Annotated in this window: 49 protein-coding genes and 1 tRNA gene (1 of these 50 only partly in view); 37 read left to right on the top strand and 13 right to left on the bottom strand. The window is 72.6% G+C overall.

The window, feature by feature from the left end:
• A protein-coding gene (locus E5083_RS03000; RefSeq protein WP_135784011.1) for an NYN domain-containing protein crosses the window boundary here: on the top strand, nt 1-322 show its 3' portion. The gene continues 572 nt to the left of window position 1, outside the view; only the last 322 of its 894 coding nucleotides appear in the window; its start codon lies beyond the left edge, outside the window; its stop codon occupies nt 320-322.
• A gap of 55 nt (nt 323-377) precedes the next feature.
• Here E5083_RS03000 and E5083_RS03005 read toward each other — a convergent pair whose 3' ends face one another.
• Nucleotides 378-2,633, bottom strand: coding sequence for a DEAD/DEAH box helicase (locus E5083_RS03005; RefSeq protein ID WP_135784012.1), 2,256 nt, complete (start codon nt 2,631-2,633; stop codon nt 378-380).
• A 422-nt stretch (nt 2,634-3,055) separates the two neighbouring features.
• Here E5083_RS03005 and E5083_RS03010 point away from each other — a divergent pair, with 422 nt between their 5' ends.
• Nucleotides 3,056-3,799, top strand: a complete 744-nt coding sequence (locus tag E5083_RS03010; RefSeq protein ID WP_405553018.1) for a ferritin-like fold-containing protein — start codon at nt 3,056-3,058, stop codon at nt 3,797-3,799.
• A gap of 18 nt (nt 3,800-3,817) precedes the next feature.
• Here the strand turns inward: E5083_RS03010 and E5083_RS03015 are convergent, their stop codons facing one another.
• The 4 genes from E5083_RS03015 to E5083_RS03030 form a co-directional block, all read right to left on the bottom strand.
• Nucleotides 3,818-4,087: a hypothetical protein gene (locus E5083_RS03015; protein ID WP_135784014.1), complete on the bottom strand. Its 270-nt coding sequence runs from the start codon at nt 4,085-4,087 to the stop codon at nt 3,818-3,820.
• A gap of 191 nt (nt 4,088-4,278) precedes the next feature.
• Nucleotides 4,279-4,506 (bottom strand): DUF3107 domain-containing protein, encoded by a 228-nt coding sequence (locus E5083_RS03020; protein WP_030807269.1) that lies wholly within the window; start codon nt 4,504-4,506, stop codon nt 4,279-4,281.
• 135 nt (nt 4,507-4,641) lie between these two features.
• Nucleotides 4,642-5,283, bottom strand: a complete 642-nt coding sequence (locus E5083_RS03025; RefSeq protein WP_030807272.1) for a TetR/AcrR family transcriptional regulator — start codon at nt 5,281-5,283, stop codon at nt 4,642-4,644.
• 145 nt (nt 5,284-5,428) lie between these two features.
• The gene (locus E5083_RS03030; RefSeq protein ID WP_135784015.1) at nt 5,429-5,656 is read right to left on the bottom strand and encodes a hypothetical protein; all 228 of its coding nucleotides are present in this window, start codon (nt 5,654-5,656) and stop codon (nt 5,429-5,431) included.
• A gap of 211 nt (nt 5,657-5,867) precedes the next feature.
• Here E5083_RS03030 and E5083_RS03035 point away from each other — a divergent pair, with 211 nt between their 5' ends.
• The 16 genes from E5083_RS03035 to E5083_RS03105 all read left to right on the top strand — a co-directional run bounded on the left by E5083_RS03035 (nt 5,868) and on the right by E5083_RS03105 (nt 22,911).
• Nucleotides 5,868-6,848, top strand: coding sequence for an alpha/beta fold hydrolase (locus E5083_RS03035; protein WP_135784016.1), 981 nt, complete (start codon nt 5,868-5,870; stop codon nt 6,846-6,848).
• A gap of 8 nt (nt 6,849-6,856) precedes the next feature.
• Nucleotides 6,857-8,164 carry a DUF3152 domain-containing protein gene (locus tag E5083_RS03040; RefSeq protein WP_135784017.1) on the top strand — a complete coding sequence of 436 codons (1,308 nt, stop codon included), beginning with the start codon at nt 6,857-6,859 and terminating at the stop codon, nt 8,162-8,164.
• A gap of 69 nt (nt 8,165-8,233) precedes the next feature.
• Nucleotides 8,234-8,329 carry an Ms4533A family Cys-rich leader peptide gene (locus E5083_RS32115; protein WP_324608470.1) on the top strand — a complete coding sequence of 32 codons (96 nt, stop codon included), beginning with the start codon at nt 8,234-8,236 and terminating at the stop codon, nt 8,327-8,329.
• 184 nt (nt 8,330-8,513) lie between these two features.
• Nucleotides 8,514-10,226 carry an ABC transporter substrate-binding protein gene (locus E5083_RS03045; RefSeq protein WP_135784018.1) on the top strand — a complete coding sequence of 571 codons (1,713 nt, stop codon included), beginning with the start codon at nt 8,514-8,516 and terminating at the stop codon, nt 10,224-10,226.
• A gap of 4 nt (nt 10,227-10,230) precedes the next feature.
• On the top strand, nt 10,231-11,226 hold the full coding sequence (locus tag E5083_RS03050; RefSeq protein ID WP_135784019.1) for an ABC transporter permease: 996 nt from the start codon (nt 10,231-10,233) through the stop codon (nt 11,224-11,226).
• Entirely contained in the window at nt 11,223-12,221 is a 999-nt protein-coding gene (locus E5083_RS03055; RefSeq protein WP_135784020.1) for an ABC transporter permease, read from the top strand. Before E5083_RS03050 ends, E5083_RS03055 begins: the two co-directional genes overlap by 4 nt.
• Entirely contained in the window at nt 12,218-13,813 is a 1,596-nt protein-coding gene (locus E5083_RS03060) for a dipeptide ABC transporter ATP-binding protein (protein ID WP_135784021.1), read from the top strand. The genes E5083_RS03055 and E5083_RS03060 overlap by 4 nt, the downstream gene beginning before the upstream one ends.
• Before the next feature lie 202 nt (nt 13,814-14,015).
• Complete coding sequence (locus E5083_RS03065) at nt 14,016-15,671, top strand: DUF3492 domain-containing protein (protein WP_135784022.1); 1,656 nt, start codon at nt 14,016-14,018, stop codon at nt 15,669-15,671.
• On the top strand, nt 15,668-16,828 hold the full coding sequence (locus tag E5083_RS03070; RefSeq protein ID WP_244317360.1) for a hypothetical protein: 1,161 nt from the start codon (nt 15,668-15,670) through the stop codon (nt 16,826-16,828). The genes E5083_RS03065 and E5083_RS03070 overlap by 4 nt, the downstream gene beginning before the upstream one ends.
• A gap of 497 nt (nt 16,829-17,325) precedes the next feature.
• Entirely contained in the window at nt 17,326-18,285 is a 960-nt protein-coding gene (locus E5083_RS03075) for an NAD-dependent epimerase/dehydratase family protein (RefSeq protein WP_030807303.1), read from the top strand.
• Nucleotides 18,273-19,013, top strand: a complete 741-nt coding sequence (locus tag E5083_RS03080) for a spherulation-specific family 4 protein (protein ID WP_135784023.1) — start codon at nt 18,273-18,275, stop codon at nt 19,011-19,013. The genes E5083_RS03075 and E5083_RS03080 overlap by 13 nt, the downstream gene beginning before the upstream one ends.
• A gap of 64 nt (nt 19,014-19,077) precedes the next feature.
• A complete protein-coding gene (gene moeZ / locus E5083_RS03085; protein WP_135784024.1) occupies nt 19,078-20,256 on the top strand; it encodes an adenylyltransferase/sulfurtransferase MoeZ in 1,179 nt (392 codons plus the stop codon).
• 99 nt (nt 20,257-20,355) lie between these two features.
• Nucleotides 20,356-21,405: a DNA polymerase III subunit beta family protein gene (locus E5083_RS03090; protein ID WP_135784025.1), complete on the top strand. Its 1,050-nt coding sequence runs from the start codon at nt 20,356-20,358 to the stop codon at nt 21,403-21,405.
• Nucleotides 21,402-21,875, top strand: coding sequence for a hypothetical protein (locus tag E5083_RS03095; RefSeq protein ID WP_135784026.1), 474 nt, complete (start codon nt 21,402-21,404; stop codon nt 21,873-21,875). The genes E5083_RS03090 and E5083_RS03095 overlap by 4 nt, the downstream gene beginning before the upstream one ends.
• On the top strand, nt 21,872-22,315 hold the full coding sequence (locus tag E5083_RS03100; RefSeq protein ID WP_135784027.1) for an SUKH-3 domain-containing protein: 444 nt from the start codon (nt 21,872-21,874) through the stop codon (nt 22,313-22,315). The genes E5083_RS03095 and E5083_RS03100 overlap by 4 nt, the downstream gene beginning before the upstream one ends.
• 86 nt (nt 22,316-22,401) lie before the next feature.
• The gene (locus E5083_RS03105) at nt 22,402-22,911 is read left to right on the top strand and encodes a hypothetical protein (RefSeq protein WP_135784028.1); all 510 of its coding nucleotides are present in this window, start codon (nt 22,402-22,404) and stop codon (nt 22,909-22,911) included.
• A gap of 11 nt (nt 22,912-22,922) precedes the next feature.
• On the opposite strand, the gene E5083_RS03110 is transcribed toward E5083_RS03105, so the two are convergent.
• Both E5083_RS03110 and E5083_RS03115 read right to left on the bottom strand, forming a co-directional pair.
• The gene (locus tag E5083_RS03110; protein WP_135784029.1) at nt 22,923-24,464 is read right to left on the bottom strand and encodes an alpha/beta hydrolase; all 1,542 of its coding nucleotides are present in this window, start codon (nt 24,462-24,464) and stop codon (nt 22,923-22,925) included.
• A gap of 222 nt (nt 24,465-24,686) precedes the next feature.
• Nucleotides 24,687-27,443, bottom strand: coding sequence for a lysylphosphatidylglycerol synthase transmembrane domain-containing protein (locus E5083_RS03115; RefSeq protein ID WP_135784030.1), 2,757 nt, complete (start codon nt 27,441-27,443; stop codon nt 24,687-24,689).
• A 184-nt stretch (nt 27,444-27,627) separates the two neighbouring features.
• On the opposite strand from E5083_RS03115, the gene E5083_RS03120 reads away from it, so the two are divergent.
• The 5 genes from E5083_RS03120 to nudC all read left to right on the top strand — a co-directional run bounded on the left by E5083_RS03120 (nt 27,628) and on the right by nudC (nt 37,456).
• Nucleotides 27,628-27,999: an MGMT family protein gene (locus tag E5083_RS03120; protein ID WP_208753933.1), complete on the top strand. Its 372-nt coding sequence runs from the start codon at nt 27,628-27,630 to the stop codon at nt 27,997-27,999.
• 152 nt (nt 28,000-28,151) lie between these two features.
• On the top strand, nt 28,152-31,448 hold the full coding sequence (locus E5083_RS03125) for an ATP-dependent helicase (RefSeq protein ID WP_135784032.1): 3,297 nt from the start codon (nt 28,152-28,154) through the stop codon (nt 31,446-31,448).
• 102 nt (nt 31,449-31,550) lie between these two features.
• Nucleotides 31,551-34,943 (top strand): ATP-dependent helicase, encoded by a 3,393-nt coding sequence (locus E5083_RS03130; RefSeq protein WP_135784033.1) that lies wholly within the window; start codon nt 31,551-31,553, stop codon nt 34,941-34,943.
• 10 nt (nt 34,944-34,953) lie between these two features.
• On the top strand, nt 34,954-36,360 hold the full coding sequence (locus E5083_RS03135) for a dipeptidase (RefSeq protein ID WP_135784034.1): 1,407 nt from the start codon (nt 34,954-34,956) through the stop codon (nt 36,358-36,360).
• A gap of 151 nt (nt 36,361-36,511) precedes the next feature.
• Complete coding sequence (gene nudC, locus E5083_RS03140; protein WP_031181100.1) at nt 36,512-37,456, top strand: NAD(+) diphosphatase; 945 nt, start codon at nt 36,512-36,514, stop codon at nt 37,454-37,456.
• Nucleotides 37,457-37,525: 69 nt separating this feature from the next.
• Here nudC and E5083_RS03145 read toward each other — a convergent pair whose 3' ends face one another.
• Nucleotides 37,526-37,783: a mycoredoxin gene (locus E5083_RS03145; protein WP_135784035.1), complete on the bottom strand. Its 258-nt coding sequence runs from the start codon at nt 37,781-37,783 to the stop codon at nt 37,526-37,528.
• Between the two features lie 88 nt (nt 37,784-37,871).
• Here E5083_RS03145 and E5083_RS03150 point away from each other — a divergent pair, with 88 nt between their 5' ends.
• The 4 genes from E5083_RS03150 (at nt 37,872) to E5083_RS03165 (ending at nt 41,549) form a co-directional block, all read left to right on the top strand.
• Entirely contained in the window at nt 37,872-40,205 is a 2,334-nt protein-coding gene (locus E5083_RS03150) for an ATP-dependent DNA helicase UvrD2 (protein WP_244317384.1), read from the top strand.
• Between the two features lie 140 nt (nt 40,206-40,345).
• Nucleotides 40,346-40,666 (top strand): hypothetical protein, encoded by a 321-nt coding sequence (locus E5083_RS03155; protein WP_135784036.1) that lies wholly within the window; start codon nt 40,346-40,348, stop codon nt 40,664-40,666.
• A 176-nt stretch (nt 40,667-40,842) separates the two neighbouring features.
• The gene (locus E5083_RS03160; protein WP_030807350.1) at nt 40,843-41,211 is read left to right on the top strand and encodes a WhiB family transcriptional regulator; all 369 of its coding nucleotides are present in this window, start codon (nt 40,843-40,845) and stop codon (nt 41,209-41,211) included.
• 11 nt (nt 41,212-41,222) lie between these two features.
• Nucleotides 41,223-41,549: a hypothetical protein gene (locus E5083_RS03165; protein WP_135784037.1), complete on the top strand. Its 327-nt coding sequence runs from the start codon at nt 41,223-41,225 to the stop codon at nt 41,547-41,549.
• Nucleotides 41,550-41,639: 90 nt separating this feature from the next.
• Here the strand turns inward: E5083_RS03165 and E5083_RS03170 are convergent, their stop codons facing one another.
• The gene (locus E5083_RS03170; RefSeq protein ID WP_135784038.1) at nt 41,640-43,076 is read right to left on the bottom strand and encodes an ABC1 kinase family protein; all 1,437 of its coding nucleotides are present in this window, start codon (nt 43,074-43,076) and stop codon (nt 41,640-41,642) included.
• Complete coding sequence (locus E5083_RS03175) at nt 43,069-44,331, bottom strand: TOMM precursor leader peptide-binding protein (protein WP_135784411.1); 1,263 nt, start codon at nt 44,329-44,331, stop codon at nt 43,069-43,071. Before E5083_RS03175 ends, E5083_RS03170 begins: the two co-directional genes overlap by 8 nt.
• 238 nt (nt 44,332-44,569) lie before the next feature.
• Between E5083_RS03175 and E5083_RS03180 the strand changes: the two genes are divergently transcribed.
• From E5083_RS03180 to E5083_RS03195, 4 genes are all read left to right on the top strand, one after another.
• The gene (locus E5083_RS03180; protein WP_135784039.1) at nt 44,570-45,148 is read left to right on the top strand and encodes a M48 metallopeptidase family protein; all 579 of its coding nucleotides are present in this window, start codon (nt 44,570-44,572) and stop codon (nt 45,146-45,148) included.
• Nucleotides 45,149-45,259: 111 nt separating this feature from the next.
• Nucleotides 45,260-46,963 (top strand): TerD family protein, encoded by a 1,704-nt coding sequence (locus E5083_RS03185; protein WP_135784040.1) that lies wholly within the window; start codon nt 45,260-45,262, stop codon nt 46,961-46,963.
• An 11-nt stretch (nt 46,964-46,974) separates the two neighbouring features.
• Nucleotides 46,975-47,655: an AIM24 family protein gene (locus E5083_RS03190; protein WP_030807369.1), complete on the top strand. Its 681-nt coding sequence runs from the start codon at nt 46,975-46,977 to the stop codon at nt 47,653-47,655.
• Between the two features lie 17 nt (nt 47,656-47,672).
• Nucleotides 47,673-48,428, top strand: coding sequence for an AIM24 family protein (locus E5083_RS03195; RefSeq protein ID WP_135784041.1), 756 nt, complete (start codon nt 47,673-47,675; stop codon nt 48,426-48,428).
• An 83-nt stretch (nt 48,429-48,511) separates the two neighbouring features.
• Here E5083_RS03195 and E5083_RS03200 read toward each other — a convergent pair whose 3' ends face one another.
• Nucleotides 48,512-49,033, bottom strand: coding sequence for an NUDIX hydrolase (locus E5083_RS03200; protein ID WP_135784042.1), 522 nt, complete (start codon nt 49,031-49,033; stop codon nt 48,512-48,514).
• On the bottom strand, nt 49,030-50,511 hold the full coding sequence (locus E5083_RS03205) for a zinc-dependent metalloprotease (RefSeq protein ID WP_135784043.1): 1,482 nt from the start codon (nt 50,509-50,511) through the stop codon (nt 49,030-49,032). Before E5083_RS03205 ends, E5083_RS03200 begins: the two co-directional genes overlap by 4 nt.
• A 191-nt stretch (nt 50,512-50,702) precedes the next feature.
• Here E5083_RS03205 and E5083_RS03210 point away from each other — a divergent pair, with 191 nt between their 5' ends.
• The 4 genes from E5083_RS03210 to E5083_RS03220 all read left to right on the top strand — a co-directional run bounded on the left by E5083_RS03210 (nt 50,703) and on the right by E5083_RS03220 (nt 53,847).
• A complete protein-coding gene (locus E5083_RS03210) occupies nt 50,703-51,830 on the top strand; it encodes an SDR family oxidoreductase (protein ID WP_135784044.1) in 1,128 nt (375 codons plus the stop codon).
• Between the two features lie 101 nt (nt 51,831-51,931).
• The gene (locus tag E5083_RS03215; protein ID WP_030807383.1) at nt 51,932-52,393 is read left to right on the top strand and encodes a molybdenum cofactor biosynthesis protein MoaE; all 462 of its coding nucleotides are present in this window, start codon (nt 51,932-51,934) and stop codon (nt 52,391-52,393) included.
• Between the two features lie 132 nt (nt 52,394-52,525).
• The gene (locus E5083_RS31075) at nt 52,526-52,699 is read left to right on the top strand and encodes a hypothetical protein (protein ID WP_165425490.1); all 174 of its coding nucleotides are present in this window, start codon (nt 52,526-52,528) and stop codon (nt 52,697-52,699) included.
• Between the two features lie 50 nt (nt 52,700-52,749).
• Nucleotides 52,750-53,847, top strand: a complete 1,098-nt coding sequence (locus tag E5083_RS03220; protein ID WP_135784045.1) for a YlbL family protein — start codon at nt 52,750-52,752, stop codon at nt 53,845-53,847.
• A 53-nt stretch (nt 53,848-53,900) separates the two neighbouring features.
• Here E5083_RS03220 and E5083_RS03225 read toward each other — a convergent pair whose 3' ends face one another.
• Nucleotides 53,901-54,449 (bottom strand): PPA1309 family protein, encoded by a 549-nt coding sequence (locus E5083_RS03225; RefSeq protein WP_078858411.1) that lies wholly within the window; start codon nt 54,447-54,449, stop codon nt 53,901-53,903.
• Between the two features lie 157 nt (nt 54,450-54,606).
• Between E5083_RS03225 and E5083_RS03230 the strand changes: the two genes are divergently transcribed.
• On the top strand, nt 54,607-57,483 hold the full coding sequence (locus E5083_RS03230) for a UPF0182 family membrane protein (protein ID WP_425276692.1): 2,877 nt from the start codon (nt 54,607-54,609) through the stop codon (nt 57,481-57,483).
• Nucleotides 57,484-57,526: 43 nt separating this feature from the next.
• A tRNA-Met gene (locus E5083_RS03235) sits at nt 57,527-57,600 on the top strand.
• Nucleotides 57,601-57,671: the final 71 nt, after the last annotated feature.

Genomic DNA, 57,671 nt, shown 5'->3' on the forward strand with positions numbered 1-57,671 from the left:
CAGCCAGCGCACCTTCGACCTGGAGTTCTGCAAGCCGTACGTCTCCCGCCGCACGGCCGCCGCCTACGAGGCCACGGGCAGCCGGCCCACCCGCGAGGACGTGCGGTTCGTCGGCGCCCAGATCGCGGCGAAGTGGCTGGTCTCGCGGGGCCGGGACAGCCTGATGGAGCTTCTCCCCGGCCATCCGTACCTGCCCGGCTCGGTCGACCAGGACCTCCTGGTGGAGGCGGAAGGGCTGCTCCAGTACTCCCTGCGCGGCCAGGCCGACCTGCGCCGGTCCCTGCGGGACGGCTTCTGGGAGCACCTGCAGACGCAGTACTGACAGCAGTGAGGCCCGGCCTCCCCTTCGACAGGGAGCCGGGCCTCACTGGTGCTGCTTACGCCTCGGTGGGCTCCACGGCCGCGACCTTGCGGGTGCGGCGGCGCGGCTTGGCCTCCGGCTCCTCGGTCGCCTGCGCCGGGATCTCCGACGCGACGGCCTTGGCGGCGGCGGTCTTGCGGGTGCGGCGCGGCTTGGCCTCGGCGGCCTCCGTTACCTCGGCCGTCTCGGCGGCCTTGGCAGCGGCCGTCTTGCGGGCACGGCGGGGCTTGGCCTCGGCCTCGGTGGCCTCGGCCGGCTCCGTCGCGACAGCCTTGGCGGCGGTCTTGCGCGTACGGCGGGGCTTGGTCTCCGCGGCCTCGGCGCCCTCCGCCGTCTCGGCGGCCTTGGCAGCGGCCGTCTTCCGGGTACGGCGCGGCTTGGTCTCGGCCTCGGGGGCCTCGACCGCGTCCACGACCGTCTCGGGGGCGACAGCCGCCTTGCGGGTGCGGCGCTTCGGCGCCTCGGCGACCGGCGCCTCCACGACAGCCTCGGGAGCGGCCTCCACGGCCTTGCGCGTACGGCGGCGCGGCTGCTTCGGGGCCTCGACCACGGCGGCCTCGGCGACCGCCTCCACGACCGCAGCCTCCACGACCGGCGCCTCGACGACGGCCTCGGCCACGGGAGCAGCCTCGGCGCGCTTGCGGGTGCGGCGGCGCGGCTCGGCGGGAGCCTCGGCCACGGCCTCCGGCGCCACCACCGTCTCGACCACAGCGGCGGGAGCGGCCGCAGCCTCGCCCGACCCGCCGCGCGTACGGCGGCGCCGGCGCGGGGTGCGGGGAGCCTGCGGCTCCTCGACAGAAGTGGTCTCCGCCGGGGCGGCACCGGCCTCCACCGGGGCACCGCCGCGCATGCGACGGCGACGGCGCGGAGTGCGCTCACCACGGTCCGACCGCTCAGAACGGTCCGAGCGCTCGGTGCGCTCCCGCTCCGGCGCGGCCTCGGGTCGCCCGCCACGGCCGGGACGGCCACCGCGCGCACCGCGGCCGCCGGTCTCGCCGAGGTCCTCCACCATCTCCGCGTCGAGCCCGGCGCGCGTGCGCTCCGAGCGCGGCAGGACACCCTTGGTGCCGGCCGGGATGTTCAGGTCGGAGAAGAGGTGCGGGGACGTCGAGTACGTCTCCACCGGCTCGTTGAAGTCCAGCTCCAGCGCCTTGTTGATGAGCTGCCAGCGCGGGATGTCGTCCCAGTCGACGAACGTGACTGCCGTGCCCTTGTTGCCGGCGCGGCCGGTGCGGCCGACGCGGTGCAGGTAGGTCTTCTCGTCCTCGGGGGACTGGTAGTTGATGACGTGGGTCACGCCACCGACGTCGATGCCGCGCGCGGCCACGTCGGTGCAGACCAGTACGTCGACCTTGCCGTTGCGGAAGGCGCGCAGCGCCTGCTCGCGGGCGCCCTGGCCGAGGTCGCCGTGGACCGCGCCGGAGGCGAAGCCCCGGCGCTGGAGCTGCTCGGCGATGTCGGCGGCGGTGCGCTTGGTACGACAGAAGATCATCGCCAGACCGCGGCCCTCGGCCTGCAGTATGCGCGCGATCATCTCCGGCTTGTCCATGGAGTGGCCGCGGTAGACGAACTGCTTGATGTTGGCGACCGTCGCGCCCGTGTCGTCCGGCGCGGTGGCGCGGATGTGCGTGGGGCGGGACATGTAGCGGCGGGCGAGACCGATGACCGCGCCCGGCATGGTGGCCGAGAACAGCATGGTCTGGCGCTTGGCCGGCAGCATGTTGACGATCTTCTCGACGTCGGGCAGGAAGCCCAGGTCGAGCATCTCGTCGGCCTCGTCCAGCACCAGGCACTTGACGTGGCTGAGGTCCAGCTTCTTCTGGCCCGCGAGGTCCAGCAGCCGGCCGGGGGTGCCGACGACGACGTCGACGCCCTTGTTCAGGGCCTCGACCTGCGGCTCGTAGGCACGGCCGCCGTAGATGGCGAGGACGCGCACATTGCGCACCTTGCCGGCGGTCAGCAGGTCGTTGGTGACCTGGGTGCACAGCTCGCGGGTGGGCACGACGATGAGCGCCTGCGGCGCGCTGGTCAGCGCCTCCGGGGCGGCACGGCCGGCCTCGACGTCGGCGGGAACGACGACGCGCTCCAGCAGCGGCAGGCCGAAACCGAGGGTCTTGCCCGTGCCGGTCTTGGCCTGGCCGATGACGTCACTGCCCGACAGGGCGACCGGAAGGGTCAGCTCCTGGATCGGGAACGGGTTGATGATGCCGACGGCTTCCAGCGCCTCGGCGGTCTCGGAAAGAATGCCGAGGTCACGAAATGTCGTAGTCAGGGTTTTGCCTCTTCTTGTGTGCGCGGCGCGAGGCGAGCGCGGGGATCATGTCTGACCGTGCCGGGCACGTCGGCCGCCGTACGGGCGAACCAACTGGGGCAAGCCGTAAGACACGGGACCTTCGCCGACGCTCTAGCGCTCGAACCGCTAAGGATGTCCCTCCGCTCGCCGTACGCGCGGTGCCGTACGGCCCAGGAGGGCTGTCAGGTCGGAGCCGATCGGGCCACCGACCGGGCATCCTCATACGTGCGCCACTGCCAGAAGGCGTTGAGCGCACCGAAAATCGTCGGCGCACTCAGCAGGCGCAATACCACCATACCCCGGATTGCCGCACACGCGATGGCCGAATTGGTCACGTAGTCGTGGTCACAGTGGTTGACCAGGGGCTTCCGGGACGGGTCGAGCGGGCTATTGTGCGCCTCATGACTAGCTCTGACAAGCCTGAGAACCCGGAGAACGCGGGCGCCGCCACCGGTGTCGCCGCCCAGGACTGGGCGACGGCCGCGGCGGACCCGCAGTACCGCGCCGCCGTCGTGGACCTGCTCGGCGCGCTCGCGTACGGCGAGCTGGCCGCGTTCGAGCGGCTCGCGGAGGACGCCAAGCTGGCGCCGACCCTCGCGGACAAGGCGGAGCTGGCCAAGATGGCCTCGGCGGAGTTCCACCACTTCGAGCGCCTGCGCAACCGGCTGACCGAGATCGGCGCCGAGCCCACCGCCGCGATGGACCCCTTCGTCGCCGCGCTGGAGAGCTTCCACAAGCAGACGGCGCCCTCGGACTGGCTGGAGGGCCTGGTCAAGGCGTACGTCGGCGACTCGATCGCCAGTGACTTCTATCGCGAGGTCGCCGCCCGCCTCGACGCCGACACCCGGGAACTCGTCCTCGCCGTCCTCGACGACACCGGACACGCGGAGTTCGCGGTGGAGAAGGTGCGCGCGGCCATCGACGCCGACCCGCGTGTGGGCGGGCGGCTCGCGCTGTGGGCGCGGCGGCTGATGGGCGAGGCGCTGTCGCAGTCGCAGCGGGTCGTCGCGGACCGGGACGCGCTCTCCACCATGCTGGTCGGCGGGGTCGCGGACGGCTTCGACCTCGCGGAGGTCGGCCGGATGTTCACCCGGATCACCGAGGCGCACACCAAGCGGATGGCCGCCCTGGGCCTCGCGGCCTGACCTGCCGTCAGGAGGCGGCTACGCGGGCGCGGATCGCCGGCGGAGCCGCCCGGCCGGGCGCAGCAGCAGCGACAGGGACGCGGCGGACACGACGGCCGCGCCGAGCAGGGTGAGCAGGACCGGGGCCGGGCCCAGGGCGCTGTGCGTGACGAAGTCCCCGAAGAGCGCACCCGCCACCGCGGTGGCGAAGACCAGCGGGCGGGTGGGCAGCCGGTGCGGCAGGCGGTGCGCCGCCGCGAAGGCGAGGACGAGTCCGAGCGCGGCCGAACCGAGCACTTCGAGGATCATCGAGGGGTCCCTCCCACGTCTGCGTGCTCATGCGGTCACCGTCCGACATACCCGTGACCTGCGCGTTGCAATCCTCCCCTGTGCCCACCGTGTGCGCGAGCTGTGCGCGCCGGAGCAGCGAAAAGGGCAGCCAAAGGGCAGCGAAAAGGGCCCGGCGGCGAGTGCCACCGGGCCCTTGACGGGTGTCGCGCCTACAGCGTGCCGAAACCGACCTTGCGCGCGGTCGGCGCGCCGATCTCGACGTACGCCAGACGGTCCGCGGGGACCACGACCTTGCGGCCGCGCTCGTCCTCCAGGCTCAGCAGCGGCGACTTGCCGGCCAGGGCGTCGGCCACGACGCGCTCGACCTCCTCGGCGCTCTGACCGCTCTCCAGAACGATCTCGCGGGGCGCGTGCTGCACGCCGATCTTGACCTCCACGGCTATGTCCCTCCGACGGTCAGTGATGTGCGCGTTCTGCCGCGCCGTACGCAGCACACATTAGCCCGGTGAGGGGACGCGCATGCTTCCGGCGGGAACGCCATCAGCGAACACGCCCCACCGGCGCGTCGGCGGTCAGTGGTGATCGGTGCCGTGCAGCGGGAAACCGGCGATGCCGCGCCAGGCCAGCGAGGCGAGCAACTGCACCGCCTGGTCGCGCGGCACGCTGCGGTCGCTGTGCAGCCAGGAACGCGCCACCACCTGGGCGAGACCGCCGAGCCCGGAGGCCAGCAGCATCGACTCCGCGCGGGACAGGCCGGTGTCCTCCGCGATGACCTCGCAGATCGCCTCGGCGCACTCGGTGGTCACCTTGTCGACGCGCTCGCGCACGGCCGGCTCGTTCGTCAGGTCCGACTCGAAGACCAGGCGGAAGGCGCCGCCGTCGTGCTCGATGTACGCGAAATAGGCGTCCATGGTCGCCCGTACGCGCTGCTTGTTGTCGGTCGTCGAGGCGAGCGCGGCGCGCACGGCCTGGATCAGCGCCTCGCAGTGCTGGTCCAGCAGGGCCAGGTAGAGGTCGAGCTTGCCGGGGAAGTGCTGGTAGAGCACCGGCTTGCTGACTCCGGCGCGCTCGGCGATGTCGTCCATCGCGGCCGCGTGATAGCCCTGGGCGACGAAAACCTCCTGGGCAGCGCCCAGCAACTGGTTGCGCCGGGCTCGGCGCGGCAGACGGGTGCCGCGCGGGCGTGCTGCCTCTGTTTGCTCGATGGCTGTCACGCCGCCTCCCAATGTCGTCCTCATGCGGGTGTCGGCCGCGCGGCCATCGTACTTTTCGGTAACCCCGGCGTGCGCGGTGCGAGCGCAGAATTTCACGTACCGGACGACGGCGAAAGCCGTGGCCCCGGCCCCGGTGCGCGCTCGGTCAGCGGTAGTCCTCCTCGTCGATCCTGACCACGCGGGCCTGCTCGATGAGATCGCCCTCGCTGCCCCGGTCCGGGTCCACCTCGGTCAGCGGCTCGTCCCGCTCCTCCGTGAGGGGGGCGCGCTGCTCGACGGCGTCGTGCTCGGGGGCCTCCACATCGACGATCCCGGTCTCGGTGTCGTCGTCGGGGCTCTCGATCTCGTCCGGCTCGATGGGGTCGTGGGCCATGACGGCCTCCCTTTCTTCCAGCTTCGGTCCGGAAGTCTCTCTCCGGACCCTCCGGCTCGGGCGGGTACCCCGCGGCTGCGCTGTCATACGAGCCTAGGAGACCGCCCAGGGCCACGCCACGCCGTCGGCGGTACCGGCCAGCGTTCCGGGCGTTGCCGCCTGTGAGGGCGAACACATGAGCTGCGGTGTGATCGTCTCGTAACATTGCCGCATGTCTTCGACCGAGTCACCTTCCGTGCCGGCCGCGAGCGTGCTCCCCCGGGTCGCACCCGTAAGGGTGGGCGAGGGCGAGCGGATGAGGTCGGTGCGGCTGCCGGGGGTCACCCTTACGGTGCGCTCCCGGCCGCCCGCGCGGGAGGGGCTTCAGCCCGCGCTGTTCGTGCACGGGCTCGGCGGTTCCTCGCAGAACTGGTCCCTGCTGATGGCCGCGCTGGACGGGGTCGTCGACTCCGAGGCCGTCGACCTGCCGGGCTTCGGCGACTCCCCGCCGCCGGACGACGGCGACTACTCCGTCACCGGGCACGCGCGCGCGGTCATCCGCCACCTGGACGCGGCCGGACGCGGCCCGGTCCATCTGCTGGGCAACTCGCTCGGCGGCGCGGTCTCCACGCGCGTGGCCGCCGTCCGTCCGGACCTGGTGCGCACCCTGACGCTGGTCTCGCCCGCCCTGCCGGAGCTGCGCATCCAGCGCAGCGCGGTCCCCACCGCCCTGCTGGGCGTGCCCGGCGTGGCCGCGCTGTTCAACCGGTTCACCCGTGAGTGGACCGCCGAGCAGCGGGTGCGCGGGGTGACGGCCCTCTGTTACGGCGATCCCACGATCGTGACGCCGGAGGCGTTCGGGTACGCGGTGGAGGAGCTGGAACGGCGCCTGAGGCTGCCGTACTTCTGGGACGCGATGACCCGTTCCGCGCGCGGGATCGTGGACGCGTACACGCTGGGCGGGCAGCAGGGGCTGTGGCGGCAGGCCGAGCGGGTACTCGCGCCGACCCTGCTGGTCTACGGTGGCCGTGACCAACTCGTCGGCTTCCGTATGGCCGCCAAGGCCGCCCGCTCCTTCAGGGACTCCCGTCTGCTGTCCCTGCCGGACGCCGGGCACGTGGCGATGATGGAATACCCGGAGCTGGTGGCCAGGGCGTTCCGCGAACTTCTCGCGGAGAGCGCCGCATCGGGCGCCACGGACGCGGAGAACTGAGGGCAGGGGTGGGACGACACAGTCGCCGGGGACCGGCTCCCAAGGGGGACGCCTCGGCCATAGAGGGCACCGACCCGGCGGCCGGGGGCACCCGGGACGTCACCGGGACGGGTGACTTCGCCGCACGCCCGCGACCGCGCCCACGGGGCGGTGAGCCGTGGAGCGCCGGATCTCAGGGTGCCTTCGGCGCGACCGTGAGCGGTGCCGGACGCCATGTCCCGTCGGACCGGCGCGAGGACGACCGGGCGCCGGGCGCCTTCGGGTCCGCGCGGGGCGGCCATCCCGAGCAGCGTGAAGTGGGCGGCGGCTGGGGGGAGTTCGAGAACCGGCGCGCCACCCCGACGCCCTTCCCGAGGCAGCGGCGCGCGGAGCCGGCGGACACGGGTCCCGGACCGCGCCGGGAGTACCTGGACGCCTTCGCCGAGGGCGCCGCACCCCAGGCGCCCCGCCGTCCCGAGGTGCCCGGTCCGAGGACCGCGCCGGATGAGGGCGGGGCGCCTCCGGCGACCGTGCCCTCAGCAGCCCGGCACGGCGGCAAGGGTCGGGCCTTCACCGGGGTCGCGGCCGCCGCCGTGACCACCGTGCTCGCCATCGTCGTCGCCGGGCAGGTGGCCGACGGCCGCGCCCAGGGCGAGTCGCGGGCCCAGGCCGCCGGGGGCGCGCTGCCGCCCGCCGCCCAGGCCGTGCCCTCCAGCGCGCCGAGCGCCGTCCCGCTGACGTACGCCCAGAAGATGGGCCGGCTCTATCCCCTGGGGGCGACCCTCAAGGGTTCGGGCAGGTTCGACACCGTGCCCGGCTCGGCCAAGGCGCCCGGCAAGGGGCCGAAGATGACCTACCGGGTCGACGTGGAGCAGGGGCTCGGCCTGGACGGGGCGCTGTTCGCCGACGCCGTGCAGCGCACCCTCAACGACGACCGGAGCTGGGCGCACGGCGGGGAGCGCAGCTTCGAGCGGGTCTCCACCGGCAAGCCGGACTTCGTGATCACGCTGGCCAGCCCCGGCACGACCGCCGAGTGGTGCGCCAAGTCGGGCCTGGACACCACCGAGGACAACGTCTCCTGCGACTCGGCGGCCACCGAGCGCGTGATGATCAACGCCTACCGCTGGGCGCAGGGCAGCGTCACCTACGGGGACGCCGAGATCTACGCCTACCGCCAGATGCTGATCAACCATGAGGTCGGCCACCGGCTCGGGCACGGGCACGTCACCTGCCAGAAGGACGGCGCGATCGCTCCGGTGATGCAGCAGCAGACCAAGTTCCTCGACCACGACGGAATCCACTGCCTGCCCAACGCCTGGCCGTATCCCAAGAGTTGAGGCGTGAGTGAACGGCAGCGCACTCATGTCACATTGACATGAGTCGCAAGTTCGTTCATATTTCTGCGCATGTGGTCCCGTCACGCCGTCTTCCGCAGCGCCGCCATCGAGCTGGCGCTCATCGGTGTGACCGCCCTCTGCGTGGCCGACATCGACTGTCGCTGACGCCGCCTTCCTGGCGTCCGCGTCGATGCGTGCCCTTTTCACCCTGCCGCCCGTGAGCCTCCTCGCGGGATCTCTCGACGACTGACGCCGGGGCCGGCACCTGTCCTCAGGTGTCTCATTCCTCGTCCCCATGTCTCACCCCTCGGACAATCCGGGGGGTCCCCCCGAGAGGTCGTCATTTCCGATGCGTCAATCGTCCGTCATAGCGCGCCGCGTGGCAGCGGCATCCGTCGGCCTGGTCGTGGCAGCGGGCGCCGCCGCCTGCGGCCCTGAGGACAACGATGCCAAGGGCGCCGGTGGCGACTCCACGCCCCACAAGGGCGGCACCCTCACCGTGCTGAACGCCGAGGCCCAGACCGACTTCGACCCGGCCCGCCTCTACACCTCCGGCGGCGGCAACGTCCCCTCGCTGGTCTTCCGCACCCTCACCACGCGCAACCGCGAGAACGGCGCCGAGGGCGCCAAGGTGGTCCCCGACCTCGCCACCGACACCGGCCGCCCCAACAAGGACGCGACCGTGTGGACGTACACCCTGAAGAAGGGGCTGAAGTACGAGGACGGCACGCCGATCACCTCGGCCGACATCAAGTACGGCATCGAGCGGTCCTTCGCGCCCGAACTCTCCGGTGGCGCACCCTACTTGCGGGACTGGCTGAGCGGTGCCGCCGACTATCAGGGGCCGTACAAGGACAAGAAGGGCCTCTCCGCGATCGAGACGCCGGACGCGCGCACGATCGTCTTCCATCTGAACAAGCCCGAGGGCGAGTTCCCGTTCCTGGCCACCCAGACGCAGTTCACGCCGGTGCCGAAGGCCAAGGACACCGGTACCAAGTACGAGCAGCACCCGGTGTCCTCGGGGCCGTACAAGGTGGTCAAGAACCAGAACGACGGCGAGCGTGTCCTGCTGGAGCGCAACCCGCACTGGAGCGGTGACGACGAGCGCAAGGCGTACCCGGACAAGGTCGACGTGCGCTCCGGGCTCGACTCCTCCGTCATCAACCAGCGGCTCGCCGCCTCCCAGGGCGCCGACAAGGCCGCCGTCACCACCGACACCAACCTCGGGCCGGCCGAACTCGCCCGCGTCAGCGGCGACAAGGGCCTCGCCGCCCGCGTGGGCACCGGTCACTTTGGCTACACCAACTACATCGCCTTCAACCCGAAGGTGAAGCCGTTCGACGACCCCAAGGTGCGCCAGGCGATCTCGTACGCCGTCGACCGCTCCTCGGTGATCAACGCGGCCGGCGGCTCCGCGCTCGCCGAGCCCGCCACCACCTTCCTGCCCGACCAGAAGTCCTTCGGGTACACCCCGCACGACCTCTTCCCGGCGGGCAAGTCCGGCAACGCGGCCAAGGCGAAGGAACTGTTGAAGGAGGCCGGGCACCCGAACGGGCTGACCATCACCCTCACGCATTCCAACAGCAAGGACTTCGAGACCAGCCCGGAGATCGCCACCGCCCTCCAGGACGCCCTGAAGAAGGCCGGGATCACCGTCAAGCTCCAGGGTCTTGAGGACAACGACTACCGGGACAAGATCCACAGCATCAAGACCGAGCCCGGCTTCTTCCTCGCGCACTGGGGTGCCGACTGGCCCTCCGGCGGCCCCTTCCTCGCCCCGATCTTCGACGGCCGCCAGATCGTCAAGGACGGCGCGAACTTCAACACCGGTCTGCTGGACGACACGTCGGTCAACACCGAGATCGACGCCATCAACAAGCTGACCGACCTGAACGCGGCCGCCGCCCGCTGGGGCGCGCTGGACAAGAAGATCGCCGGTAAGGCCCTGGTCGTCCCGCTGTTCCACCCCGTCTACAAGCGCCTGTACGGCTCGGACGTCAAGAACGTCGTGATCAGCGACTGGACCGGCGTGCTGGACATCTCCCAGGTCGCGGTGAAGTGACCCGGTGAGCGAAGCACTCGTCGCCGTCGAGGCCGCCGGGGCGGACATCACCGCCCCGGCGGCCTCGGGGGCCCGTCAGTTCTGGCGGCGGCTGCGTGCGCAGCGGGCCGCCCTGGTCGCCGCGGCCGTCGTCGCGCTCCTCGTCCTGGTCGCGCTCGCCGCGCCGCTCCTCACCGCCCTCGAGGGGCAGGACCCCACCACGTACCACCCCGGTCTGGTCGACTCCGCGCGCGGCGGCGTGCCCATCGGGTCGCTCGGCGGGATCAGTGCCGAGCACTGGCTGGGCGTCGAACCGCAGACCGGCCGCGACCTGTTCGCCCGGCTGGTGGAGGGCGCCCGCGTCTCGCTGGGCGTCGCCTTCGCGGCCACGCTCATCCAGGTGCTCATCGGCGTCACCATCGGGGTGGCCGCCGCCATGGGCAGCCGCTGGCTGGACCAGGTCCTCAGCCGGATCACCGACATCATCGTCGCCCTGCCGCTCATGATCATGGCGCTGGCGCTGCTGGCCATCGTGCCCGCGAGCTTCCCCCGCCCGGTGCTGGTCGCGCTGGTCATCGGGCTGATCGCCTGGGGCAACGTCGCCAAGATCGTGCGCGCCCAGACGCTCACCCTCAAGGGGCTCGACCACGTGGCCGCCGCCCGGCTCAGCGGATGGGGCGCCGTGCGCGTGGCCCGCCGCGAGCTGCTGCCCGGCCTCGCCGCGCCCGTCATCACCTACGCCGCGCTGCTGGTGCCCACCAACATCTCCGCCGAGGCCGCCCTGTCCTTCCTCGGCGTCGGGGTGAAGCCGCCGACGCCCTCCTGGGGACAGATGATCACCGCGGCCGACGTCTGGTACCAGGCCGCGCCGCAGTACCTGCTGTTCCCGGCCGGCGCCCTGTTCACCACCGTGCTCGCCCTCACCGTCCTCGGCGACGGCGTCCGCACCGCACTCGACCCCCGCGCCGCCTCCCGGCTGCGCGTCGGCACCGGCCGCGCCCGGAAGGAGGACGCCGCGTGAACGGCTTCGGCGGATTCCTGCTGCGCCGCGCGGCGGGCACGCTCATCACCCTGCTCGCCGTCTCGGTCCTCGTCTACGTGGTCTTCTACGCCACCCCCGGCAACGTCGCCCAGATCACCTGCGGCCCGCGCTGCTCCCCGGAGCAGGTGCACCAGGTCGCGGCCCAGCTCCGGCTCGACGACCCGCTCTACCTGCGCTACTTCCATTTCCTGGAAGGGCTGTTCGTCGGCCAGGACTACTCCACCGGCACCTCGGTCGAGCACTGCGCGGCGCCCTGCCTCGGGCTCTCCTACCAGAGCGACCAGCAGGTGCTCACACTGCTGCTGGCCAAGCTGCCGGTCAGCCTCTCGCTGGTGGCCGGCGCGATGGTGCTCTGGCTGGTCATCGGCGTCGGCACCGGCGTCCTCTCCGCCTGGCGGCGCGGCCGGCTCTCCGAGCGGGTGCTCACCGTGCTGACCCTGGCCGGCTGGGCCACGCCCGTGTTCGTGCTCGGGCTGGTGCTGATGATCGTGGTCTGCGGCGAACTCCAGTTGCTGCCCTTCCCGCAGTACGTGCGCTTCGGCGACGACCCCGAGCAGTGGGCGTGGAACCTGCTGCTGCCCTGGCTGTCGCTGGCCCTGATCGAGGCCGCCGCGTTCGCCCGGCTCACCCGCTCGGCCATGCTGGAGACGCTCGCCGAGGACCACATCCGCACCTTCCGCGCCTACGGCGTCGGCGAGCGGGCCATCGTCGGACGGCACGCCCTGCGCGGCGCGCTCGCCCCTGTCATCGCGCTCAACGCCAACAATGTCGGCTCCGCCATCGGCGGCGCGGTCCTCACCGAGACCCTGTTCGGGCTGCCCGGCATCGGCCAGGAGCTGGTGCACGCGGTCAAGGTCGTGGACCTGCCCGTGGTCGTCGGCATGGTCCTGGTCGTCGCCTTCTTCGTCGTCATCGCCAACGCCGTCGCGGACATCCTGTACGCGCTGGCCGACCGCCGGGTGGTCCTCGCATGAGCCTGGTCGAAGTCACCGATCTCACCGTCGAGTTCGGCGCCCTGCGCGCCGTGGACGGACTCTCCTTCACGCTGGAGAAGGGGGCCGCGCTGGCCCTGGTGGGGGAGTCCGGCTCCGGCAAGTCCACCGTCGCCGGCGCCCTGCTGGGCCTGCACCGGGACACCGGGGCACGGGTCGGCGGCTCGGTCCTGGTGGCCGGCACCGACGTGGCCGCCGCCTCCGACGCCGAGCTGCGGGGGCTGCGCGGGGCCAAGGCCGCGATGGTGTTCCAGGACCCGTTGTCCTCCCTCGACCCGTACTACGCGGTGGGCGACCAGATCGCCGAGGTGTACCGCGTCCACACCCGGGCTTCCCGGCGGGCCGCACGCGCGCGTGCCGTCGAGGTGCTGGACCGGGTCGGCATCCCGGACGCCGTCCACAGGTCCCGGTCCCGGCCGCACGAGTTCAGCGGGGGCATGCGCCAACGCGCGCTGATCGCCATGGCGTTGGCGTGCGAACCCGAGCTGCTCATCGCGGACGAGCCGACCACCGCGCTCGACGTCACCGTGCAGGCCCAGATCCTCGACCTGCTGCACACCCTGCGCCAGGAGAACGGGCTCGGCCTGCTGCTCGTCACCCATGACGTGGGCGTCGCCGCCGAGAGCGCCGACGACGTGCTCGTGATGCGGCACGGGCGCGCGGTCGAACACGGGCCGCTGCGGCAGGTGTTGGCCGCACCGGAGCAGCCGTACACCCGCGAACTCCTCGCCGCCGTACCGCGCGTGGACGCACCCCGTACCTCGTCCGCCGAGGAAGCGGGGGAGGCCGTGCTCGAAGCGACCGCACTGCGGCGGGAGTTCGGGCGCGGGAGGGGGGCGTTCACCGCCGTGGACGACGTCTCGCTGACCCTGCGCCGGGGGGAGACCCTCGGGATTGTGGGGGAGAGCGGCAGCGGCAAGACCACCCTGGGGCGCATGCTGGTCGGGCTGTTGGAGCCCACCTCGGGCAGCATCCGGTACGACGGACGCGCGCACCGCGGGGTCGATCCGTCCGTGCAGATGGTGTTCCAGGACCCGGCCTCCTCCCTCAACCCCCGCCGTACGGTGGGCGATTCGATCGCCGACCCGCTGCGTGCGAAGGGGGAGCGGGACGACAAGGCCGTACGGGAGCGGGTGACCGGGCTGCTGGAGCGGGTCGGGCTCGAAGCGGCCCACCACGACCGCTACCCGCACGAGTTCAGCGGCGGTCAGCGCCAGCGCATCGGTATCGCGCGGGCCCTCGCCGCCGACCCGCGCGTCATCGTCTGCGACGAACCGGTCTCCGCGCTCGACGTCACCACCCAGGCCCAAGTGGTCGATCTGCTGGACGAGTTGCGCCGGGAACTCGGGCTCGCGCTCGTCTTCATCGCGCACGACCTCGCCGTGGTCCGCCAGGTCAGCGACCGGGTCGCCGTCATGCGCCGGGGACAGGTCGTCGAGACCGGCCCGGCCGACGAGGTGTACGAGAACCCGAGCGACCCCTACACCCGCCAACTCCTGTCCGCCGTACCGGCGTTGGACCCGGAGGTGGCCGCGCGGCGCCGGGCCGCCCGGCGGGAGCCCGCTCCGGCGTAGGAATTCGCGTGCGGAACGTCACCGTGCGGTCTCTTAGCGTGTCGGAACGCGGCTCGCCCGCGAAAGTTACGACCGTTCACCCCTTTTGGTGGTGCGGCGGACAACCGTCCGTCGCGCCACCGCCCTCTCCGCGTACGTTCGTCCCGCTGCGAGCCGCCGGGACGACGGCGGCTCCCACACACGGGAGATCGGGGGTGCACGCGTGCGCATCGGACTGCTTACCGAGGGTGGCTATCCGTATGTCGGCGGTGACACCGGGCTCTGGTGCGACCGGCTCGTGCGCGGGCTCGGGCAGCACGAGTTCGACGTCTACGCGCTTCAGTGCGGCCGGCGGCAGGAGGACGACGGCTGGGTGCCGATCCCGCCGCAGGTCAGGCGGGTGCGCACCGCCCGGCTGTGGACGGCCGGGGACGACGGCGGCACGCTGGGCCGCCGCGCCCGCAGGCACTTCACCGAGCACTACGGCGAGCTGCTGGGCGCGGTCTGCGACCTGCGGGAGGGCTCCCCCGCCGAAGTGGCGGACCGTTTCGGCAACGCGCTGTACAGCCTCGCCGAACTCGCCCGCGACACCGGTGCCCTGACCGGAGCCCTCCGCTCCGACCACGCCGTGACCGCCCTGGAGCGCGCCTGTCGCGCCCCCGGCGCACCGCGCGCGGCGCACGAGGCGCGCGTCCCCGACCTGCTGGCCGTCACCGACCACCTCGCCCGCGCCCTCGGCCCCCTCTCCCTCGACTGGTACGGCGAGGACGCCCTCGCCGCCGTCGACCTCTGCCACGCCACCTCCGGCGGCTCCGCCGCCCTGCCCGGCCTGCTCGCCCGGCACTTCTCCGGCGTGCCCCTGCTGGTCACCGAGTACGGCGTCCAGCTCCGCGCGCACTACCTCGCGCTCGGCCCCGACAGCGCCGCTCCGGCGGTCCGCGCGCTGCTCGCCGCCTTCCACGGGCGGCTCGCCGCCGAGGTCTACCGGCGCGCCGAGATCCTCACCCCCGGCAGCAGCCACGCCCGGCGCTGGCAGGAGCGGTGCGGCGCCGACCGGGCCCGCATCCGCACCGTCCACCCGGGCATGGACGCCGACCGGTTCGCCGAGGTCGGCGAGGCGCCCGACCGCGCCGACGCGGACACGCTGGTGTGGGTCGGCCGGATCGAGCCCGGCCGGGACCTGGTCTCGCTGCTGCACGCCTTCGCCGAGGTCCGCAAGGAGGAGCCGCACGCGCGGCTGCGCATCGTGGGCGTGCCGGTGGGCGCCGAGGGGGAGGCGTACCTCGCGCAGTGCCGGGCGCTGGCCGCCCAGCTCTTCCCGGACGAGGCGGAGGGGCTGCACGCCGTGGGGGACAACCCCGTGTCGTTCACCGAGGTGGGGGCGCCCGAGGCGCCGACGCTGCCCGACGCGTACGCCGCCGGTGCGGTGGTCGTGCTGTCCAGCGTGGTCGAGGGGTTCCCGGTCAGCCTGGCCGAGGCGATGTTCTGCGGCCGGGCCACGGTGTCCACGGACGTGGGCGCGGTGGTGGAGGTCATCGGGGGCACCGGGCTCGTCGTACCGCCGCGCAATCCGAGGGCGCTCGCGGAGGCGTGCGTGGCGCTGCTGCGCGACCCCGAGCGGCGGGCGCGGCTGGGGGCGGCGGCGCGGGCGCGGGCGCTGGAGCTGTTCGGCGTCGAACAGAACATCGCGGCATTTCACGGCATTTACCTGGAGATCATGTCGCACTGTCCGGTGCGCCGGGCCGCCGTGGACGAGGCGGGGGAGCCGCTGCCGTTCGCCGTGCCGGCCGAGGCGCATGTGCCCGGCCGGTGGACCGTGCCCACCTTGCTGCGGGGCTCAGCGGCGCCGGTCCGGGCCGGGGCGGAGGGGGCGCGATGAGGGGCGTGGACGGGACGGGGGCGGTGGCGGCGTCCGGGGCCTCTTCCGGCGCCGAGGCCGCTCCTCGCCGGGGTGGCGTCGACCCCGTGAAGGCGCTGCTGCACCAGCACCGGGAGCTGTGCGAGCGGGCCGTGGACCCGCTGGAGATCGCGGCCGGGCTGGAGGCGCACGGCTTCACCGACCGCTCCGCCGCCCGCTACCGGCACCGGGACGTGTTCTCGCTCGCCGAGGAGCTGTACGCGCGCGTCCCCCGCGACGCCGACCCGGCCCCCGAGCCCGCCCCCGGCCCCGCCCCGCGCATCCGCACCGGCTGGGTCCTGCTCACCCTGCTCCCCGGCGCGGTCGCCTCCGGCACCGTGGCGGGACTGCGGCTCGGCCCCGGCTCCGCCCGCCCCCTGGTGGCCCTCGGCGGACTCCTCGCGGTGACCCTCGCCGTACGCGCCGCCCTCGGCCGGGGCCCCCTCGCGGCCCGCCCCGGCACGGCCCCGCGGCCCTCCGCCCCCGTCTGGACCACCTGCCTGCTCGGGTACGCCCTCCTCGGCGACGGCCTGCTGGACGCCGTGGTGAGCGGCGGCCCCGACGCGCTGCCCACCGGCGCCCCGGACGGCCCCTGGCCCGCCGCCACCGCGCCCGTACTGGCCCTTGCGCTGGCCTGCGCCCCCGCCGCCTGGTGCGCCCACCTCCTCGACCTCGGCGCCCGCCGACGGCTCGCGGGCAGCCGGGGCCTGGAGGACTTCACCTCCGGGGCGCGCCCCCTGCTGCTCGGCGTCCTCGCGCTGTACCTGTCCGCCCTGACCGGCCTGCTCGCCCTCACCGGCGCCGTACTGCACGAGGACCCGGCCTACCCGCAGGCCCTCACCCTGGGCGCCCTGCTGTTCCTCGCCCGCCTCCTCACCGCACACCGGCACCGGCACGCGCCGGCCGTGATCCTGGGCGCGGCGGCCGCCGCCGAGGTGGCGGCACCGGCACTGGTGCTGAGCGGACGGCTCCCCGACTGCGGCTTCCTCGCCGTGCCGGTGACCACCCTGGTCGACCCCCTAGGGGTGACGGCCGTCCCCACCCTGACCTGCGCCTGCGCCGCCCTGACCCTCCTGACCCACGCCCTCCGCACCCTCACCCGAGCCTCGGCCCACGCGCCCGCGGGGGGCCCGGAGTGAGGCACGCGTGTGCCGTGCGGCGCCGGAGCGCGGGAGGCGGTCGGCCACCACGGGGGCTCGCAGGCCGGCGGGCGTCCCGGAGGGGGCCCGTGAGGGCCTGCGCGGCCCTGCGCCTGAGTCCGTCGCCCGCGTCCGTCCGCGCCCGGCCACCCCGGGCGCGCGTCGGACGACAGGCGTCCCGGAGGGGTCCGGTAGCGGCCTACGCGGCCCTGCGCCCGTGCCCCGCGTCCGTCCGCACCCGGCCACCCCGGGCGCTCGCCGGACGGCGGGCATCCCCGACGAGGCGTGCAACGGCTTACGCGGCCCCGCCCCCGTCCCCGGCGTCCGCCTCCGCTCACGGCACCGGCGCCCCACCGCCGCCCCGCCCCCTCCCCCCTTCATCCCTGAGACCTTCATCCCTGAGAAGGAGAACACCAGATGACCACCTCCCGACACGGAGTCACCGCAGTGGCCGGGTCCGTGGGAGCAGCCGCGGCGCACACCTCGGGGGCCGCCCTATGAGGGTCCTGCTGATCGGAGCCAACGGGTACATCGGCCGCTTCGTCGCCGACCGCCTCCTCGCCGACCCCGCCGTGCAGCTCACCGCGCTCGGCCGGGGCGACGACGCCGACGTCCGCTTCGACCTCGCCACCGGCAGCCCCGGCGCGCTCACCCGGTTCCTGGACGCCGTGCACCCCGGTGTCGTCGTCAACTGCGCCGGTGCCACCCGGGGCGGCGCCCGCGACCTCACCCGGCACAACACCGTCGCCGTGGCCACCGTCTGCGAGGCGCTGCGGCGCAGCGGCTGCGGGGCCCGGCTGGTGCAGATCGGCTGCGGCTCCGAGTACGGGCCGAGCCAGCCCGGCTCCTCCACCGCCGAGGACGCCGTACCCCGGCCGGGCGGCCCCTACGGGGTCAGCAAGCTCGCCGCGACCGAACTGGTCCTCGGCTCGGGGCTGGACGCCGTGGTGCTGCGGGTCTTCTCGCCCGCCGGACCCGGCACCCCGGCAGGGTCGCCCCTGGGGAGACTCGCCGAGGCCATGCGCCGGGCCATGCAGGCGGGCGACGGCGAGCTCAAGCTCGCCGGGCTCGGCGTACAGCGCGACTTCGTCGACGTACGCGACGTCGCCCGCGCCGTGCACGCCGCCTCGCTGTCCGCCGCGCAGGGCGTGATCAACATCGGCTCCGGCCGTGCCGTACGGCTGCGCGACGCGGCCACCGTCCTCGCGCGGGTCGCCGGGTACGGGGGCGCGCTCAACGAACTCGACGCGCCGCCCGGCCCGTTGCGCGGGCAGATCGGGCATCCGCGCGGTGATCTGGACCATGCGGTGCCGGTCGCGTACCCCTACCCGGACGGCTGCGGGAGCTGGCAGCAGGCGGACGTACGCACCGCCCGCGACCGGCTCGGCTGGCGGCCCCGGATCAATCTGGAGGAGTCCCTCGCGGACATCTGGATGGAGGCGGCATGCCGCATCTGACCAGCGCGCCCGCCGTCACCGCCGTACGCACCGCGATCGGCGTCCCCGACTACGCGCACCCGCTGACCGCGCCCGCCCAGTGGGCCGAACTGGCCCGCCCCGGAACGCCGTTGGACTGGGTGGTGCTCAATGTCGCCGCCGGACCGGGCACCCGCCCCGACCCGCACTGCCTGGAGGCGGCGGGCCGGCTGAGGAACGGCGGGGTCCGCGTGCTGGGCCACCTGGACCTCGCGCACGGCATGCGCCCCTTCGCCGACCTGGTCACCGACGCGCACCGCCACCTCGACTGGTACCGCGTCGACGGCTTCCTGCTGGAACGCTGTCCCGGTGACCGGACGCAACTGCCCGAGGTCCGCCGGGTGATCACCACGCTCCGCGCGCTCGCCGGGAACACCCACCTCGTGCTCGGCCACGGGGAACACCCCTGTCCGGGGTACGCGGAGAACGCCGACCAACTGGTGACCTTCCGCGGCTCCTGGGCCGACTACCGCTGGTCGCAGGTGGCGGAGTGGACCGCCGACTACCCGGAGAGCCGCTTCTGCCACTTCGTGCACGGGGTGCCGCGCGGCCATCTGGAGGAGGCGCTGCGCATCGCGCGCTGGCAGGGCGCCGGGACGGTCTACCTCACCGACCGCACGGATCACGGCGGCCGGGCCAACCCCTGGGAGACGATGCCCGGCCACTGGGACGAATTCGTCTCGCGGGTCGGAACGGGTGTCTCGGAATGAAGAAGGCCGTGGCAGTGTTAGGGGAAGAACAACCCGTAGTGATCGACCGACCAACGGAGTCCCCGTGTCGCTGCCACCCCTGGTCGAGCCCGCTTCCGAGCTCACCGTAGACGAGGTCCGCCGGTACTCCCGCCACCTGATCATCCCGGATGTGGGGATGGAAGGGCAGAAGCGGCTGAAGAACGCCAAGGTGCTCTGTGTGGGCGCCGGCGGCCTGGGTTCACCCGCGCTGATGTACCTCGCGGCGGCCGGTGTCGGCACGCTGGGCATCGTGGAGTTCGACGAGGTCGACGAGTCCAACCTCCAGCGGCAGATCATCCACAGCCAGGCCGACATCGGCCGCTCGAAGGCGGAGTCCGCGCGGGACACGGTCAAGGGCATCAACCCGTACGTGGACGTGATCCTGCACGAGGAACGGCTCGAGGCCGAGAACGTGCTGGAGATCTTCGGCCAGTACGACCTGATCGTCGACGGCACGGACAACTTCGCCACGCGCTACCTGGTCAACGACGCGTGCGTGCTGCTGAACAAGCCGTACGTGTGGGGCTCGATCTACCGCTTCGACGGCCAGGCGTCCGTCTTCTGGTCCGAGCACGGCCCCTGCTACCGCTGCCTCTACCCGGAGCCCCCGCCGCCCGGCATGGTCCCCTCCTGCGCCGAGGGCGGCGTGCTCGGCGTGCTGTGCGCGTCCATCGGCTCGATCCAGGTCAACGAGGCGATCAAGCTGCTCGCGGGCATCGGCGACCCGCTGGTCGGCCGCCTGATGATCTATGACGCCCTGGAGATGCAGTACCGCCAGGTCAAGGTCCGCAAGGACCCCGACTGCGCGGTGTGCGGCGAGAACCCCACGGTCACCGAGCTGATCGACTACGAGGCGTTCTGCGGCGTCGTCTCCGAGGAGGCCCAGGAGGCCGCGGCCGGCTCCACGATCACTCCCAAGCAGCTCAAGGAGTGGATCGACGACGGCGAGAACATCGAGATCATCGACGTCCGCGAGCCGAACGAGTACGAGATCGTCTCCATCCCCGGCGCCAAGCTCATCCCCAAGAACGACTTCCTCATGGGCACCGCCCTGGAGACCCTCCCCCACGACAAGCGCATCGTCCTCCACTGCAAGACGGGCGTCCGCAGCGCGGAGGTCCTCGCGGTCCTGAAGTCCGCGGGCTTCGCGGACGCGGTCCACGTGGGCGGCGGCGTCATCGGCTGGGTCAACCAGATCGAACCCAGCAAGCCGGTGTACTGAGCCTTTCCGGCCGCGAAGGCCCACGGCCCCTGATCACTCGGGGCCGTGGGCCTTCGCCGTGTTTGACCTTCAACTTGGTCGAAGCCCGATGATGGCGCGGTGCCGAAATCCGAACTCATGCCGATCGGGGTCTTCGCCGAGCGCAGCGGGCTGACGCCCAGCGCGCTGCGGTTCTACGCCGACTCCGGACTGTTGCCGCCCGCCGAGGTCGACCCCGTGTCGGGGTACCGCTACTACAGCACCGGGCAGGTGGCGCGGGCGACCGTGCTGCGGCAGCTCCGGGAGATCGCCATGCCGCTGGCCGGTGTCGAGGCGGTCCTCGGGGCCGAGGGCGAGGAGGCGGTGCGGTTGCTCGACGAGCATGTGGCGGGGGTCCTCGGGGACGCGGCGGAGGCGCGGTGGAAGGCCGCTGTCCTCCGGTCCGCGCTCGGTGGCGACGTGCCGGGGCTCGAAGTCGCCGCGCTGAAGGGGCCCGTGTTCGCGGAGGCCGTCGAGCAGGTGCTGACGGCGACCGCGCGGGAGCCCACGATGCCGGTGCTCGCCGGGGTGCGTGTCGAGGCGAGCCAGGAGGCGGTCACCCTGACCGCGACGGACCGCTACCGGCTCGCCACCCGGACCCTGGTGCCCGCCGAAGCGCCGACGCGGGCATGGGCCGGCACGGTCGACGGCGACGAACTGCGGGCCGCGGCCGCCGAGATCCGCCGCAGCCCGGCGGTACGGCTCGAAGCGGTGCCGCACGGGATGTGGCTCCGGGTGACCGGCCGGGAGGACCGCTACTGCCGGCTGCTGAGCGAGGAGTTCCCGGACCACCGGCTGATGCTCGCCTCGTTGGGCGAGGCCACCACCCGCGCGACGGTCCCCAAGGACCTGCTCATACGGGCCCTGGAGGAGCACCCCGGCGACCGCGTCGCGCTGAACATCACCGTCCAGGGCATGAAAGTCGGCGACCGCACCCCGCTCCCCGCGACGACCACGGGCCGGCCCCTCCGCATCTGCTTCGAGCTGACCACGCTCTACCCCGCCGTGAGCACCGCGATCGGCCCCGACGTGATGCTCGATCTGCGGGGCGAGGACCAGCCGGTCACCGTCCGCTCCGCCGACCGCGGTGACCTCACCACCCTGGTCATGCCGGTCAGGAGGGTGTCATGACGACTCCCGACCCGACCATGGAAGCCATCGGCAAAGCCGTCGAAGCGGGCCGGGCCGGCGACCCCACCACCGCCCGCGAGCAGTTGCTGCGCCTGTGGTCCACCACCGACGACCCCCTGCACCGCTGCACCGTCGCCCACTACCTGGCCGACCTCCACGACGACCCCGCCCAGGCCCTCACCTGGGACATCCGGGCCCTGGACGCCGCCGAGGCCCTGACCGAGCAGCGAGTCCAGCAACACCACACCGACCTGCACATCGCCGGCTTCTACCCCTCCCTCCACCTCAACCTCGCCGACAACTACCGCCGCCTCGGTTCCTTCGCAGCGGCCACGGAGCACATCGAAGCGGCCCGCTCACACGCCCCGAACCTCCCTGACACCCCCTACGGCGACCTCATACGCGGCGCCATCCAGGGGGTCGCCGAGGCCATCGCGGGCCGGGACCGCACCCGGAGGCCCTCGGCATGAACGACTGGACTCCGGAGGTCGCCGAGGTGCTGGAGACGGCGGGGTGGCAGCCTGGACGCAGGGTCGACACGGGTCGCTGGCGATCCATGTTCGAACCCGTCGGCCTGGCCATGCACGACGCCGCGGAGACCTTCCTGCGCGAGTTCGGCGGTCTGACCGTGCATGTCACCGGGCCCGGAATCACCTGCGCCCGTACCCCGTTCGAGCTGGACCCGGAGCTGGCGTGGGGCGAGGAGGACCGTTTCCTTCAGTGGGGCGAGCACCTCGGCCGCCGCCTCTTCCCGCTCGGCGAACTCGACCACGGCCGCTTCTTCCTGGCCATCGACGAGGCCACCGAGATCCACCTCGTCGAGACCTGGACCGCCTCCTTCGGCCCCGCCCCCCAGGCCCTGAAGAACCTCGTCCTCGGCGTGGCTCCACGCCGGATCGACGTGGGGTAGGGCCCGCCGGGCAGGCGCCTGTTTGCGCCTCGCCGGGGATGGGCAGCCCTGGACCGGGCTGTCGGGGGAGTGGGGGGGAGCCGTGGGTGGACGGTGAGGGTGCGTCGGTCGTCATTTCGGTGGCCGCTGTGGTCATCAGTGTGCTGTCGCTCTATGTGGCGCGGCGGAAGGACCGGCGGGACGCGCTGCTCAAGTTGCATGAGTCGCTGATCAGCCCTGAGCTGCAGCACGGCAGGCGGACGGTGTTTCTGATGCGGGAGCGGGGGGTGCGGGTGGAGGAGTTGAGCGGGGAGGAGTATGCCGTCGTCAACCGGGCGCTCGCGGCCTTCGACGTCGTCGGGCTGTACTGCCACAAGGGGTATGTGAGCGAGAAGGACGTCCTTGAGCTGTGGGCGGTACCGCTGGTGCGGCTGAAGTACGCGGGCGGGGCGTTTCTCGAGTACCGGGACGCGCAGGTGGCGGGGATGCCGACCTGGCCGCGCTTCCGGCAACTGGCGGAGCATGCGGAGGCGTATCTGCGGGCGCGGGGTATCGATGTCGCCCGGCTCATGGGGTCCGCGCCGGGCGTGCCGGAGAGTTGTAGCGAGCCGTCGTAGCGCGGCAGTCGTCAGGTGCACACCGTGTTCGGCTTCGGGGTGCGGCCCGTCAGGAGGTAGTCGTTGACCGCCTTCTGGACGCACTTGTTCTTGCTGTCGTACGCGCCGTGGCCCTGGCCCTTGTAGGTGAGTTCGACGGCGACGCCCTTGCCGAGGGCGTCGACCATGGCGCGGGCGCCCTCGTAGGGGGTCGCGGGGTCGCCGGTGTTGCCGACGACGAGGATGGGGGCGGAGCCGGGGGCGTGGACGTCGGGGTGGTCGGCGGCGCCGGGGACGGCCCAGTCGGTGCAGCCGGCCATGCCCCAGGCGAGGTAGTCGCCGAAGACGGGGGAGGCCCCGCGGAAGTCGGGGAGCTTGGACTGGATGTAGGCCGGGGTGTAACGGGGCTTCTCGTCCGAGCAGTTGATGGCGATGTTGGCCGGGGTGATGTTGCTGTACTCCCCGTTCTCCGACCGCCCGTTCATCGAGTCGGACAACAGCATCAGGACCCTGCCGTCCCCGTCGTACGCCTGCTCCAGACCCTCGGTGAGGTACTCCCAGAAGTCCTTGGAGTACAGCGACTGCGCGATGCCGTTGGTCGCCGCGGTCTGCGTCAACTGGCGTGGATAGATACCGGGGATGGGCTTCTTCTCCAGGTCCTTCAGCAGCTTGGCGATACGGTTCTTCACATCGTCCGCCGTGTCCCCGAGGGGGCAGTCCTCGACCTTGGACGTGCAGTCCTCGGCGAAGTTGTCCAGCGCGAGCTGGAACCCCCGCGCCTGGCTGAGCGCCCCCTGCTCCGGCGTCTGGGTGGGGTCCACCACCGCGTCGAACACCGCCCGCCCCACGTGCTTCGGGAACAAGTGCGCGTACACACCGCCGAGTTCGGTCCCGTAGGAGATGCCGAAGTAGTGCAGCTTGGCGTCACCGAGCACCTGACGCATCAGGTCCATGTCGCGGGCCGCGTCCGTGGTGCGCACATGGGGCAGGATCTTCTTGGACCGCTGCTCGCACGCGTCGTTGAACTTCTCGGTGCGGGCGATGAGTTGCTTCTGCTCGGCGGTGTTCTCGGGCGTCGCGTCCTGCTGGAAGAACGTGTCGAGCTGGGAGTCGCTCTCGCACAGCACCGGCGCGCTGCGGCCGACCCCGCGCGGGTCGAAGCTGACCAGGTCGTACCGGGTGCGCAGGGCCGCGTAGTCCTCGCCGAACGCGGGCAGCGTGGTGACACCGCTGCCGCCGGGGCCGCCGAAGTTGAATACCAGCGAGCCGATCCGGTCCTTCGCCGGTCCGTCGGCCTTGGCGCGGATCAGGGCGATGCCGATGGTGTCGCCCTTGGGCTTGGCCCAGTCCAGCGGGGCCAGCATGGTTGCGCACTGCCACTTCGCGCCGCCGGGCAGCGGGGACGGCGACGGGCCGCCGCCCTCCGCCTCGGACGGGGCCGGACAGTCCTTCCACTGAAGCTTCTGCTTCGTCAGATCCCCGTGCCCCGACCCGCCGCAGCCGGCCAGCAGGGCGGCCATCAGCACGGCACTGGTCGTCAGGGCGGCGGCGCGCGGCCGGGAAGGGTTCGGCATACAGCCATCCTCACGGCGCGCCCGCGACTCCGCGCGGGGCACGGGCCGTAAGGAGTACGGGGGCGACAGCCCCTACGGGACCCCGTCAGGGTGCGCAGACAGGCCCGGCGTCCCCTGGCGACGGCCCCTCCGGGTCCCGTAGGGGCGCGCCAGCCGGACCGACGCCCCTGGCAACAGCCCCTACGGGACCCCGTAAGGGCCCACCGCCCAAATCCCCGCCCCCTACAGCGCTCCCTTACGGGTCAGGTGGTTGAACGCCAGCCACCCCGGCAGCACCGGCAGCCACAGCGTCAGCAGCCGGAACAGCAGCACCGCCGGCGCCGCCACCTCCTTGGGCAGCCCGACCGCGATCAGACCCACGGTCAGCGTCGCCTCCACGGCCCCGACCCCGCCCGGCGTCGGCGCGGCGGAGCCGAGCGCGTTGCCCGCGAGGAAGACCACCGCGACGCTGGCGATGCTGATGTGCGCCGACTCGTCGCCGAACGCCCGGATCGACGCGTCCAGGCACATCACGAAGCACCCGGTGAGCAGCAGCATGCCCCCGATGCCGGTGACCAGCTTCTGCGGCCGCTGGAGCACGTCCAGCATGCGCGGCACCACTCCGGCGAACAGGGACCGTACGCGCGTGACGACGAACTTCCGCAGCAGCGGCACCGACGTCACCACCAGCACCAGCACCGCGACCGTCAGCAGACCCGCGATGACCGTCCGGGACGGCGACAGCGACGGCGTCTTCTCGGTGCCGGTGAGGTAGCCGAACGACAGCAGCATCAGGATGTGGCAGCCGAGCCCGAACAACTGCGACGCGCCCACACTCGCCACCGCGAGCCCCGGCCGCACCCCCTGCCGCTGGAGGAACCGCGTGTTCAGCGCGACACCGCCGACCGCCGCCGGAGCGACGATCTTCACGAAGGACCCGGCGACCTGCGCCGCCACCGTCCGCACGAACGGCACCCGCTCCGGCACGAACCCGAGCAGCGCCATCGCGGCGGCCACGTAACTCAGCGCGGAGAACGCCACGGCGGCCGCCACCCAGCCCCACTGGGCCTGCGCGAACAGCTTGCCGAACTCGATGTGGGTGAGCTGGGTGAGCAGGAAGTACGCGCCGATGGCGCCCGCGATGAAGCTGATCAGGGTGCGCGGCCGGATGCGCTCCAGCCGGGCCGGCTCCACCGGTGCCTGCGGCCTGATCCGGAGCACCTGATGCCGGATCTGGGTGAGCAGATCCTCCTCGCGGGCCTCGTCGATCGCCTCGTCGATGGCCCGCTTCTCGGCCCGCTGCTCGGCGCGCACGGTCTTCTTGTCGGGCTTCTCCGGCAGGGCCGCGCCCTCCTCGGAGGCCGCCTCAAGACGGGCCTGCTTGGCCAGCCGCGACGACTCCAGCACCGCCTCCCGCTCCCGCTCCGCGCGCTCCCGGCCCAGCTTGCGCAGGGTGGCGCGGGTGGAGCGGGTCAGCGCGATGGGCTGGAGCATCGGCAGGCAGTCGGCCACCGCGTCCGGCCCGAGCACCGCGACCGCCGTGGCCACGGCCCGCTCGGCGCCGACCCTGAGGCCGAGCGTGGTGAGCATCTGGGCCACGTCCATGCGCAGCAGCAGATCGCCCGCCGCGATCTCCCCGCCGCGCAGCTCGGCGAGGATCACCTTGCCGGAACGATCCACCAGTACCGCGTCGCCCGCGAGCCTGCGGTGCGCGATGCGGCGGGACTGCAGCGCGCGCACCTGGTGCCAGATCTTGTGCAGCAGCTCGTCGGTGATCTCGTCGTCGGCCAGCGAGTCCAGCGTGCGGCCGCCGGTGTGCTCGTAGACGAGGATGACCGCGTCGGGGCCCAGCTCGGAGGTGGCGATCAGCTTGGGGGCGTTGGCGCCGGCCGCGATGGCCGCGTACGCGAGGAGCGCCTCCTGCTCCAGGGCCTGTCTGAGGGACTGGAGGCTGGAGCGGGTGGCGAAGCCGCGCAGGGTGAGGTTGCGCCAGGCCCGGTAGAAGAAGCCCTGGGCCTGCTGCTCCCGGTCGACGACCGTCACGTCCAGCGGCGGGCCGTCCTCCAGGGTGACGAAGTAGCGCCGCCCCCGGTCGCCGTTCTCCGCCTCCGGGCCCTCCTCGCGGACCGCGCTGACCGGGTGGAAGCCGACGTGGCGCAGGCCCGCCATCAGGGTGCGGCCGGTGGGGCGGACGTTGGGGGAGCCGACGGCGTAGAGGGTGCCGTAGGCGATGGTCCAGCCGATGAGCACGGTCAGGATGATCGCGAACGGCGTGGTATAGCCGGTGACCAGCATGGAGAACGCGTCGAGCAGCAGCACGATCCACAGCACCGCGCGCCAGCGGGGTCTGCGCGACATGCCGACGGCCGTCATATAGGCGATGACGGGCGCGAGATAGCCGTGCACCGGGTCGGTCAGCGCGTGGATGTCGCCGGGCGCGGGCTGGGTGAGCGCTTCTTGGATGGAATCGGGCGCCGCGCGGGCGACCCAGAGGTCCGTGGCGAGGGTGACGCCGTGCGCGAGGACCGCCGCGAGCACACCGTCCGCGATGCGCAGCCCGTCGCGTTTGATCAGCCGCTCGATGGCGAAAGCGACCGGGACCAGCAGGATGGCGATGCTGGACACCAGCCCCGCGATCTTGATCAGCAGGTCGGGCGCCTGGCCGGTGCCCTTGTTGATGTCCTGTTCGAGGCCCGAGGTGGTGCCGTGCGCGAACGCGGCGATGGCCAGCAGCAGGGCGATCGCCAGCACGCCCACCAGGAGCCGCATGAGGTCGGAGGGGCGGTGCACGCGCGCGGGGAGCAGCGGTTCGTCGCCCTCGACCTCCTCCAGGACGTCGTCGGAGGGACGCCGGGGGGCGTACGCCCGCGCGGGGGCGTCCCCTTCGCCGCCTTCACGCGCGCGTGGGCCCGCGTTCCCGGCGGGGCCGTGGGAGGCGCCGGGGCGCGCGGACGCGCCGGAGGTGCCCTCCGCGTCGTCGTGCACACCCTGCTTGTTCATGGTCTCTTCTTGGTCTCGTATCACCAGTCACCGCCCGCACGATGGTGGCACGACTGAGGGGCGCGAGGGGGCATCAGGGTGCGGATGGGGGTGCGAAAAGTGCGATGGGGCGGAGTGCGGGCCCGTCCGGACACCCCTGGCCGGCCTCGTCCCATTGTCGTAGGCGTACGGCAGGATGGGGTGGATGAGCGAGCAGAGCCCTGCCGGGGAGGGGCGCCCGGACGAACTTCCGGAGTACGCCGAGCGCGTGCTGGAGGTGGCCGAGCGGATTCCGCCGGGCCGGGTGATGACCTACGGCGACGTCGCGGAGTGGCTGGAGGAGGGCGGGCCGCGCCAGGTGGGCCGGGTGATGGCGCTGTACGGGGGCGCGGTGCCGTGGTGGCGCGTGGTGCGGGCCGACGGCGCGCTGCTGCCCGGCCATGAGCTGCGCGCCCTCGACCGGTACCGGGCCGAGGGCACCCCGCTGAAGCAGGCGTCCCGCAGCGCGGAGGGGCATCTGCCGCGCCTGGACATGAGACGGGCCCGCTGGGACGGGGGTCAGGCGGACCACGGCTGAGCGCCTTCGGCAAGGGGCGCGGCTCACATCCGCTCGTACGGGGGACACCGGGCACGTCCCCGGCATGACGTACGTTCGTGGGGACGGGAACCCCCCGAGGCTTTGTACGCCCTTACGACCACCCCGCACCACCACCAGGACCGGCGAACCACGTGAGCACCACCTCCACCACCGGAGGCCTGCCGCACCCCCAGGGTCGGCAGGCGCCCCGTGGTGCCTATCGGCTGCTCCGCACCCCGCCCGTCCAGGCACCGCCGGCCCGCCCGGACGCCGCCCAGCGCGCGGTGATCGAGCACGACAGCGGCCCGCTGCTCGTCCTCGCGGGACCCGGCACCGGCAAGACCACGACCCTGGTGGAGTCCGTCGCCGCGCGCGTGGCCCGCGGCGGCGACCCCGAACGCATCCTGGTGCTGACCTTCAGCCGCAAGGCCGCCGTCGAACTGCGCGACCGGATGGCCCGGCGCATGGGCGCCGCCCGCGCGCCCCGCGCCACCACCTTCCACTCGTACTGCTACGCCCTGGTCCGCGCCCACCAGGACAGCGACCGCTTCGCCGAGCCGCTGCGGCTGCTCTCCGGCCCCGAGCAGGACGTCACCGTGCGCGAGCTGCTCGCCGGACAGCCCGAGCTGGAGCGGCTCGGCCTCACGCATGTGCGCTGGCCCGACGACCTGCGCGCCTGCCTGACCACGCGCGGCTTCGCCGACGAGGTACGCGCGGTCCTCGCGCGCAGCCGCGAGCTGGGGCTCGAGCCCGGCGCGCTGGACGCCTTCGCGCGCCGCATCGGGCGCCCCGACTGGCGCGCGGCCGCCGCCTTCCTCGCCGAGTACCTCGACGTGATCGACCTCCAGGGCGTCATCGACTACGCCGAACTCGTCCACCGCGCGGTGCTCCTCGCCCACCGCCCCGAGGTCGCCGAGCGCCTCGCCACGTCCTACGACGCCGTGTACGTCGACGAGTACCAGGACACCGACCCCGCGCAGGTGCGGCTGCTGCACGCGCTGGCCGGGGGCGGGCGCACCCTGGTGGCGCTCGGCGACCCCGACCAGTCGATCTACACCTTCCGGGGCGCCGACGTGAACGGCATCCTCGACTTCCCGGCCGCCTTCCCCCGCGCGGACGGCCGCCCCGCGCCCGTCGAGGTGCTGCGCACCACCCGCCGCTCCGGGGCGCACCTGCTGGCCGCGACCCGCCGAATCACCCAGCGCATGCCGCTGTCCCAGCTCCCCGCCGAGAAGCTCCGCGTCCACCGCGAGCCCACGGCGGTCCGCGACGGCGGCCAGGTGGAGGTGTACACCTACCCGACCCCCGGCACCGAGCTGGACAACATCGCCGACATCGTCCGCCGCGCCCACCTGGAGGACGGCATCTCGTGGAACGAGATGGCGATCCTCGTCCGCGCGGGCTCCCTCACCATCCCGACCCTCCGCCGCGCCCTGACGGCGGCCGGGGTCCCCCTGGACATCGACGGCGACGACCTGCCCCTGCGCCACGAACCGGCCGTCGCGCCCCTGCTGACGGCCCTGCGGGCGGTGGCGGAGGCGGAGTCTGCTGAGGAGGCTGAGGCCCCGGAGACTCCCTGGCTGGATGCCGAGACCGCCATAACGCTCCTCTCCTCCCCCCTCGGCGGCATGGACGCGGCCGACCTCCGCCGGCTCGGCCGCGCCCTGCGCGAGGAGGAGCGCGCCGCCGGAGAGGCCCTGCCCGCCCCCTCCGACGTGCTCCTCGCGCGAGCGCTCGCGGAGCCCGAACGGCTCGTCGCGCACGACCCGGCGTACGCGCGCGGGGCGCAACGGCTGGGCGCGCTGCTGCAAAAGGCGCGCGCGTGCCTGGCCGAGGGCGGCACCGCCGAGGAGGCGCTCTGGGCGCTGTGGAACGGCACCCCCTGGCCCAGCAGGCTGGAGCGGTCCGCCCGGCGCGGGGGCGCGGCGGGCCGCAACGCCGACCGCGACCTGGACGCCGTCTGCGCGCTGTTCGCCACCGCCGCCCGCGCGGAGGAGCGCACCGGCGGACGCGGCACCCTGAACTTCCTGGAGGAGATCGACGCGGAGGACATCGCCGCCGACACCCTCACCCGCCGCGCGGTACGTCCCGACGCCGTGCGCCTGATGACCGCGCACCGCTCCAAGGGTCTTGAGTGGCGGCTGGTCGTCGTCGCGGGCGTGCAGGAGGGGCTCTGGCCCGACCTGCGCCGCCGGGGCTCCCTGCTGGAGGCCGACCGGATCGGCCGGGACGGGCTCGCCGAGCCGCTGACCCCGGGCGCCCTGCTCGTGGAGGAGCGCCGGCTGTTCTACGTGGCCGCCACGCGCGCGCGGGACCGTCTCGTCGTCACCGCCGTGAAGGCACCGGCCGACGACGGCGACCAGCCGTCCCGCTTCCTGACCGAGCTGGGCGTCGAGCCCCGCGACGTCACCGGCCGCCCGCGCCGCCCGCTGGCGGTCGCCGCGCTCGTCGCGGAGCTGCGCGCCACCACCGTCGACCCGGACGTCTCGGAGGCCCTGCGGGACGCGGCCGCGCGCCGGCTGGCCCGGCTCGCCGCGCTCGCCGACGAGGACGGCCGCCCGCTGGTGCCCGCCGCCCACCCCGACCGCTGGTGGGGGATGTACGAGCCCACCGCGAGCAAGGTGCCGCTGCGCGACCGGGACCAGCCCGTGGTGCTCTCCGGCAGCGCGCTGGACCAGCTCGCCAACACCTGCGCCCTCCAGTGGTTCCTGGGCCGCGAGGTGAAGGCCGACGCGCCCGCCACGGCCGCCCAGGGCTTCGGCAACGTCGTCCACGTCCTGGCCGACGAGGTCGCCTCCGGCCGTACCCCCGCCGACCTCGACGTCCTGATGGAGCGCCTGGACTCGGTGTGGAACGCGCTCGCCTTCGACGCGCCCTGGAAGTCCGCCCAGGAGAAGGAGACCGCCCGCGCGGCGCTCGAACGGTTCCTGAACTGGCACGTCCTGGACCGCGCCACCCGTACACCCATAGCCAGCGAGCGGGACTTCGACGTGACCCTGGAGGCCGGCGAGTACCAGGTCCGCATCCGGGGCCAGATGGACCGCGTCGAGACGGACGGCGACGGCCGGGCCTACGTCGTGGACTTCAAGACCGGTAAGAACGCGCCCACCGCCGCCGAGGTCGCCCGCCACCCCCAGCTCGCCGTCTACCAGCTCGCGGTGGCCGAGGGCGCGGTGGACGACGCCTTCGACGGCGAGCGCCCGGAGCCCGGCGGCGCGGAACTCGTACAGCTCCGGCAGGGCGCGGCCAAGAAGGACGGCGGCGAGACGCTGCCCAAGGTGCAGGCCCAGGAGCCGCTGGACGGGGAGTGGGTCGGCGACCTGCTGGCCACGGCGGCCGGAAAGGTGCTGGACGAACGGTTCACCCCGACCACCGGCCAGCACTGCGCGCACTGCTCCTTCCGCGCCTCGTGCAGCGCCCGCCCCGAGGGACGGCACGTGGTGGAGTGACCTGCGTCGTGGCGTGATGTGCGGCACCGCGGTACCCCGCTGACCTGCGCTTTCCACAGCCTGCGCGCCCGCTTGTCGGCGGTCGCCGCTAGCCTTCCCCGCATGCCCGCGCACCTCACCGACCCCGAGCAGCTCAAAGAGCTGCTCGGCATCCCGTTCACCCCGGAGCAGACGGCCTGCATCATCGCGCCGCCCGCCCCGCAGGTGATCGTGGCCGGAGCCGGTTCGGGCAAGACCACCGTGATGGCCGCCCGCGTGGTCTGGCTGGTAGGCACCGGCCAGGTCGCCCCCGAGCAGGTGCTCGGCCTGACCTTCACCAACAAGGCGGCCGGCGAACTCGCCGAACGCGTCCGCAAGGCGCTGATCAAGGCCGGGATCACCGACCCGGACGCGATCGACCCGGACAACCCGCCCGGCGAGCCCGTCATCTCGACCTACCACGCCTTCGCCGGGCGCCTGCTCACCGACCACGGCCTGCGCCTCGGCCTGGAGCCCAGCTCCCGGCTGCTCGCGGACGCCACCCGCTTCCAGCTCGCCGCCCGGGTGCTGCGCGAGGCGCCGGGCCCGTACCCGGCGCTGACCCGCTCCTTCGCGGACCTCGTCACCGACCTGCTCGCGCTCGACTCCGAGCTGTCCGAGCACCTGGTCGACCCCGAGGAACTGCGCGTCTGGGACGCCGACCTGCTGACCGCCCTGGACGGGGTGAAACTCAGCAACGCCGACCTGCGCAAGGTCCCCGAGACGCTCGCCGCGCGCGGGGAACTCGCCGGGCTCGTCCAGCGCTACCGGGCCGCCAAACACGCCCGCGACCTGCTCGACTTCGGTGACCAGATCGCCCTGTCGGCCCGCCTCGCCCGCATCCCCGAGGTGGGCCGCCTGCTGCGCGAGGAGTTCCGGGTCGTCCTGCTGGACGAGTACCAGGACACCTCCGTCGCCCAGCGCGTCCTCCTGGCGGGCCTCTTCGGACACGGCACCGGCCACCCCGTCACCGCCGTGGGCGACCCCTGCCAGGCCATTTACGGCTGGCGCGGCGCGTCCGTGGCCAACCTGGACGACTTCCCCGAGCACTTCGCCCGCGCCGACGGCAGCCCCGCCGCCCGGCAGGCGCTCAGCGAGAACCGGCGCAGCGGCGGCCGCCTCCTCGACCTCGCCAACGGCCTCGCCGAGCCCCTGCGCGCCATGCACGCGGGCGTGGAGGCGCTGCGTCCGGCACCCGGCGCCGAACGCGACGGCCTGGTCCGCTGCGCCCTGCTGCCCACTCACGCGGAGGAGATCGACTGGCTGGCCGACTCCCTCGCCCACCTGGTCCGCACCGGCACCCCGCCCGGCGAGATCGCCGTCCTGTGCCGCACCGCGACCGACTTCGCGGAGATCCAGGGCGCGCTGGTCGCCCGTGACGTGCCCGTGGAGGTCGTCGGGCTGTCCGGGCTGCTGCACCTGCCCGAGGTCGCGGACCTGGTCGCCGTCTGCGAGGTGCTCCAGGACCCCGGTGCCAACGCGGCCCTGGTCCGGCTGCTCACCGGCCCGCGCTGGCGCATCGGCCCGCGCGACCTGGCCCTGCTCGGCCGCCGCGCCCGGCTGCTCGTCGCCCACGCGCGCGTGGACGGCGATGGCGACCCCGACCGCAGGCTCGCCGAGGCCGTCGAGGGCGTCGACCCCTCCGAGGTCACCTCGCTGGCGGACGCCCTGGACACCTTCCTGGAGACCTCCTTCGGCAGCGAGGGGTACGACGACGACCTGCCCTTCTCCCCGGACGCGCGCGTGCGCTTCGCCCGCCTCGCCGCCGAACTGCGCGACCTGCGCCGTAGCCTCTCCGACCCGCTGATGGACGTGCTGCACCGGGTGCTCGCCGTCACCGGCCTGGAGGTCGAGCTGTCGGCGTCCCCGCACGCGCTGGCCGCCCGCCGCCGCGAGACCCTGTCCAACTTCCTCGACGTGGCCGCCTCCTTCGCGGCCGGCGACGGCGAGGCCACCCTGCTCGCCTTCCTCGCCTTCCTGCGCACCGCCGCCCAGTACGAGAAGGGCCTCGACAACGCGCTGCCCGGCGGCGAGAACACCGTCAAGGTGCTCACCGCGCACAAGTCCAAGGGGCTGGAGTGGGACGTGGTCGCCGTCCCCGGCCTGGTCAAGGGCACCTTCCCCAGTGCCCAGGGGCGCGAGAAGTGGACCGCGCAGGCCAAGGTGCTCCCGCACGCCCTGCGCGGCGACACCGCCACCCTGCCCGACGTCGGCTCCTGGGACGCCAAGGGCATCAAGGGCTTCCACGAGGCCATGAAGGAGCACCAGCTCACCGAGGAACTCCGCCTCGGGTACGTCACCTTCACCCGCCCCCGCTCCCTCCTGCTCGGCTCCGGCCACTGGTGGGGCCCCAGCCAGAAGAAGCCGCGCGGCCCCTCCGACTTCCTCCAGGCCCTGCACGACCACTGCGCCACCGAGTACGGCGAGACCGAGGTCTGGGCGGACGCCCCCGAGGAGGGCGACGAGAACCCCGCCCTGCACACCGCCGACGCCGACCAGGCATGGCCGCTGCCCCTGGACGCCCTCGCCTTCGAACGCCGCCGCCGGGCCGCCCACACCGTCCGCGCCCACCTCCAGACTCCGCCCACGGCCGCCCCGGTCCCGTACGACGACCCCGAGTGGCCCACCGAGCCCCCGGAGGACGAGGAGCCGTACTTCGAGGACGACTCCGGTGACTGGAGCGCCGCCCTCCCCGTCCCGCACCAGGCGTCCGCCCCCGAGCCGCTCACCCCGGAGGAGGCCCGTGCGGTCGCCTCCTGGGACCGCGACCTCGACGCCCTCGCCGGGGAACTGATGCGCGCCCGGCGCGGTGTCATCGACGTACCGCTGCCCGCCGTTCTCACCGCCACCCAGATGCTCCGGCTGGCCGAGGACCCCGACGGGCTCGCGCAGGAGCTCGCGCGCCCCATGCCGCGCCCCCCGCAGTTGGCCGCGCGCCGGGGCACCCGCTTTCACGCCTGGGTGGAGTCCCGCTACGAGGAGCTGATGCTGCCCCTGCTGGAACCGGACGACCTGCCCGGCACCGACGCCGAGATCGCCGACGAGGCCGACCTCGAAGCCCTCAAGGAAGCCTTCGAGCGCACCGAGTACGCCCGGCGCACGCCGTACCGCGTCGAGGTCCCCGTACAGCTCACCCTCGCCGGACGGGTCGTACGCGGCCGGATCGACGCCGTCTACAAGGACGGCGAGGGCGCGGACGCCACGTACGAGATCCTCGACTGGAAGACCGGCCGCACGCGCGGGGCCGATCCGCTCCAGCTCGCCGTGTACCGGCTGGCCTGGGCCGAGCAGCAGGGCATCCCGCCCGAATCGGTCACGGCCGCGTTCCTGTACGTGCGCACCGGCGAGGTCGACCGTCCGGACCCGCTGCCCGGCCGGGAGGAGCTGGCGCGACTGCTCGAAGGGGAACGAACCGGGGCGACGGGGACGCCCGGGTGTGACGAACCGCCCGCCGAGGATGTCCGTGCGGGCCGATAGGCTCGTGAGCATGAGCCAGACCCCGGACAGCGCCGTCCACGCGTACATCGAACGACACCGCGCCGCCTTCCTCGACGACCTCGCCGCGTGGCTGCGCATCCCGTCCGTGTCCGCCCAGCCGGAGCACGCCCCCGATGTCCGCCGCAGCGCCGACTGGCTCGCCGCGAAACTGACCGCGACCGGCTTCCCGGTGGCCGAGGTCTGGCCCACCGCCGGCGCCCCGGCCGTCTACGCCGAATGGCCCTCGGACGACCCCGGGGCCCCCACCGTGCTGGTCTACGGCCACCACGACGTCCAGCCCGCCGCCCGCGAGGACGGCTGGGACACCGACCCCTTCGAGCCCGTCGTCCGCGGGAACCGCCTCCACGCGCGCGGGGCCGCCGACGACAAGGGCCAGGTGTTCTTCCACACACTCGGCGTCCGCGCCCACCTCGCCGCGACCGGCCGTACCGCCCCGGCCGTCCACCTCAAGCTGCTGATCGAGGGCGAGGAGGAGTCCGGCTCCCCGAACTTCCGCGCCCTGGTCGAGGAGCACGCCGGCCGGCTCGCCGCCGACGCCGTGATCGTCTCCGACACCGGCATGTGGTCCGAGGACACCCCCACGGTGTGCACCGGCATGCGCGGCCTCGCCGAGTGCGAGATCCGGCTGTACGGCCCCGACCAGGACATCCACTCCGGCTCCTTCGGCGGCGCCGTGCCCAACCCGGCCACCGCCGCCGCCCGCCTGGTCGGCGCCCTGCACGACGAGCACGGGCGCGTGGCCGTCCCCGGCTTCTACGACGGCGTCGTGGAGCTGACCGGGCAAGAGCGCGCCCTGTTCGCCGAGCTGCCCTTCGACGAAGCCGAGTGGCTGCGCACCGCCAAGTCGCACGCGGCGCACGGCGAGGCCGGGTACAGCACCCTGGAGCGCATCTGGGCCCGCCCGACCGCCGAGGTCAACGGCATCGGCGGCGGCTACCAGGGCGCCGGCAGCAAGACGATCATCCCCTCCTCGGCCGTGGTGAAGCTGTCCTTCCGGCTGGTCGCCGGGCAGGACCTCGGCGCCGTCGAGAAGGCCGTGCAGGACTGGGCCGAGCGGCAGGCGCCCGCCGGAATCCGGCTGGAGACCGACTTCAGCCCGGGCACGCGCCCGTGCCTCACCCCGCTCGACCACCCCGCGCTGCAGTCCGTCGCCCGCGCGATGGGCCGGGCCTTCGGCAAGCCGGTGCGGTTCACCCGGGAAGGGGGCTCCGGCCCCGCCGCCGACCTCCAGGAGGTGCTCGGCGCCCCGGTCCTCTTCCTCGGCATCTCCGTCCCCTCCGACGGCTGGCACGCGCCCAACGAGAAGGTCGAGCTGGACCTGCTCTTCAAGGGCGTCGAGACCAGCGCCCACCTGTGGAGCGACCTCGCCGAGAACTGGCGCCCCGCACCCCGCTGAACAGCCGCCGTTCGGGAACGGCACCGCGCGCCGGGCACACTGGAAGGACCGCCCGGCCCGGCCGCCCCCGCCCGGCCGCGGTGCCCCTGATCCGTGTCCCACCGAACCGCCCGTTGAACCGACCGTTCCATTGGGGGAGTTGGAAGCACCAGTGACCACCCGGACCGACCACACCGCTGACCGACCCATCTCGCTCACCGCCCCGAGCGGCATCGACCGAGCCGCCCACCACCGGCTCGACGAAGCCTGGCTCGCGGCGGCGTGGAGCCACCCCACGACCCGCTGCTTCGTGGTCTCCGGCGGCCAGGTGCTCATCGACGAGACGCCCGACGGGCGCACCGAACTCGTCATGACCCCCTCCTTCGAGGCCCCTCTCACCGAGGCGCACCGCTACTTCCTGGGCGAGGACGAGGACGGCGTCAGCTACTTCGCGCTCCAGAAGGACTCCCTGCCCGGCCGCATCGACCAGTCCGCACGCCCCGCCGGGCTGCGCGAGGCGGGCCTGCTGCTCTCCCCGCGCGACGCCGGGCTGATGGTGCACGCGGTCGGCCTGGAGAACTGGCAGCGCACCCACCGCTTCTGCTCCCGCTGCGGCGAGCGCACCGTCATCGCCGCCGCCGGGCACATCCGGCGCTGCCCGGCCTGCGGCGCCGAGCACTACCCGCGCACCGACCCGGCGGTGATCATGGCGGTCACCGACGGCCAGGACCGCATCCTGCTCGGCCGCCAGGTGCACTGGCCCGAGGGCCGCTTCTCCACGCTGGCCGGCTTCGTCGAGCCCGGCGAGTCCATCGAGCAGTCGGTGCGCCGCGAGGTCTTCGAGGAGGCGGGCATCACGGTCGGCGAGGTCGAGTACGTCGCCAGCCAGCCCTGGCCGTTCCCGTCCAGCCTGATGCTGGGCTTCTTCGCGCACGCCACCTCCACCGAGATCGACGCCGACGGCGAGGAGATCGAGGAGGCCCGCTGGTTCTCCCGCGACGAGCTGGGCGCGGCCTTCGAGTCCGGCGAGGTGCTGCCGCCCTACGGCATCTCCATCGCCGCCCGGCTGATCGAGATGTGGTACGGCAAGCCGCTGCCGACCCGGAGCGCCTTCTAGAGGCTTTCCGGACATGGGAAACCCCGGCCGCCCTGTGCACGGGCGGCCGGGGTTCTCGTAGTTCTGGGGTCAGGCGCCGAGCGCCTGCTTCACCTGGGCGAGGCTCGGGTTGGTCATGACGACCTCGGAGCCACCCCCGGCGGGCACGACGCGCACGGTCGGCACCGTCTGGTTGCCGTCGTTCGCCTTCTCCACGAACGCGGCGGACTCCGGGTCGTGCTCGATGTTGATCTCGGTGAAGGGGATGCCCTCCCGGTCGAGCTGGCCCTTCAGCCGGCGGCAGTAACCGCACCAAGTCGTGCTGTACATCGTCACAGTGCCCTGCATGTCTCGCGCTCCTCAGGCGGCCGGGGGGTACGTCTACGTCGTGCACTGGGCCAACGCGGGAGACCCGACGTGCATTCCCCCGCATGTGATGCCCGCCGCACCGGCCGCTGTGACACCCGCCGCATTAAAACGACTATCGGGCCCCGCCTGTGGACAACCGACGCGACGGTCCCGGCCGACCTGGCAGCATGGCCATGTGACAGCAGCAACGCCCTCCCCTCTCTTCCCGCGGACCCCGGACTCGGCCGACGCGGTGCTCGAAGGGCTCGACCCCGAGCAGCGCGAGGTCGCCACCGCCCTGCACGGGCCGGTGTGCGTCCTGGCCGGAGCGGGCACGGGCAAGACCCGCGCGATCACCCACCGCATCGCGTACGGGGTGCGCTCGGGCCTGCTGACGCCCTCCAGCGTGCTCGCCGTCACCTTCACCAACCGGGCCGCGGGCGAGATGCGCGGCCGGCTCCGCCAGCTCGGCGCCCAGGGCGTGCAGGCCCGCACCTTCCACTCCGCAGCCCTCCGCCAGCTCCAGTACTTCTGGCCGAAAGCGATCGGCGGCGGGCTGCCCCGGCTGGTCGACCGCAAGATCCAGTTGGTCGCCGACGCGGCCGCCGCCTGCGGCCTCCGCCTGGACCGGGGCGAGCTGCGGGACGCCACCGCCGAGATCGAGTGGTGCAAGGTCACCCAGACCGTCCCCGCCGACTATCCGTACGCGGCCGTGAAGGCGGGCCGCGAGACCCCGCGCGACCCGGCCGAGATCTCCCACCTCTACGCGGCCTACGAGAACCTCAAGCGCGACCGCGCCGTCATCGACTTCGAGGACGTGCTGCTGCTCACCGTCGCCGTCCTCCAGGACCGCCAGGACATCGCCGACCAGGTACGCGCCCAGTACCAGCACTTCGTGGTGGACGAGTACCAGGACGTCAGCCCGCTCCAGCAGCGGCTGCTCGAACTCTGGCTCGGCGACCGCGACAGCCTGTGCGTCGTGGGCGATGCCAGCCAGACCATCTACTCGTTCACGGGAGCAACCCCCGACCATCTCCTCGACTTCCGGCTCCGTCACCCCGGCGCCACCGTGGTCAAGCTGGTCCGGGACTACCGCTCCACCCCCCAGGTGGTCCGCCTGGCCAACGGCCTGCTCGCCCAGGCCCACGGCCGCGCCGCCGACCACCGGCTGGAACTGGTCTCCCAGCGCGCCCAGGGCCCCGAACCCGTCTACACCGAGTACACCGACGAGCCCGCCGAGGCCGAGGGCGCCGCCCGCCGCATCCGCGAGCTGATCGCCGCCGGGACCCCGGCCGCCGAGATCGCCGTCCTGTTCCGCACCAACTCGCAGTCCGAGACGTACGAACAGGCACTCGCCGACGCCGGCGTCCCCTACCAGTTGCGCGGTGCGGAGCGCTTCTTCGACCGGCCCGAGGTGCGCAAGGCGGGTGTCGCCCTGCGTGCCGCCGCCCGCTTCGGCGGCAACGACTCGCTGCTGGACGAGGCGGTCGACCTGCCCTCCCAGGTCCGCGCGGTGCTCTCCGGCGAGGGCTGGAGCAGCGAACCCCCGGCCGGATCCGGCGCCGTCCGCGAACGCTGGGAGTCGCTGGCCGCGCTGGTCGCCCTCGCCCACGACTTCGCCGCCGCCCATCCGGGGGCCACCCTGAGCGACCTGGTCGCGGAACTGGACGAACGGGCGTCTGCCCAGCACGCCCCGACCGTCCAGGGCGTCACCCTCGCCTCGCTGCACGCGGCCAAGGGCCTGGAGTGGGACGCCGTCTTCCTGGTCGGCGTCGCCGAGGGCATGCTGCCGATCACCTACGCCAAGACCGACGAACAGATCGAGGAGGAGCGCCGCCTCCTCTACGTCGGCGTCACCCGCGCGCGGGAACGGCTCCACCTCTCCTGGTCCCTCGCCCGCTCGCCCGGCGGCCGGGCGGGCCGCAAACCGAGCCGCTTCCTCGACGGACTGCGCCCCGGCTCCACCGCCACCGTGGGCCGCGCGGCGACCGGCACCGGCGGCGTCGAGCGCGGCACCCTCGGCGGCCTGCCGGCCGCCCCCCGGCGCGCCCAGCGCTCCCCGGCCCGCTGCCGGGTCTGCGGGCGCACCCTCACCGACGCCGGCGAGATGAAACTGATGCGCTGCGAGGACTGCCCCTCCGACATGGACGAGGGCCTGTACGAGCGGCTGCGGGAGTGGCGGGCGGTGGAGGCGGGACAGAGCGGACAGCCGGACTTCTGCGTCTTCACCGACCGCACCCTGATGGCCATCGCCGAGACCCGCCCCGACTGCGCGGCCGAACTCTCCCGCATCCCCGGCGTCCTGGACCGCAAGCTGCGCCGCTACGGCACCGACGTACTGGCCATCTGCGCAGGCCAGGAGGTCGGAACCGACCCCGCGAACGCGGCTGGGACCACTGATCGGAACTCGTCGCAAAAATAGTTTGCGCCCGCGCCAGGAATCCCCATAGGTTCTAGGCACGGAAACGGCGGCCTTCTCGAAGGCTGTGAATCCGTGCTGTACTTCTATATCCGCGGACCGATTCACACCGGTCCCCAAGACGCCGAGAGGAGGCGAGCCCAATGATCAGCATCGAGACCATCATCACCAGCCCGGTCAAACTGACCGATCGTCCGGCCGTCTCCCTGTGCATGCTCGGCGCGCCCTCCCAGGGCACCGGTCTGTCCGGCATCCGTGCCGCCCGTCCGGCCTCCTCGCTGCTCTCCGTGGACCTCCCTGTCCGCGAGCGCAATGAGCGACCGACCAAGGCACTGGCAGCGGTAGAGGCACAGGCGCAGGGCGCCTATGCCTTCGCGGCGGCCGGTGCCGGATTCCGCAAGCAGACGCAGCACCACCAGATGTGGGCCTTCCGTGGGCCAGAACCCTGGAGTGATCCAGCCTGATCGCCGATCAGGCAGGCGCCTTCAGGGCCGCGGAACCCCATCCGGGAACCGCGGCCCTTCTGTTTTCCCCGAACAGGGAGAACACCCCGAAGACGCCTCGGGACAACAAAAGAGAACCCGGTACCCAGCCGACACCCGGTCCACCGACCGGAACGACCAGACGAGGAAAACACCCCGTGCAACTCGAAGCGCACGCCCCGTCAGTACCGCCTTCACAAGCGATCACCCAGCTCGGCTCCACGGAGGACCCCGCCTTGCTCCCCCTCACCGCGCTCACCGCGCTCGACGACGCCATCGAGAACCTCGGCGTGCCCGTCCCCTGCCGTTCCTACGACCCGGAGGTCTTCTTCGCCGAGTCGCCGGCCGATGTCGAGTACGCCAAGTCGCTCTGCCGCACCTGCCCGCTGGTCGAGGCATGCCTCGCCGGGGCCAAGGAGCGCCGGGAGCCCTGGGGCGTCTGGGGCGGGGAGCTGTTCGTCCAGGGCGTCGTCGTCGCCCGGAAGCGGCCGCGTGGCCGCCCGCGCAAGAACCCGGTCACGGCATGAACGTCGCACGCATGCACCCCGCAGGAACGATCGACCGCCCCCTCACGCACGACCCCAAGAAGCAGGCCCCGATGAAGCCGTCCACCAGCGAGCCCACCGGCTCGGCGACCCCAGACCTCGACAACCGCGGCGTGACAGGCTCGCGCCAGACGAACAGGACCCGCGAAATGCAACTCATCCCAGAAGCCCTGGCCCGTGCGCATATGCACGAGCGCCTGCACGACGCCCAGCGGGAGCGCCGGGCCATGAGCCTGGCCACCGCCCGGCGGATGCAGCGCCGGGCGGAGCGCGCCTCCCTGCGTGCCCGCCGTGCGCTCGCCGCCGCCGTCATGCAGTAGGCGCCGCCTTCGACGCGCACTGAGCGCACCCACCCTCGGGGGCCGGTCCGGCCGAACGGACCGGCCCCCGAGGCATGTCCGCCGCCTGGCCTACGCCTCCGCGGCGCGCACCTCCGGCAGGCCCTCCTCCGTTTCCTCCGCTTCCTCGGACTCCAGCCCCTCGGTCTCCAGCGATTCCGCGTCCAACGGTTCCGCGTCCGGGCCGAACCCCGGCAGCCACTCCTCCAGCTCCTCCCGGAGCCGCACCGTCGCGCCCAACTGGCACAGCACACCGATGGTGCTCAGCGTGACCCGGTGGATGAGCAGATAGGACGGCGGCAGATTGAGCTGCTTGCCGAGCTGGTACGCGGGGGAACGGGGGTCGGCCACCCGGGCCGCCTGGCCGCGCATCCACGACCGGGTGAAGGTGAAGGTGTCCACCTGCGCGGGCTCGATGATCGGCAGGAGGTAGTCGAGGACGGCGTCGGGGTCCAGGTCCATGGACTCCTTGATGAACCCCTCCTCGCAGAGCATCTCGTACACCGGCTCGGCGTCCCCGTCCAGCGTCATCCGCAGCGCCACCCCGATGGTCGGGGGAAGCCCGCCGGGGAGCCGGTCGACCGTGCCGAAGTCCAGCACGCCCAGCCGCCAGCCGTCCGCACCGTCGGGGCCCACCGGCAGCAGCCGGAAGTTGCCCGGATGCGGGTCGGCGTGCAGCAGGCCGGTGCGGGCCGGGCCGGAGAAGAGGAAGCGCGCCAGCAGTTGCCCGGCCCGGTCGCGCTGCTCCTCGGTGCCGCCGGAGATGATCTCCGACAGCGGGATGCCGTCGATCCATTCGGTCACCAGCACCTGGTCGCACTGGTGCACCACCGCCGGGACCACCACGTCCGGGTCGTCCGCGAACTCCGCCGCGTGCGCGGCCTGCGCCTGCGCCTCCAGCTCGTAGTCCAGTTCCTCGGAGACCCGGTCCTTCAGCTCCGCGATCAGCGGCTTGATGTCCATGCCGGGGATCAGGGGGCCCAACAGGCGGGCGAACCGGCTCAGTTGACCGAGGTCCGAGAGCAGTGCCTCACCGGCGCCCGGATACTGGACCTTGACCGCCACCTCCCGGCCGTCGTGCCACACCGCCCGGTGCACCTGGCCGATGGAAGCCGCCGCCGAGGGCTTGTCCTCGAACTCCAGGAACAGCTCCCGCCAGTCCTCACCCATCCGCTCCGCCAGCACGGCGTGCACCGTGCGGGTCGGCATCGGGGGCGCCGCCTCCTGCAGCTTGGTCAGCGCGGCACGGTAGGGCCCGGCGACCTCCTCGGGGAGCGCGGACTCGAAGACGGACAGGGCCTGCCCGAACTTCATCGCCCCGCCCTTCAGCTCGCCGAGGACCTTGAAGAGCTGCTCGGCCGTCCGCTGCTGAAGCTCCCGCCCCACCAGCTCGGCCGACTCGCCCACGATCCGCTTGCCCAGCCCCCAGGTGGCCCGGCCGGCGAAGCCGAGCGGGAGCGCGGCGAGCTTCGCGGTCCGGGTGACCGCCTTCCGGGGAAGATCAGACATGCGCCCTCCAAGTCCCTGTCGGCCGCGCCGCGCCGGACTCGCGTCGCCGCTCGGCCGACGGCCGTTGCACCGCCATTGTCGCGCGCGCCGGCCCTCGCGTTGAGGAGTGCTCCCCCTCGGCTTTCTCCCCGGCCCGCGCCGGGGTGCTTCCCCTCCTCCTCTCCTTCGCCCCGCAACCGCATGCCGGATGCGGAGCGACGGGATGAGCGTCCCAGGTCAGCGCCGGTAGGGCTGCCTCCCAGCGGGTGCCGGTGGCCGCCGGTTCGTCCCCGTCGAGGAAGCTCAGGGCGTGCGCCGCGGCGAGGCCCGCGACCGCCGTGGCGAGGGTCAGATCACACGCGCCCACCCGGCGCGCCCGGCCCGAGCGCCACTGGGTGATCAGCCGGGGCCACGCCGCGTCCTCGTCGGTGCGGTGCTGCTGGAGACAGCCCGCGCACCCCGTCCGGCCGGGCAGCACCAGCGGTCCGACGACCCCGGTGCCCTCCACCACACCCGCGTAGAGATGGGGAGTACCGGAGATCATGAACGGCTCGGCGAGGAACGGGTCCGGGGCGTGCACCGCCACCTCGTCGCGCGGGGCGAGGACCACCAGGGACAGACCTGGCTCCTCCTCCGGGCCCGGACCGGAGAGCCTGCCGTGGCGGGTCCGGCGCGGTGGACGGTCCGGTGCCGCACGGCGCACCGCCGTCCGCGCGGCCTCGTCCCGCCGCTCGCCCACCGCCTCCGCCGGAAGTCCGCCCGGCGCCACGTCCCACGGCTGCACCCGGCCCACGTCCCGCACATCGACCTCCCCGACCCCGGCTCCGGACAGCAGCGCCGCCAGCACGGACCCCACCCGGCCCGCACCGAGCACCCGCACCCGCAGGGCACGCCGGGCGGCGAGGCGGGTGAGCGCACCGCCCGGCTCCGCCGTGGTCAGCGACAGCGAGGCGAGGTCGGGACGCAGCCGCTCCAGCGCCTCCCCTCTCTCCCGCAGCGCGGTCGCGGCCGGGGAGCAGTCCCGCGTGTCGTCGAGCAGCCCCGCCCGGCCCAGCCGGCTCACCAGCCGGTCGGCATGACCGTCGGGCAGCTCCATCCGCCGGGCCTCCTCCCGGAGTAATCCCACGTCACGGGTGCCGTCGAGCAGGTCCAGGAAGCTGCCCGTGGCCAGGTCCACCGGGCCCAGAGTGATCGCGTGCGCGGGAGTCATCCCGAACTGCACGGTGCCGAGATCGCGCCAGCCGCGCCGCAGCGCCGGCTTCACCATCGGATGCATCACGGGCCCCCGTCTCCCAGGTCTCGCGCACACCCGGCCGGGCGTGCGTCCTTCTGCCTCTCGTACGTCGGCCGAGCCGGTCGTGCTCGTTCCGACGACTGCCAGCATGGCCGGGGTCCGGAATCCGTGCCGAAAGTTGTCCACAGGGTCGGGGTGATCGTCGTACGAGCTGATTACAAGCGGATTCCGCTGTCCACAGGCCCGGCCCGCTGTCCGCGCCGACGGGTACCTTCGAGACGTGCCCACCGAACCGACCGAACAGCAGCAGCCCGCCGTCCACGGCCCCGTCGAGGTCAGGCGGAGCGACCGGCGCCGCCGGACCGTCTCCGCCTACCGCGAGGGCGACCGCACCATCGTGCTGATCCCCGCCCGCATGTCCAAGGCGGAGGAGCGGCGCTGGGTCACCGCCATGCTCGACCGGCTCGCCGCCAAGGAGGCGAAGCGGAGCGTGCCCGGCGGTGACACCGAACTGGCCGAGCGCGCCGGGCGGCTGTCGGAGCGGTATTTCGAGGGGCGGGCGCGGCCGACTTCGGTGCGCTGGGTGACCAACCAGAACACCCGCTGGGGCTCGTGCACCCCGGCGGAGGGCACGATCCGGCTCTCGCACCGGCTGCGGGGGATGCCCGAGTACGTGGTCGACTACGTGCTCTGCCACGAGCTGGCGCATCTGCTGGTGCCGGGTCATGGCCCGGACTTCTGGCGGCTGTTGGAGGGGTATCCGCGCACCGAGCGGGCGCGCGGCTATCTGGAGGGCGTGGCCGCCACCGCACGGATGCCGGAGGTGCCACCGGATGTGACGGACGACGAGGAGGTGTGAGGTCCGGGCCGCGGTTCTGTACCGGGTCTGTACCGGCTGAGGCCGATGTCGGTATTTGCGGTTAGCCTGACGCGACGTAACTGCTTTCGGGACGGGGGACGGACGTAACGCATGTCCAGGGAATTCCAACGCGGCCACAAGGCCCGGATCAGTGACCTCACCGCGGGTACGGATCTGTACGTGGGCGTGCAGATCTCCGCTCCCGGACTGACCTTCGACATTAGCTGCTTCGGCCTCGACGCCGACGAACGGCTCTCCGACGACCGGTACTTCGTCTTCTTCAACCAGCCGAAGTCGCCCGAGGAGTCCATTCAACTGCTGGGCGCCCAGGCGGGCGACACCGAGTCGTTCCGGGTCACGCTGGACCGGATTCCGGCCGGTATCCACAAGCTGTCCTTCACCGCGACCATCGACGGCGACGGGCAGATGTCCCGGATCGCACCTGGTTATCTGCGGATCGTGGCGGGCGGTGAGGAGGTCGCGCGGTACTCCTTCATCGGCGCGGAGTTCACCACCGAGCGCGCCGTGATGCTCGGCGATCTCTATCTCAAGGACGTCTGGCGGTTCGCCGCGGTCGGGCAGGGCTTCGACGGCGGCCTGGAGGCGCTGCTGAAGAACTTCGGCGGCGAGGTCGCCGAGGAGGAGGCGCCCGCGTCGGCCGAGCCGGAGGCCGCCGCGCCCGCCGCCGCCCCCGGTTTCGCCCCGCCCGCCTTCGCCGTCCCCGCCGGACCGGCCACACCCCCCGCGCCCCAGGCGTTCACCCCGCCTCCGGCGTCGCCCCGGCCCGACGTGCACGCGGCACCCACCCTGGTCGAACCCCTGACCCCGCCCCAGGGCACCGTCCCACCGCCCGGCCCGGCTCCCGCCGCCTTCGGCCACCCCGCCCCGCCGAGCGCACCCCTGCCACCGGGCTACGGCCAGCCCCCGGCCGCGCCGACCCCGCCCGGCTACGGCCAGGCTCCGGGCCAGTCTCCGGCCGCATCGCCTCCGCCCGGCTACGGCCAGCCCCCGGCGGCCCCCGCACCCCCCGGATACAACTCCCCGCCCTCCCACGGCGGCCCGCCGTCCGCCCCCATGCCCCCCGGCTACGGCCAGGTCCCCGGCCAGGGCGGCACCCCCTCCTACGGCGTCCCGCAGGGCGCGCCGCAGGGAGCGGCCGGAGTGGGCGCCGCGCTCCAGAAGTTCAAGGAGGCGCCCACCGGGCAGCGCTGGACCCAGCAGAATCACAAGCTGATCCGCGTCGACCTCGGCGCCGGCGGCCAGCCGGTACTGGCCCGGCAGGGCAGCATGGTGCTCTACCAGGGCAAGGTCGACTTCAGCTACAAGGGCGCCGGAATCACCGGCCGGCTCGTGGGCAACGCCACCGGCCAGGAGATGCAGTTGATGCGCTGCACCGGCCAGGGACAGGTGTTCCTCGCCGACAACTCCACCCATCTCCACCCCGTCGAGCTGCAGGGCGACGCGATCTGCGTCTCCGCGGAGAACGTGCTCGCGTTCGACGAGAGCCTCCAGTACGAGGTCCGCCGTATCGAGGGCCACGGCATTCCCGGCGGCGCGCTGTTCACCATGCAGTTCCAGGGCACCGGCACGCTCGTCGTCAAGACGCACGGCACGCCCGTCGTGCTGCCGGTGACGCCCACGACCTTCGCCGACTGCCACGCGGTGGTCGCCTGGTCGGCCGCCTCGCAGGTGATCGTCTCCAGCCAGGTCCGGATGCGCCGCAACGCCTACGCGGGCGACACGGGGGAGAGCGTGAACCTCCAGTTCCGGGGCGCGCCCGGCAACTTCATCGTCGTCCAGCCGTACGAGGTCTGAGGGAGCCCGTCATGAACCAGCCGCTCGCGGGCTTCGCCCCCGCACCCGTCACCGCCCGCATGGAGAACCACGGCAGCCACATGCTGAAGGTCGCCATGCAGACCGGCAACGACCTCCTCGCACGCGTGGGCTCGATGGTCGCCTACGAGGGCTTCATCCAGTACGAGCCCAACCCGCCCGCCGTCCGCCAGATCGCCCGCGACTGGATGACCGGCGAGGGCGCCCCGCTGATGAAGTGCTCCGGCGACGGCCTGCTTTATCTCGCCGACTACGGCGCCGACGTGGTCGTGATCAACCTGAACGGCGACGGCATCTCCGTCAACGCCACCAACCTGCTCGCCTTCGACGCGGGTCTCACCTGGGGCGTGGAGCGGGTGAAGGGGCTCGCCAAGTTCGCCGGGCAGGGCCTGTGGAACACCAGGATCTCCGGGCAGGGCTGGGTCGCGCTGACCTCGCGCGGTACCCCGATCGTGGTGGACTGCGGGGGCGGCGAGGACGAGACGTACGTCGACCCGGACGCGCTCGTGGCGTGGTCTCCGAACCTCAAGGTGAAGGGCAAGCGCAGCTTCAAGGCGCAGTCATTGATCGGCCGGGGGAGCGGCGAGGCGTACCAGATGGCGTTCTCCGGGCAGGGCATCGTCGTCGTCCAGCCCAGCGAGGACAGCACCGACCGCCTCCGGTTCCGGGGCTGAGGGGGAGCACAGACACCATGCAGAGCCCGCTTTTCGCGCACAACGACCTTCAAACCCAGGAGCGTTGGAGCCTGCAGAATGCGCAGATGCTCCGTGTCGCCCTGGAGGGCCAGGACGACCTGCTGGCCCGCAAGGGCGCCATGGTCGCCTACCAGGGCCTGGTCGAGTTCGACGCCGAGTACCGCAGCCAGGGCCAGCGCCGGGCGCGGGCCCACACCGGCGAGGGCCTGGACCTGATGCGCTGTCACGGCCAGGGCACCGTCTACCTCGCCAACCTCGGCCAGCACGTCCATCTGCTGGACGTGGAGCAGGAGGGGCTGACCGTCGACAGCTCCTATGTCCTCGCCATGGACTCCTCGCTGCACCACGAGGTCATCGCCGTGGACAGCCTCTACGGCATCTCCGGCTCCGGGAAGTACCAGCTCAACATCACCGGCCGCGGCAAGGTCGCCCTGATGACCTCGGGCACGCCCCTGCTGATGCAGGTCACGCCGGACCGGTACGTCAACTGCGACGCGGACGCCATCGTGGCCTGGTCCACCTCGCTGCGGGTGCAGATGCAGGCCCAGACCCACTCGTCCGGGGTGTGGCGGCGGCGCGGCAGTACCGGGGAAGGCTGGGAGCTGAGCTTCATGGGCTCCGGCTTCGCCCTGGTCCAGCCCAGCGAGCTGCTGCCGCCCCAGCACGCGCAGATAGGCGGCGGAGTCGCGGCCCAGTTCGGCATGGGCCAGCAGGGCGCGCGCGGCCAGAACCAGGGCAACGTCTGGAGCTAGACGGCGCGACGAGCGCAGCAGGGCGAACGTAAGGGGCGCCCACAGTGGCGGGCACCCCTTACACGTTCAGAACACGAACACGTTCAAAGCCGCGCCCGCGTAGCCTCCAGCAGCCGTACCACCGACTCGTCCGCCACGTCGGCGACTTCGTCGTAGCCGAACCACCGCAGGTCCAGTGACTCGTCGCTGATCGCCTGCTCGGCGCCGCGCGGGGCCAGCACCGCGTACTGCACGTCGAGGTGCCAGTGGCAGGGGGCCGGGATCGGGTGGCGGTCCAGGCGGACCGGGCCGCCGGGGAGCAGGGTCAGCCCGGCGATGCCGGACTCCTCCGTCGCCTCGCGCAGGGCCGCGCCCGCCATGGAGATGTCGCCCGGCTCGCAGTGCCCGCCCATCTGGAGCCACATCCGCAGCTTCTTGTGCAGGGTGAGCAGCACACGCTTGTGCTCCGGGTCGATCACCAGCGCGCTGGCCGTGAGGTGACCCGCGTCGCAGGACCGCCAGATGCCGTCCGGGTGGGCGGCGAGATGGGCCTGGTAGGTGTCACGCAGGTCGGGCTGGCCCTCGTACCCCTTGAGCACGAGGACCGCGTCGTCGTACAGGCTCACTCGCTCTTGTCGTCCTTGCCCTCATCACCCTGGTCGCCCGCAGCGCCCTCGGTGCCCTTGGCGCCCTCGTCCTTCTTCAGGTCGGGCTTCCCCGCGCCGCCGCCGGCCGCCTCGCCGAGCATCTTGTCCAGCTCGGAGAAGTCCATCTGCTCGCGGTGGACGAAGCCGTCCGGGTCGTCGAGGTCGGTGGCCGTCGGCAGCATGTCCGGGTGGTGCCACAGGTCGTCCCGGCCGTCGACCCCGCGCGCGTCGGTGAGCGAGGCCCACAGGCGGGAGGCGTCGCGCAGCCGGCGCGGGCGCAGCTCCAGACCGATCAGCGTGGCGAAGGTCTGCTCCGCCGGACCGCCGCTCGCGCGACGGCGGCGCAGCGTCTCGCGCAGCGCGTCGGCGGAGGACAGCCGCGGCTTCGCGGCCGCGTGGACCACCGCGTCCACCCAGCCCTCGACCAGCGCGAGCGCGGTCTCCAGCCGGGCCAGGGCCGCCTTCTGCTCGGGCGTGTCCTCGGGCTGGAACATGCCCTGCTGGAGCGCGTCCTGAAGCTGCTCGGGGTTCTGCGGGTCGAACTGGCCGACCACGTCCTCCAGCTTGGCGGTGTCGACCTTGATGCCGCGCGCGTACCCCTCGACCGCGCCGAACAGGTGCGAGCGCAGCCACGGCACATGGGCGAAGAGGCGCTGGTGGGCCGCCTCGCGCAGGGCGAGGTACAGCCGCACCTCCTCCATGGGGACGCCCAGGTCCTTGCCGAACGCCTCCATGTTGACCGGAAGCAGCGCGGCCTTGCCCGCCGGGCCCAGCGGCAGGCCGATGTCGGTGGAGCCGACGACCTCGCCCGCGAGCACGCCCACGGCCTGCCCGATCTGGGTGCCGAACATGGCGCCGCCCATCGAGCGCATCATGCCGATCAGCGGGCCCGCCATGGCCTGCATCTCCTCGGGCAGGACGTCGCCCATGGCCGCGCCGACCCGCTCGGCGACCGGGTCGACCAGTTCCTTCCAGGCCGGCAGGGTCGCCTCGACCCACTCCGCGCGGGACCAGGCCACGGAGGTGTTGGCGCCGGAGGGCAGCGAGGTGGCGTCGTCCAGCCACAGGTCGGCCAGGCGCACGGCCTCCTGGACCGCGGAGCGCTCGGACGGGCCGACGCTCGCGTCCTTGACGCCGTCCTGGGTGCCCTGGGCGACCGTCTGGCGGGCGATCTGCTTGGCCATGTCCCAGTTCACCGGGCCGCCCTCGTAGGAGAGCATCTGGCCGAGCTGCTGGAACGCCGCGCCCAGGTCGTTGGGGTTGAGGGAGCCGAACATCGCGGCGAGCGGGTTGTCGGCGCCGGGACCGCCAAAGCCCCCGGCTCCCGGCAGACCGCCGAAACCGAACGGGTTGGCCGGTCCCTGCTCACCACCGCTCTGCTGGTCCTTCTTCTTGCCCTCGTCGCCGTCGTCCGGCTCCTCCGGCGGAAGGCCGAATCCGAATGGGGTGTCACTCACGGGGTTCCTCGGCTGGTAAGGCCACCGGTTCTCTCCGGCGGCGCGGCTGCCCGACTTCACCACCCAGCGTAGACACCCGGACCGGATAGGGCCTCGGTGCTTCGCCCACAGATGGGCTGCGGCAGGATGGATGCACCTGGTACGGGCGCGTCGTCCGCGCTCGTACTGAAGACAACCGCTGGAGACGCCCGGTGAGTTCCCCAGATCCGCAGGTTCGCGCAGCGCGAAACCCCTCATCTCCGCCCGCATCGCCCTCGCCCGCGGTGCGCGGGCCCGTCGTCGCGGTGACCGGCGCCGCCACCGGGATCGGCGCGCTGCTGACCGAGCGGCTCGCGGCCTCGGAGGAGATCCGGCAGGTCGTGGCCATCGACGAGCGGCGCGGGGAGTGCGCCGAGGCCGAGTGGCACATCCTGGACGTGCGGGACCCGGCCATCGCGGAGAAGCTGCGCGGCGCCGACGTCGTCGTGCACCTCGCGCTCGACCTGGACCTGGGCAGCGACGCGGCCGCCCGCACCGCCTACAACGTGCGCGGCACCCAGACCGTGCTCACCGCCGCGGCCGCCGCCGGGGTGCACCGGGTCGTGCTGTGCACCTCCGCCATGGTCTACGGCGCCCTGCCGGACAACGAGCTGCCGCTCTCGGAGGACGCCGAGCTGCGCGCCACCGCCGAGGCCACCGGGGTCGCCGACCTGCTGGAGATCGAGCGCCTGGCCCGCCGCGCGCCCCGCGCGCACCCCGGCCTGAACGTCACCGTCGTACGCCCCGCCCTGCTGGTCGGCGGCACCGACACCGCGCTGACCCGGTACTTCGAGTCGCCCCGGCTGCTGGTGGTCGCGGACTCGCGGCCCGCCTGGCAGTTCTGCCACGTCGACGACCTGTGCTCGGCGCTGGAGTACGCCGTGCTGGAGAAGGTCGACGGAGAACTCGCCGTCGGCTGCGACGGCTGGCTGGAGCAGGAGGAGGTCGAGGAGCTGAGCGGCATCCGGCGCATGGAGCTGCCCTCCGCGGTCGCCCTCGGCGCCGCCGCCCGGCTGCACCGGATCGGGCTCACCCCGTCCCCGGCGGGCGACCTGGCGTACACGATGTACCCCTGGGTGGTCAGCGGGAGCCGGCTGCACGCGGCCGGGTGGCGACCCCGCTGGACCAACGAGGACGTGCTCGCGGAGCTGCTGGAAGAGGTCTCCGGCCGGCACACCGTCGCCGGGCGCAGGCTCGGCCGCAAGGACGCCACCGCGGCCGGCGCGGCGGGCGCGACCGTGGCCCTGCTCGGCGCGGCGGCCGTGGTCCGCCGGGCCCGCAAGGCACGGCGCCGCATCTGAGCCACCCCGCACCCCGCGCCCCCCACAGCCGAGCGCCCCGCACCCCCACCCGGCCGAGCGTCGCATTCCGCCTCCCGAGAGGTGTGCGGCACCATGGAGACATGGCACTCACGAACGAACACCCCGGTGAGCAGGCGGCTCCCAGCCCCATCCGGCTGATCGGCATCCGGGACACGCCCCTCTCCGTGGACGAGGTGTTCGCCGCGCTCGGGGACGAGGCGGCGGGCGGGATCTCGCTGTTCGTGGGCACCGTGCGCAACCACGACGGGGGCGCGGACGTCGACGCCCTCGGCTACTCCTGCCACCCCTCCGCCGCCGACGAGATGCGGCGGGTCGCGGAGAAGGTCGTCGCGGAGTACCCGGTGCGCGCCCTGGCGGCCGTCCACCGGGTGGGTGACCTGGCCGTCGGCGACCTCGCCGTCGTCGTCGGCGTGTCGTGCCCGCACCGGGCCGAGGCGTTCGCGGCCTGCCGGAAGCTCATCGACGACATCAAGCACGAGGTGCCCGTCTGGAAGCACCAGCGCTTCTCCGACGGCACCGAGGAGTGGGTCGGCGCCTGCTGACGGCGGTGACGTTCGGCCCATCGGGTGCTCCGGTTGCGTAACCGCCCCCCGCGCGTGAGCGTTGTCCCTGCGAATGGTTAATCTGCTGATCACTCAGTTCGCAGCGGACACTCATGGGGTTGGGAGGTCGGCATGGCGGTGCTCGTCTGGTTGCTGATTCCGTTCATCGCCGCGGTCGCGGCCGGTCTGTGGGGAAGCTGGGCCAACCGGACCCGCAGGACCCGCGGGGACGGCCCGGAACTCGACGGCTACGCGCGCTTCCGCGAGGCCATGGAGAAGTCCCACACGGGCGCTCCCGGCGCTTGACGGGGGTGCCCTGACGGGGCGCCGACACACGTGTCCCGTACTGTCGTGCCATGCCACGCCGTACCGCGACGATGCTCGCGTCCACCCTGATGCTGATCGCGCTGCTCTGCGCGGGAGTGCTCATCCCCGTGCCGTACGCGGAGATGTCGCCGGGGCCGACCGTGAACACGCTCGGGGACCACGACGGCGAGCCGGTGCTCCAGGTCTCGGGCCACCGCACCTATCCGGCCGACGGTCACCTGAACATGACGACCGTCCGGGTGACCAGCGCGGACTTCCGGATGAACCTGGTCGAGGCGGTCTACGGCTGGCTGGCGCACGACACCAAGGTCGTCCCGCACGACACGCTCTACCCGGACGGCAAGACCGAGGAGCAGTCGACGCAGGAGAACGCCGAGGAGTTCAGCCAGTCCCAGGAGAGCGCCAAGGTCGCCGCCCTGAAGGAGCTGCACATCCCGGTGACGTCCTGGGTGATCGTCTCCACGGTGATCAAGGACTCCCCGGCCGAGGGCAAGCTGCACGCGGGTGACGTGATCAAGGCCGTGGACGGCACCGAGGTCAAGCAGCCGTCCGACGTGGCCAAGCTGGTCACCAAGCACAAGCCGGGCCAGAAGGTCGTCTTCACGGTCGTCCCCGCCAAGGAGCAGGCGGCCGCCGAGAAGGCGCACCGGACGGCGACCAAGACGCAGGACGTGAAGATCACGACCACCGACTCCGACGACAAGGGCGCCCACCGGGCCATCGTCGGGATCTCCGCCGGGACCGACCACACCTTCCCGTTCACCATCGACATCAAGCTCGCCGACGTCGGCGGCCCCAGCGCCGGCCTGATGTTCTCGCTCGGCATCTACGACAAGCTCACCCCGGGCAGCCTCACCGGCGGCAAGTTCATCGCGGGCACCGGCACCATCGACGACGACGGCACGGTCGGCCCCATCGGCGGCATCGAGATGAAGACGGTCGGCGCGCGCGCCAAGGGCGCCCAGTACTTCCTGACCCCGGCCGACAACTGCGCCTCCGCCGCCAAGGACACCCCGAGCGGCCTCACCCTCGTCAAGGTGAAGAAGATCGGCGACGCCCTGGACGCCCTCAAGGACATCCGCGAGGGCCGCACCGCCGACCTGCCGAAGTGCACCACCAAGGGCTGAGAACGGCCGCCACGCGCGCGGGGACTTCCCCGCGCGCGTAGACAGTACGAAGATCAGTCGGCGAACGTCGCCGCCAGCGCCTCCGCCAGCCCCGGCACCAGGTCGGGACCGGTCAGCACCTCGGTAGCGGAGTCCTTCTCCCGCAGCCTGATCGCCGACTCGCGGTTGCCGTCGCGCAGCACCGCCACCGTCATCCGCACCTCCTGGCGCTCCGGACGCGCGGCCACCCACTTGGCCAGCTCGGCGTCGCTGAGCCCCTGCGGGACCTGCGTGTCGACGGAGGAGGGCAGCATCAGGCGCTCCACGGTGAGCGCGCAGCCGACCACCGCGTCCGGCCAGGCGATGGTGGCGAGGAACTCGTCGAGCGCCTTGTCGGCAGGCACCTCGTCCTGCTCGATCGGGGTGAAGCCGGTGGCGCCGGTCTCCTCGTCCAGGCCGAGCTGGGCCGCGAGGGAGGGTTCCTGGGTGCGCAGACGCGCGGTGTCGACGAGGGCGAAGAGGCGGGCCGGCTGGTCCCAGCCGAGGCCGGACGCGTACTCGTCGATCTCGAGTACGGCCCGGGTGAGCGGGCTCGCCGCCATGGGAGTGTTGGACATGGTCACAATCCTGCCTCGTTCCTGGCCGAAATCGGGAACCGAGTAAACCGTGAGTAAGTTGCATAGGTGGGGGCCCGCGATCACAGGGGGCCACCAAGGGCCCGCGAACACGAGGGTCTGACGGATCGACAGCGACTTCGAGGTGCGCACCTTGGCTTTCCAGATGCCGGACCGCGGCGGAGGCCCGACGGGGCCACGGATCAGGGCGGGCCGACCGTCCCGGCGGGTGAGGACCCTGCTCGTCACCCTGGGCGTCCTGGCCGCCCTCGGCATGGCCTTCACCATGTTCGCCGGTTTCTGGACGGACTGGCTCTGGTACCGGTCGGTGCACTACTCGTCGGTCTTCACCACCACCCTGTGGACGAAGATCGGGCTGTTCTTCGTCTTCGGTCTGCTGATGGCCCTGGCGGTGGGCTTCAACATCTGGCTCGCGCACCGGATGCGGCCCCCGCTGAGTGCCATGTCGATGGAGCAGCAGAGCCTCGACCGGTACCGGATGGGGATCGCGCCGTACAAGACCTGGCTGCTGCTCGCCGTCACCGCGCTGGTCGGCCTCATCGCCGGCGCCTCGGCGGCCGGCCAGTGGCGGGTCTGGCTGATGTGGGTCAACGGCGTGCCGTTCCACCAGAAGGACCCCCAGTTCCACCGGGACGTCTCCTTCTACGCCTTCGACCTGCCCTGGTACCGCTTTCTGCTGGCCTTCGGCTTCGCCACGGCCATCCTGTCGCTGATCGCCGCCGCGCTCACCCACTACCTGTACGGCGGACTGCGCGTCACCAGCCCCGGCTCGCGCGCCTCGGCCGCCGCGACCGGTCATCTCTCGGTGCTGCTCGGCGTCTTCGTCTCCCTGAAGGCCGTCGCCTACTGGCTCGACCGGTACGGCCTCGCGGTGAAGTCCAGCGACTTCCGGGCGACCGGCAACTGGACGGGTCTGCGCTATGTGGACGCCAACGCCTATCTGCCCGCCAAGAACATCCTGTTCTTCATCGCCGTCATCTGCGCGCTGCTGTTCTTCGCCACCCTGTGGCGGCGCACCTGGCAGCTCCCGGTCATCGGCTTCGGTCTGATGGTGCTCTCCGCGGTCCTGATCGGCGGCCTCTACCCGGCCATCGTGCAGAAGTTCCAGGTCCAGCCCAACGAGCAGGCCAAGGAAGCCCCGTACGTCCAGAAGAACCTCAAGGCGACCCGCGAGGCGTACGGCATCGACCACACCCAGGTCAGCGAGTACTCCGGCAAGGCCGCGACGGACGACAAGACCAAGCTGCGCGACCAGGTCGGCCAGACCGCCAGCATCCGCATCATGGACCCGAACGTGGTCTCGCCCACGTTCCAGCAGCTCCAGCAGATCCGGAACTACTACGGCTTCCCGACCAACCTGGACGTCGACCGGTACCCCACCAAGGACGGCAAGGAGCAGGACACCGTCCTCGGCCTGCGTGAGCTGAACCTCAACGGCATCCCGAAGAACAACTGGATCAACGACCACTTCCGCTACACCCACGGCTACGGCGTGGTCGCCGCCAAGGGCACCGAGTCCGACGACAAGGGCCGCCCGGTCTTCACCGAGAAGAACCTGCCCTCCAAGGGCGACCTCGGCGAGTACCAGCAGCAGGTCTACTACGGCGAGAAGACCACCACGTACTCCATCGTCGGCGGTCCCCAGAAGGAGATCGACTACTCCGACGACGAGGGCGAGAAGACCACCAGCTACCAGGGCAAGAGCGGCGTCAACCTGGACAGCCCGATCAACCGGGCGGCGTACGCGGTGGCGTTCAACGAGCCGCAGATCCTCTACTCCGGGGCGATCGGCGACGGTTCGCGCATCCTGTACAACCGCACGCCCAAGGACCGCGTCGAGGCCGTCGCGCCCTGGCTGACCATCGACGGCGACGCCTACCCGGCCGTGGTGGACCACCGCATCCAGTGGATCGTGGACGCCTACACGACCAGCAACGGCTATCCGTACGCCTCGCGCACCACGCTCGGGGACACCACGGCCGACTCGCTGACCGCGACCAACAACTCCCGTGCGGTGGTGGCCCAGCAGAACCAGGTCAACTACATCCGCAACTCCGTCAAGGCGACCGTCGACGCCTACACCGGTGACGTCAAGCTCTACCAGTGGGACTCCGCCGACCCGGTGCTCAAGACGTGGATGAAGGCGTTCCCCGGCACGGTGAAGCCCCGCTCGGCCATCAGCGCGGAGCTGATGGCCCATCTGCGGTACCCGCAGGACCTGTTCAAGGTCCAGCGCGAGCTGCTCACCCGGTACCACGTGACCAACGCGCAGACGTTCCTCAGCGGCAGCGAGGTGTGGCAGGTCCCGGACGACCCGTCCAACGACTCGCGCGACTCGGTCCCGCCGTACTACCTGAGCATGAAGATGCCGGACCAGAAGCAGCAGGTCTTCTCGCTGACGACGACCTTCACACCGAACGGCCGGGACAACCTGAGCGCGTTCATGGCCGTCGACTCCGATCCGCGCGCCAGCGACTACGGCAAGATCAGAATCCTGAAGCTGCCGACCAGCACCACGGTCGACGGCCCCAAACAGGTGCAGAGCCAGTTCAACTCCGAACCGTCCATCGCGGAGACGATCAGCCTGCTGAGCCGGGGTCACTCCCAGGTGGAGTACGGCAACCTGCTCACCGTCCCGCTGGACGGCGGCCTGCTGTACGCGGAGCCGGTGTACGTGCGCGGCGGCACGCTGAAGTACCCGCTGCTGCGCAAGGTGCTGGTGACCTACGAGGGCCGGACCGCCTTCGAGGACACGCTCGACCAGGCGCTGGACAAGGTCTTCGGGGTCAAGGGCTCCGAGCCGCCGAAGACCGGCACCACCGAACCGCCGGCCTCCACCAACCCGACGGTCCGCCAGGCCCTGGAGGACGCCCAGAAGGCGTACGACGCCGGGCAGGAGGCCCTCAAGTCCGGTCCGGACTGGGACGCCTACGCCAAGGCGCAGAAGGACCTCCAGGACGCGCTCAAGAAGGCCGAGGACGCCCAGTCCGCGGCGGACAAGCCCCGGACCAGCGGCGACTGACCGGACCCGCCCCCGCGCCGTGCTAGAGTTGTGCACACAACGGCGCGGGGTGGAGCAGCTCGGTAGCTCGCTGGGCTCATAACCCAGAGGTCGCAGGTTCAAATCCTGTCCCCGCTACTGAAAACGAAGGCCCGGATCTCATCGAGATCCGGGCCTTCGTGATGTGCGAACTCATGTCCTGCGCGTTT

The sequence above is a fragment of the Streptomyces bauhiniae genome, from assembly GCF_004784475.1.
Taxonomy (GTDB): domain Bacteria; phylum Actinomycetota; class Actinomycetes; order Streptomycetales; family Streptomycetaceae; genus Streptomyces; species Streptomyces seoulensis.

Coding starts and splice junctions, on each gene's coding strand:
- E5083_RS03170 (WP_135784038.1), bottom strand. CDS start 43,076: ATGTCTGATCTTCCCCGGAAGGCGGTCACCCGGACCGCGAAGCTCGCC.
- E5083_RS03155 (WP_135784036.1), top strand. CDS start 40,346: ATGATCAGCATCGAGACCATCATCACCAGCCCGGTCAAACTGACCGAT.
- E5083_RS03100 (WP_135784027.1), top strand. CDS start 21,872: ATGAACGACTGGACTCCGGAGGTCGCCGAGGTGCTGGAGACGGCGGGG.
- E5083_RS03070 (WP_244317360.1), top strand. CDS start 15,668: ATGAGGGGCGTGGACGGGACGGGGGCGGTGGCGGCGTCCGGGGCCTCT.
- E5083_RS03220 (WP_135784045.1), top strand. CDS start 52,750: ATGCCACGCCGTACCGCGACGATGCTCGCGTCCACCCTGATGCTGATC.
- E5083_RS03035 (WP_135784016.1), top strand. CDS start 5,868: ATGTCTTCGACCGAGTCACCTTCCGTGCCGGCCGCGAGCGTGCTCCCC.
- E5083_RS03030 (WP_135784015.1), bottom strand. CDS start 5,656: ATGGCCCACGACCCCATCGAGCCGGACGAGATCGAGAGCCCCGACGAC.
- E5083_RS03230 (WP_425276692.1), top strand. CDS start 54,607: ATGCCGGACCGCGGCGGAGGCCCGACGGGGCCACGGATCAGGGCGGGC.
- E5083_RS03215 (WP_030807383.1), top strand. CDS start 51,932: ATGGCACTCACGAACGAACACCCCGGTGAGCAGGCGGCTCCCAGCCCC.
- E5083_RS03015 (WP_135784014.1), bottom strand. CDS start 4,087: ATGATCCTCGAAGTGCTCGGTTCGGCCGCGCTCGGACTCGTCCTCGCC.
- E5083_RS03080 (WP_135784023.1), top strand. CDS start 18,273: ATGCCGCATCTGACCAGCGCGCCCGCCGTCACCGCCGTACGCACCGCG.
- E5083_RS03045 (WP_135784018.1), top strand. CDS start 8,514: ATGCGTCAATCGTCCGTCATAGCGCGCCGCGTGGCAGCGGCATCCGTC.
- E5083_RS03115 (WP_135784030.1), bottom strand. CDS start 27,443: ATGAACAAGCAGGGTGTGCACGACGACGCGGAGGGCACCTCCGGCGCG.
- E5083_RS03120 (WP_208753933.1), top strand. CDS start 27,628: ATGAGCGAGCAGAGCCCTGCCGGGGAGGGGCGCCCGGACGAACTTCCG.
- E5083_RS03060 (WP_135784021.1), top strand. CDS start 12,218: ATGAGCCTGGTCGAAGTCACCGATCTCACCGTCGAGTTCGGCGCCCTG.
- E5083_RS03165 (WP_135784037.1), top strand. CDS start 41,223: ATGCACCCCGCAGGAACGATCGACCGCCCCCTCACGCACGACCCCAAG.
- E5083_RS03130 (WP_135784033.1), top strand. CDS start 31,551: ATGCCCGCGCACCTCACCGACCCCGAGCAGCTCAAAGAGCTGCTCGGC.
- E5083_RS03075 (WP_030807303.1), top strand. CDS start 17,326: ATGAGGGTCCTGCTGATCGGAGCCAACGGGTACATCGGCCGCTTCGTC.
- E5083_RS03190 (WP_030807369.1), top strand. CDS start 46,975: ATGAACCAGCCGCTCGCGGGCTTCGCCCCCGCACCCGTCACCGCCCGC.
- E5083_RS03150 (WP_244317384.1), top strand. CDS start 37,872: ATGCCCGCCGCACCGGCCGCTGTGACACCCGCCGCATTAAAACGACTA.
- E5083_RS03185 (WP_135784040.1), top strand. CDS start 45,260: ATGTCCAGGGAATTCCAACGCGGCCACAAGGCCCGGATCAGTGACCTC.
- E5083_RS03095 (WP_135784026.1), top strand. CDS start 21,402: ATGACGACTCCCGACCCGACCATGGAAGCCATCGGCAAAGCCGTCGAA.
- E5083_RS03195 (WP_135784041.1), top strand. CDS start 47,673: ATGCAGAGCCCGCTTTTCGCGCACAACGACCTTCAAACCCAGGAGCGT.
- E5083_RS03110 (WP_135784029.1), bottom strand. CDS start 24,464: ATGCCGAACCCTTCCCGGCCGCGCGCCGCCGCCCTGACGACCAGTGCC.
- E5083_RS31075 (WP_165425490.1), top strand. CDS start 52,526: ATGGCGGTGCTCGTCTGGTTGCTGATTCCGTTCATCGCCGCGGTCGCG.
- E5083_RS03145 (WP_135784035.1), bottom strand. CDS start 37,783: ATGCAGGGCACTGTGACGATGTACAGCACGACTTGGTGCGGTTACTGC.
- E5083_RS32115 (WP_324608470.1), top strand. CDS start 8,234: ATGTGGTCCCGTCACGCCGTCTTCCGCAGCGCCGCCATCGAGCTGGCG.
- E5083_RS03175 (WP_135784411.1), bottom strand. CDS start 44,331: ATGCATCCGATGGTGAAGCCGGCGCTGCGGCGCGGCTGGCGCGATCTC.
- E5083_RS03010 (WP_405553018.1), top strand. CDS start 3,056: ATGACTAGCTCTGACAAGCCTGAGAACCCGGAGAACGCGGGCGCCGCC.
- E5083_RS03135 (WP_135784034.1), top strand. CDS start 34,954: ATGAGCCAGACCCCGGACAGCGCCGTCCACGCGTACATCGAACGACAC.